This is a genomic window from Prevotella illustrans, from assembly GCF_017426725.1.
Classification (GTDB): domain Bacteria; phylum Bacteroidota; class Bacteroidia; order Bacteroidales; family Bacteroidaceae; genus Prevotella; species Prevotella illustrans.
This window is the reverse complement of sequence record NZ_JAERMS010000020.1, coordinates 1-47304: the sequence shown is the minus strand read 5'-3', so window position 1 is coordinate 47304 and position 47304 is coordinate 1. Positions and strand designations below refer to the sequence as shown.

The following is a 47304-nucleotide window of genomic DNA, read 5'->3' as shown; positions in this document are numbered from 1 at the left end:
ATCACAAAACTCTTTGACGAAAAATTTTGGGGTACGCATTGACGAAGTCAGGAAAGAGGGACAGCGGATACGATACACCATCGGAAACCTTGCAGGGATAAGTCAATATCCTGTCAAGACCGATATGGGCGTATATATGGTGGTGGTCTCCGGTACTGCAACGCTGAACGTAGGAAGCGAACTCTGCGAGTTGCACCCCGAAACGGAAATCTCATTCATTTCGGGCGGCGTATTCCAATGCCTCGACAGTTCGCCTGACTTTATGGTAAGGATGTTCGTGTACTCCAGCGATCTGTTCGCAAAGATTGCCCTACCCATTGACCCGATATTCTTCGATTACAACGAGGCACATCCTATCTACCGGCATACCCCCGACGAACGCAGTTGCACGACATGGCGCGAGGTATTGCTGTGGATGGATATGGCAGCGATGCTGTTTTCCGACGAGGCGTCCCCACGTTTCGTACAACTGCAAGAAGAGGTATTCCTACAAGGCTTCTGGATGTGGAACTTCGGCACGATACAGGAGCGCATCAGCACCCACAACAAATTTACCACCACGCAGTTCATTGCTCATAAGTTTATGAGTCTGATAAGGACAGAAGCCGTAAGGCAACATCAGGTGGGCTACTATGCCGACAAGTTGAACATATCCCAGCGTTATCTCAACAAAATAGTATGGCGGCACACAAGGGGGCGCACGCCGAAACAGATTATCGACTCGCACCTGACCGCGGAGGTCAAGGTGAGGCTGATGGATGCGTCGCTGTCCATCACACAGGTGGCCCGGATGTTTAACTTTCCCGACCAGTCTGCCCTCAGCAGGTTCTTTCGTCGGCATACGGGGCTTTCACCCCACCAGTACCGCACGAGCCGTTCGATGCACTGGAATTTCAACGAGGAGAAGTAGCTACAGGATTATATGCTTGATGTAAATCAATAAATTGCGTAATAACGAGAATATGACGCAATAATATTTGCAAAATGTAGATATCCGTTTTATCTTTGCATCGTGTTTTTCATGGTATTAGATTTAAGGTTAACAAGATTGGGACTCAGCGGAGCCCCTTTTTTTATGTCTTTACGTTTGTAAGGCTTCAATCAGCTTATCTTTTTGCACTCCATACTCCCCATTTCCTGTTAGCTTTATGTCTTTCTCCATACCGTTAATAATTATGTTTGCCAAACATTATGTTTTACAAGGATAATATTTAGTATCAACATTAGACTACAAAACTATCAATAATTTTAGTATTTAGTATAAATTATGTTTCTGATAGTTACTCGGCTAAAGGAGCATTTTGAGAGTCTTAATGTGCAAGCGGTAACACATTTTTGGGAGGTGGTAACACTTTTCGTTCCCGATAGATATTTTTTGTTCCTGTTGTGTCCTGTTAGCCGCAGGTGCAACATTTAGCATAACTTCCTCTAAATGTGCCATTTAGCTAACAAGTGCCTGTGTATGAAACAAAAAAAAGGGGGATTCGCGAAGAATCCCCTTTTTTACCGTTTTGTGATCCGCATGGGGCTCGAACCCATGACCCCAACATTAAAAGTGTTGTGCTCTACCGACTGAGCTAGCGGATCAACGCTAGCTTCATTTCTGAAAGCGTGTGCAAAGGTAAAAAGTTTTTTTTATTCTTGCAAATTATTCATTTGTTTTTTCAGTGTTAGGACAATATTGCTCCACAACTCCACATTTTACATTCTACATTTCACACATCACATTTCCCATTAGCTTTATGTCTTTCTTGGCCGTTTGCGGCCCTTATGTCCTTTGTTCCGACAATCTGAAAAATATGTTTTTATGTCTTTATGTCCTTAAAAAACAACATGAATAAAAAATATGTCCTTATGTCTTTATGTCAAAAAAACAACATGAGAAAAATATGTTTTTATGTCTTTACCCTGAATTATCTTTACATATACCATCAAAAAAGTGGGGTTATTTTGAAAAAGAAAGGAGACGGACGGAAATAAGCGATTTTTGAGCGACTTTATAAAGCGCTGATTATCAATATATTGTATTTTTATGAGTGTTTTCCTGTCACTTTTTTACCTTTAATCGCTATGCTTTCAGGCCGTAATCGCGGCCCTTTTATCGGTTAAAAGCTATGGTTTGGCGGGTTAATCGCTGTGCTTTGAGCCGATAAAAGGATAGCTTTGGGCATAAAAGGGTATAAAAATCGGTAAAGCGAAGGGATTTTTCGCCATTTCGGCAGCCGGATGACACGTTGTAGAAGTGTTAAAAAAATGCGATTTTTTCTAACATAATTCTTCATCTTCATCCGTGCCTTGCCGGGACGGATGGGTGGTGCTTTCTTTCGTCACATAACGTTGCCAGTAAGCGATAAGGAGCGTCGTAAGCGGCAAGGCGATAATCAAACCAATGAATCCCAGCAGCGCTCCCCAAACGGAAAGGCTAAGCAGAAGGATGGCGGGATTGAGTCCCATGGCCTTTCCCATGATCTTTGGCGTCACCACAAAATCCGTAATGACCTGCACGACACAGAAAACCAGCAAAGCCGCACCAAACACCCACCAGAAGTTCTGCCCTGTGTCGGCAGCTTTAAGCATAGCGAGAAACGCTGTTGGAATAAGGGCAAAAGTATGGAGATAGGGCACGAGATCAAGAATGCCGATCAATATGCCCAATCCAATGGCCAACGGAAAATCGATGATTGTAAAACCAATACAGAACATGATGCCCATGCAGAGAGCCACCATGCCCTGTCCACGGATGTAATTGTTGAGTTCACGCTCCACGCTCTGCATTAGTTCATTCCAGAACGGTCGGTTTTTCTTGGGAAAAATACGAATCCAATTGGTTGTGAGCATTTCGTAATCGAGCAGGATAAAGAACATATAGAGCAGCGTTATCATTGAAGCGATGATACTCACGACTATACTTGCGGTCTGACCGACAAATGAGAACACCTTAGGCATAGCCATCCTCACGGCATCGGCAAAGTCTTTACTCTTGAAAAAGTTTTCCACCTCAATCTGATGAGTCCGGATCCATTGAGAGATCGCTACCGTAATATCATTAGAATGCGTGGTGTTGGAAACCCATTGCCGCAAGATTTTCTCCAGTTTATCAAACTGGTCGATCATTGGCGGGATGATCAGATAGGTAACAAGACCTATGACAGCCAGCACCATGAGCATGGCGATGATGATGGCGATGACACGTATTCTGACCCTAAGCGTAAATTGGATAAACTTGACAACAGGATACAACAGATAAGCCAGCAGCCAAGCTACGAAAAACGGCAAAAGAACATTACTAAGATAATTGACCAACAAAAGGATGGCCATGACAAGAAGCGCTATGCCTGCCCATCGGATGAATTTATCAAAGGTGATTTCCTGTTTCATGATTCATATCCTCCCTTAATGCTTTTTGATAACATTCCCTACACAATGGTTCATATTCAGCTTGCTCACCCAACATGACACGCTTGTCGCCAGCCACCAAACGGTGGCTCACATAGGCCAGATTGCCACACTTGACACAGATGGCGTGCACCTTGGTTACTTCGTCGGCAATGGCACATAATCCGGGCATCGGGCCAAAAGGTATGCCTTTATAGTCCATATCGAGCCCGGCCACGATGACCCGTATGCCACGATTGGCCAGGTCATTGCAAACACCTACCAAGCCGTCGTCAAGAAACTGAGCTTCGTCTATGCCGACAACGTCAATGCCGGAAGAGAGCAGCAAAATGCTGCCCGATGAATCAATGGGAGTAGAGGGTATGGAATTTTGATCGTGACTTACAACATCCTCTTCTGAATAACGCGTATCAATCGCCGGCTTGAATATGACGACGGACTGCCGTGCAAACTTTGCTCGCTTCATACGCCTTATGAGTTCTTCTGTCTTTCCTGAAAACATGGAACCACAAACAACTTCTATTCTTCCCAGGCGATGAGCTTCACCAGCAACATTTTCATTCATCATGCGTACAAAGAGGATGTTTTATTCGATCAATACGATTGCAAAATTACGAATAGGATTTAAAAATTGCAAAGAAATACCTGCTTTTTTTGGAGATGTGTTTTATTTAACTATCTTTGTCTAACATATGGGTACATTATATATTATACCTACGCCGGTCGGAAATATGGAGGATATAACGATGCGCGCCATCCGCATTTTGAAAGAAGCGGATTTGGTACTGGCAGAAGACACACGCACTTCGGGCATTCTGCTGAAGCATTTCGATATCAAAAACCATCTGATGTCGCATCATAAATTCAATGAACACGGAACTACAGCCGGTATCATAGAACGACTCAAAGGGGGGCAAACCATAGCGCTGATCAGTGACGCCGGCACACCGGGAATAAGCGACCCGGGCTTCTTGCTCAGCCGTGAAGCGTCGAAAGCAGGTATAACCGTTGTCACCTTGCCCGGAGCCACTGCCTGTATTCCGGCTATTGTTTCCTCAGGGCTGCCGTGCGACCGCTTCTGTTTTGAAGGTTTTCTACCCCAGAAGAAAGGCCGGCAGACTATGTTAAGGCAACTGGCAGAAGAGCAGCGTACAATGATTTTCTACGAATCGCCCTATCGTTTGTTAAAGACTCTGCAGCAGTTTGCCGAATATTTCGGAGCGGAGAGACCGGTAAGCGTGGCCCGTGAAATATCAAAGGTGCACGAAGAACATATTCGCGGTACTCTTCAGGAAGTAATCGGGCATTTTAGAGAGTCTGAACCACGGGGAGAAATCGTTATCGTCCTTGAGGGGAGTGATCATAAAAAGAATAAAGAACTATAAACCAAATCAAATGATGAAAAAGTTATTGATTTACGTAATGATGGGTGGTGCAGCACTGCTCTCATTCAATAGTTGCAAACAGGAGAAGGCAGCACTTGACGCAGCTAATCTCGCACAGTCGGATTCCTTACAGAAAATCATTGATCAGAAAGATAATGAGATAAACGATATGTTGGGAACACTCAATGAGATACAGGAAGGTTTCAATGAAATCAATCAGGCAGAAAACCGTGTGAACATTGTGAAAGATGGCGAAGGAGCCAACAAGTCGCAACAAATCAGAGAGAACGTCAAGTTCATCTCCAACGCCATGAAGCGCAACCGTGAGTTGATCGGCAAACTTCAGAAGCAGCTCCGCGAGAGCAGTATCCACGGTGAGCAGTTCAAAACAACCATCGAAAACCTCGTAAAACAACTTAATGAGAAAGACGAACAACTGCAACAGTTGCGTAGTGAACTCGATGCCAAGGACATCCATATCACCGAACTGGATGAAACCATCAACAACCTAAACACCAACGTATCAAGCCTCACGGCCGAAAGTAATGCCAAGAGCCAGACCATCAGCTCACAAGATAAGCAGCTGAACACGGCATGGTACGTATTCGGCACCAAGAAAGAGTTGAAGAGTCAGCGCATTGTTGAAGACGGTAAGGTTTTACAGTCCAACTTCAACAAGAGCTATTTCACCAAAATTGATATCCGTGTGGACAAAGTTGTCAATCTCTACTCTAAGTCTGCCAAGATTCTGACAACCCATCCATCAAGCAGTTACACGCTGACACGCGATGGTAATAAGCAATACACCTTGCGAATTACCAACCCTGACCTCTTCTGGAGCACCAGCAAGTATCTCGTTGTACTTGTCAAGTAGAATTACATTCTACTTTTCACATGATATTCTCCCGCATTGCCAACTAACTTGGCAATGCGGGAGTTTTTTTCCTTATTGACTCTCGTTTAAGTCTTCGCTCTTTGGGTTCTTGAGCGGACTTCTGTTTCCTTCGTCTTAGAAATATTGGTGTCCGGTAAAAACTGATTGACAGTTCTGCAATCCTTTATTTATCGACACTACAGGCATGTATAGCCGGTAGTGGCTTACTTTTTGCCCCAAATAGCGACCCTTACTAAAAAAATCCTTTTGGTTTGGTGTGTTCCACGCGTCGGGAAAGTCTGCCGTCATTTGCCGGGACGTTTGCAGAGGTTCTGCATTTAACACCTGTTATACCTTGACGTTTGCAGTGGTTCTGCATTTGACACCCGTTATACCTTGGCGTTTGCAGAGGTTCTGCATTTAACATCTGTTATACCTTGACGTTTGCAGAGGTTCTGCATTTAACATCTGTTTTGTTTTTGATGTCTTCCGAGAGCCCGGAAAGCCTGCCGTCATTTGCCGGGACGGCGAAAAGACATGATTTATCGCTATAATTTGTTTGCCGGACACCAATATTTTAGAAATATAAGATAAAAAAATGGGCGCTTGCTCCATCCTCACGGACCACAAGCGCCTCCTCAAAAATAGAGAGTCATAAAAAATATCTTATTATTTTCTTTCACGCAAATCTATAGTCGGGGGCCTTCGTAGGAGCCTTCCTGACAGATTTGCTTCACGAAGAGAGAAATAGAATCCGATCTCTTGTAAAGACCGGATTCTATTATTTCAAGCTCTTGCGTGAATCAAAATTACACTAAGCCCTGAGAAACCAATTAGTCAAGCTGTGCCAACTTATTGTCAGAACCAAGTACCTCTTTTATCTTATGAGCGTAGAGCTGCTCCATATACTCACGAGCCTTGCCGCAATACTGACGGGGATCGAAGTAATCCGGGTGCTGAACGAATGTCTCACGAACACCGGCTGTGAAAGCCAGACGAGAGTCTGAGTCGATATTGATCTTGCAAACAGCACTCTTAGAAGCCTTGCGAAGCTGCTCTTCAGGAATACCTACTGCATTAGGCAACTTACCACCGTTGGCATTGATAATATCTACATACTCCTGGGGTACGGAAGAAGAACCGTGGAGAACGATTGGGAATCCGGGGAGTTCCTTTTCTACGCCTTCCAATACGTCGAAAGCCAATGGAGGAGGAACCAGACGACCGGTCTTCGGATCACGTGTGCACTGCTCTGGTTTGAACTTATACGCACCGTGAGAAGTACCAATAGAAATAGCCAAAGAGTCTACACCTGTGCGGGTAGCAAAATCAACAACTTCCTCGGGCTTTGTATAATGAGACTCTTCTGCTACGACTTCGTCCTCTACACCCGCGAGAACGCCGAGCTCACCCTCAACTGTTACGTCGAACTGATGCGCGTAGTCAACGACCTGCTTGGTGAGAGCAATGTTCTCTTCGTAAGGAAGTGAAGAACCGTCGATCATTACAGACGAGAAGCCTGTGTCTACACAATTCTTGCAAAGCTCGAAGCTGTCACCATGATCGAGGTGCAATACGATCTCAGGATGATGGCAACCCAGTTCTTTCGCATACTCGACAGCACCTTCTGCCAAATAGCGGAGAAGTGTTTGGTTGGCATATTTGCGGGCACCTTTTGATACCTGCAGGATAACCGGTGACTTCAATTCTGAAGAAGCCTTAATGATAGCCTGAAGTTGCTCCAGGTTATTGAAGTTGAATGCCGGGATAGCATAACCACCGTTTACGGCTCTCTTGAACATCTCGCGTGTATTTACGAGACCTAATTCTTTGAAACTTACTGCCATAATTATATGTTTATTATGTAAAAAAAATGTTTTCTAATAACTTCTATCGCATGCAAAATTACCATTTTCTTTCCGCAATACAAAAAAATAGCGCATGATTTAGTCATGCGCGCGGGTTAAAAAATTAAGAATAATACGAAATGCCACCGTTCTTCTTACATTTTGTAAAACGGGGGTTGCAAATTAATGTCAGTTCACATCGGTTTATCGTCTGAGCGACGTATTTTTCCGAGTCAGTTCAGAAGCAAACAATAACACGACAAAATAGCCGAAGAAGGGGATGAGGAACGGAATTATCAGATTGCTGCTGTCGGCAATCCACCCCATCAATAAGAAGCCACAACCACCGATAGGCGTCATCATTAAAAGCGAAGACGCGCTTTTCGTCAGACTTCCAAGCCCCCGTAAGGCTAAAGAGAATATCGTGGGAAACATAATGGCTTCGAACAGATAGTTGCAGATGATGGCCACCATAGACAACTTGCCTAAGTCGAACAGTACGACTACCATACAAAGCACGCTGCCGACCGCGCAAAAAAGCAACGTGATCTCCGCAGGCACTCGCTGCATAATCCAGCTTCCGATGAAACGACCTACCATGAAAAAGGCCAAAGCCACGGTCAGTACGATACTGGCACTGTTATCGTCCATCCATCCCTGACCCGTCACAAAGTTGATGAAATAGCTATTGATCGATATTTCCGCCACCTCATAAGCCAGTAGTGAAAACAGGCCGAATACGAACATAGGATGCTTTTTGAAGAGCTTCATAATGCGCGTGTCAGCCACTTTGTCCTCAGCTGTCTCTTCATGCTTGATCTCCGGCAGGTTCACACGCGAAAAAACCAACGCGATCATCAGCACCAATACACCTAAAATAGTATAAGGTATAACCACGTCACATGAACTTCGCGCGCCGCTAAAGAAGAACTGTCCCACCACGAAGGTCGCAAACAGGCTGCCCAAGCCGTTGAACGACTGCGAGAAATTCAGTCGGCTGGTGGCCGTATCCTTATGGCCAAGTTCCGTTACGTAGGGATTAGCCGACGTTTCCAGAAACACCAAGCCACAGCCGATGACGAACAATGCGGTCAGAAAGGCATAAAACGTACCCATGGCCGAACAGGGAATAAACAACAGCGCCCCGATACCAAACAGCATAAGGCCTACCACCACACCCAAACGATAGCCATGACGATTGATAAACCATCCCGCGGGAATGGCCATCAGGAAATATCCAAGGTATGTTGTGACCTGAATGAGCGACGATTGCGTGATGCTGATATCGAGTTCATTCTGAAAATGCTTGTTAAGCACATCCAAGATGGCACGGGCAAAACCCCACAAGAAGAAAAGACTCGTTATCAGAATGAAAGGCACCAGAAACTCCTTGGACGTCAAGGTAGCTTTGGGATGAGCGACAGAGTGTTTTTGTTTCATATAATGTAAATATTATGAGATTACAACAGTTTCACGAAAAAATAATATAAAAAGTCTACCAACCGCACCACAGCCAAAATTCAATACTGCGCACTTCGATTTCTTTACGTCGTCTTCGACAGAGCTAATCATCATCTTTTATCTGCTTCTCTTTTTCCGGTACATGTCGGACAAATGCCTTTAATCAAGCAGTTGACACTATGCAGCCGGTAGCCATCGGGCAGGGAAACCTCGGGCGCGTGCAGGTCGTGCAGGCAAAAAGTACGGTGGCAGCACTCGCAAAAGAAGTGCATGTGCTCGTCCTCATCGTTGTCTTCGTCGCGGCTGTAACAAAGTTCGTAGCGTGTCCCGCCGTCGCCGTCTTCGATGACATGCACTAAGTGGCGAGTTCTGAAAAGCGCCAGCGCCCGAAAGATATTCGACTTGTCGATAGAGAATATCTCCATTTCCAGCTCCCGCATCGACATGGGGCGGCGTCCGGCGGCCAGCGTCCGAAGGATGACGACACGGTTGGCGGTAGGTTTGATTCCATGCCGGGCGAGCAGTAGTTCACATTCTTTACTTTCCATAAGTTTCACAGGATTGATTCAATTCTTTGATTACCATTTCAGATAGCCGTATTTCTGCTTATACCATAGCTGCACGGCATTGATGATATTCTGCCAGATGACATAGACACAGGGGGCGATAGAGGCATAGGGGTTGAGGAAAGAAATGGTGAGCCATATGCCCACGACGGTATTTTTCTGCCCGAGGGCCTGTCCCGCGCCTATGCTGTCGCCAAAGTGGCGTCCAATCACTTTGCCCAGCGAAAACTGAAAGATGGAGAGCACCAGCGGTATGACGCACAACATGACCAGCACCCAACCCGAAACGGGAGCGTGGAGCAGACTCTTCATCGTAATGCCCATGATGATGGAGAGATTGATACTCCATATATAAATCGTCAGATTAGACTTGGTTTTGAGCCAACGCACCATGGCAGGCCAGAAGCGACGGGTGAGCAAGGCGCTGCAAAGCGGGATGACAAGAACCATAAGCACTTTTTTGAGAACCATCAAGAAGGCCATGAGAAAAGAGATGTCGGCGTCTTTCTCCACCATCGGGAAGAAAAGTGGGATGATGACGGACGTAACGCAGTTGGCGATGAACAGATAAACAGTGAGCGAAGAGATATTACCTCCCAGCTTCTCCACAATGACAGGAGCGGCGGCGGCCGTCGGACAGATGACACAGATAAACACGCTTTCGAGCAAAAGCTTCATCGTGGAGTCGGTAGTGAGGTTGATCAAAATCACTACTAGAAAGGAGAGTAGCACGCGAATACCCTGTAAGATGAAGTGCCAGCGACGAGGACGCATGTCATCCATTTGTATCTTGCAGAACGTGATATAAAGCATGAGGAAGACATTGATCGGCAGGACGGTCACCAAAAGAGGACCGAAAAATTCGCCGACCGGTACTAACGCCGTGATTTCGGTAAACAACAGATAGACGATTGACCCCACGGCAAGGCCCACTAACAGCGACCAAGTTTTAAGAAACTTCACGAAACCCATCTTCAAAACCTATTGTGACCGCCGCAAGCGAGAGGTCGTAGCCGGGATATCGGGGCGACAGGACGGGCGATCGTTCTACTATGATAACTGCAAAAGTAGTAAAAAATCAACGAATTGGATAAGTAATCGGGAGATATAAACATAAAGTCGCCGGCAAACACCTGTCATGTGGATGTGTGCCGGCGACTCAATCATGTCGTGATCGACAATATCAAATTATTTCTTCAGTCTCAAATCATAGTTCAAACTGGAAGCGGCCTCCTTGAACTTATCGTTCACCATGCGGAGAACCGAGTCGCCTACTACCTTGAAGTAGACGGGGTCTTCATTCTTGGTATAAGTTACCTTGTAGAATGTCTCGGGCTGTCCCTTCACGTCTTTCTTCACGATTTCCTTCGTTCCGGTATAGTTTTCGGTGGCGGTTGTGGCCCCCTCGTAGGTCACGGTGAGGCGATAGCCGTTGGTAGAGTCGTTGGCGAGTACCAGTACATACTGCGCCGTATGATCGGCACCTGGAATCTCGCCTTCAAAACGGAGCGAGTCGGCCTGTACAGAGTCGGCGGTTAATGAATCGGCGCCTTCCGCGTTGGCTGCGGTCTTGTTGCCTTGGTTACATGCCATCAGCGCCGTGCCGGCGGCAAAAAGTAAAATTGCGTTTTTAATCTTTCCCATAATTTCTCGTATTAATTTGATTGAATGTGACGACAAAAGTAGGCAATCTGCTTGACAACACACGCAAATCAAGTTGTAATTAAAGTTAAACCAAAGTTTTGGGTGACCTGTATTAGACATTACAGGCGGAACAAAGGATTCCCGTGTTTGTAAATGACATGGCGTAAGCCGTATTCATATACCGGCGCGTTTTGTCCTTTCGTATCAAAAGGCATTCGCTGTAGAGCTTAGAGGCACGTAACCACTTTCTTCTACGACAGACCGCGCTCTGTTCTGTGTAAGAAATTCAAAAAGCTTATAAGCATACGAGTCACGTTGCGTATCAGCCCTAATGGCAGCAAAGATTTCAGAGACATAAGGATAGGTCCCGTTGTTGATGCTCTCTTTGTTGGGATGAACCCCATCTATCCCGATTGCTTTGGCATAATCCTGACCACGTGTCATAATATTGTAATAGTAAAAGGGTGTGTAGGCAATCCCGTTCACGTCTTTACGTATTTCATAGAACGGTCCGGCCATCGTTCCTGTTTCCATACCGGGTTTTCCTATTATAGTAAGACCTTTCATCACCATGGTCTCCATTTTTTCCTGACTACCGGAATTCGCGTTTCTCACATAAGGATTTATAGTCGCGTCATTTCCTCCGACATCTTTCCAGTTTTCTATCTTTCCTGTGTAAATATCTTGAATTTGCTTGATGGATAAGGAGTTGACAGGATTGTTTTTGTTCACGATAAATATAAAGCCATCTTTACCGACGGGGCGGGTTATCAATTTAATATTTTTGCTGTCAGCATATTTTTGTTCATCTCTTGAAATATCTCGTGACGCAATGATAAGCTCCACCTTACCGTCAAGCAGGTTCATGTATGATCCGTGCGTCGTACTGCAGTTAAGCTTACTTTTCAAAAGATCGCGTTGAGACTCTGTGAGAGAGGTTTTTTCCCAGTCAATAGAAACATACCATACTTGCGTGACAGCCTGATCTTGCCACCATTGATACGGAAGTCCAAGAACCTTTGATGCCAGAATCACGCTAAGAGGCTGGGTTGAAGTAGAACAGTCCAGCGCGGGAAAATCTGCCAAGGACATACTCGGAACGGATTCGCTTTCTGTATTCTTTTCACCGCAGCTCATCGGGATAAAACCTATCATGGTTATTAAAGATAGGCGAAAGACCATTTTTAAGAAAGTAGCAGATTTTAGATTCTTCATAATCTCTTTTTTTTAGTTAGTACGCTATATTTCGTTTTTGTTTACCACGTGAGTCGCAGTCCGAAGGGTACCGTGAACATAAACGGATGTTCCGTGCGATAGGTCTCAAGACCACTGCCATTCCTGAAGTAGTAGAACATATTGGGCTCCAGATACAGGCTGAACGGCTTGAATATCTTATATTGTACGCCGACGCCCATGTTTACGGACCACTGGTAACGAGGCTTGATGTCACCTTTCAGTGTGTATGACGAATCGGTCGTGATGATATAATTCTTGGTGAGCGAACTGTGAACAGGCATTTCAAAGGTCACGCCACCCGTGGCGTAGGCGTTGAAACGGCCCTTGCCCCACAGCCGGTAAGTCAATCGCAACGGTATGCCCACGTAATCTATCTTCTGGGTTTTCTTTAGCTCCGCCTTACGGTATTCGCTTACAAATTCCGACTTCAACCTTGTATAGGTCAATCCTGTGCCGAAAGTCCAATGAGGACTTAGCTGCTTGTTGAGCGAGAAGCCTAAAGTCTTCGGACGGTCGTGGCGTGCCGTTTCATTCAAGCTCTTATTGCCATCCGTTATATTGTTGATTGCTATATAGTTCAATTTCGCTCTTTCTACAGAATCCATCAAGGCGGCGTTTCTGTTTAGATAATCCAGATAGTCATTCCAAGTGTACAGCTTGGCTGCCATGCCACCATTGGCATAATCCACCACGGAGAGATAATCCAGATTTGCCAAAGCCCCATTTGCGCCGGCATTGGAGGAATAACCGAAGTTGAATGTCCACGGATATCTCTTCTTTTGTTTGAGATTGAGGTTTACGCTTTCATTCAATGCCGCTATTTTATTTTCGGGAAGCTGTGCAAGACGGTACAAAGAGTCTTCTGTGAGGATAGCCGTCACCGGATATTTCTGTAAGGAATCTGCGCCGAATGGTACCGTTTGTCGTTCTGCTGCCACACGGTCTGTTTTGATTTGCGAATAGAGCTTCTCGGTGGTAACCGTTATTTTTGCCCTCGTTCCATCACGGCTGACGCTTGATGGGCTGGAATATTCCGGTTGTTTTGTTTTCGGTCTGTCTTCTGCTTTTTGAACACTTCTTGATTGATCTTGGCGCTTGTTCGCGGTGGTTGGCTTGTAATCGGAAGTTTCGACGGACTTATCGCTCGCCACGAAATAGATATAGACAGGAATCAGGAGTGGCAACAAGAACAGCATCCAATAGTCGACTAGTATCGCACGTAGCATTTTCTTCGCCCTGAATAATTGGGAAGAAGAACTGTGTGGGTTGATACCAAGCAGTTCTCCGATTTCCTTGTGTGAAAGACCGTCCAGAACCGAGAGCTTGAATACTTCCCTATTCCCCTTTGGCAAGGATTCTATTGCTTTCAACAACACTTCCAGTTCAATACTCTTCTCTTTCTCGCTGTTCTCGTCTGGAATTTCTATTCCCAAGCAAGATAAAGGAATTTCGTCTTTTCCTGTGTATTGTAGATACTTCAACGATAGGTTCCTTACGATGGTTATCATCCACCCCTCTAATTTCGAGTGGTCTTTCAGTGTCTTGACGGAGGTGAAGATAATGATAAAAGCATCGTGCAGAATATCTTCTGCCGTACTTTCATCTGCCACATAATGCAAGCAGATTTTCATCAATCTGCCGGAATATGTCTTATATAATTTTCCGAGAGCCTCTCGCTCTCCCTGTTTACATGCGTCTATATCAATATCTATATTCATAGATACATTTGTCCTTTTTATTAAAAGGAGTAGGTTGTACCCGAAAGACTGCATGAATTTTGAAACTTTTTTGGGGGAATATGTAAAAAAGAGTTGTTAGATACTTATTTGAATGGTTGTTCATCCCCACATCCGGTGGATTAACCAATAGATTTTACATCCGAAAATAGATCTCCGGTTACGGCGCATAACGTTTGGTGAGTTCGCGCGTATATATAAAGATAGGTGGAGAGCTTTATTTCTTTCCACAGATGGATGCGGCTTTCGGTTTGGGATGGGTTCTCCGGCTTTTCGGATCGGCCCGGAAATCTTTCAGAACCCGGTTTCATTGACCGAACGAGGCGTCGTTTCGGGCATAAGATAATGTTATATTATAATACGTCGAGCAATAGAAGCTGTGGGGACGAACCTTAATTTGGCGTTCTGAAATCTGTGGTCTTATTTGTGATTTTTCGTATAAGTGATATAATTATCGGGAAGGGTAGGAGCCCAATTCAATTCAAGAACAATGGTTTTCAAGTCGGGGCGATAGACAAACTGAAAAGCGATTTCTTTTTCTCCCTGTTGGGTATCAAGGAGAATGTTCAGGTTCGCTGCGTACTTCCACGCCACAGTTTCCGTTTTATACGACAGGGTTGCTGACGTAGGATTGCCGACATTGGTATGTCCTTCAAATTTCATGACCCAGCGCTCAGCCTCACTATTCTCATTTTCCGCGCCGAATTCCACGGTGTTGTAATCTGTGTCGTCGGGCTTCAGGCTGTACGAACGATAATAGGCCGACGTCCATTTGCCACGGATGATACCCAGATGGTCATGCTCCCGCTTGGTCAGCGTATAGTCTTTGCCGTCGCAGGTAAAGTGTATTTCCTTGGTCTTCAGATCGCACCGGAGTTCTGTGACCCCCATAATCTCTGTTTTTTTAAATAGAGTGAGGCGTATTTTGTCGGAACCTTCCTCTTTGTAGGACGCAACCGAACCCTCCACTGCGTTATCGGAAGTCACGTACTTCACGTGGACATGTTGCGAAGAAGTAAAATGAATCTCCACGATGTTGCCTTGAGCGTTGGTAAAGTCCTGCGCCGTCCAGTAGCCTGAAAGTTGCATCTGTTTATAGAGGCTGTTCTGATTTTGTTCTTCTTCATTGCTGTTGGAAGAGCAGGCGGTGAGGTAAAGTGCCAAGAATAAAAACGCTCCGAGACGGAGTAAGAGTTTTGTTTTCATACGCTTAGGAATTAATAGTTGATGGTCCTTTGTTACAAAGATACGAAATAATCAGTTTGGTTATTATTCGACAATCTTAAATAATCTAAAACGAAAAACAGAGAGTGGAAGGAAATGCCGGCGGAAGATGTTTCGCAAGGTGGCAGGAAAGCCTCCAATATCTTGCTTTTGTAAATATTTCATCCCTGATTTTAACACTTCCGGACTGTCGCATCCAGCGTTCGAAAATACGTTTTGCCAGCGTGAAAGAGGTCGTAATAGCTCCAACTTTTCCAATCGCTATGCTTTTACACGGTCAAAGCTATCCTTTTAGCCGCTAATCGCTATGCTTTTACAGGTTAAAAGGCCTGCTATTGGAGCGTAAAAAGACGCAAAACAGAGCCTTTTCGATAGGCTTGAAATGACGGTTTGAATATAAAACGCTGATTGTCAGCGATTTGTAAATCGCGCTAAAATGGCGTTATTTCCGGCCAATGATTTTCTTTTTTGAAATAACGCAAGCAGCAAATGCCATTTGTCAAATAAATTCCGAATCGTGCAAAAGGCCTTTTGGGGCGATATTCTGTATAATCGTAGCTTCAGCCTTGGCCCGGAATCAATGTTCTTCCCGCTCTTGCTCATGCTCCTTTGGCCGGTTGGTTCTCGGCTTCTGCTATATTTTCTCCTTCCGGCGTTAACAAATCGAAACGACGGATAAGAAAAGTTAGAGATAATCGCGCGAAAAGCCAAGGCTTCGTTTTATTTCCTAACTTTGCGTGACAACATGTTTCGAAAGGAATCGGACATCTTGACATACGAAAACGACTTTATCCTTCATCGAAAACGAGACGTTATGAACATGAAACCTTATCATGCCATATTGCTGTTTGCGTTGCTGGTAGGCGCCGCGGTGTGGTCGGGCATGCACGGCTATCGGCAGGTCCAACGCCTGATGGTGGCCGACATGAACCAGGCTTTGGCACAGACACTGGCCACGAAACGGGACTGTTGGCTGACACCCGATACGATCGCCGACTACCGCAGCTATCTGAAGACCGAGACTTTGCGTCGTCATTCCATTGTATATTACGCCATGGACAATCCCGGCGACGGGCTTTGTAGCCGGCCGATGGGATGGCACGGGCAGAATGGTAGGGTCGTGTTTCAGAGTTATGCCAACTGTTCGGTGGCCTCGGTATTGGCTTTATCCGACCGGCGGTTGCCTTTCTCCTTGTCGGCGATGGCTCTTTTGTGGGCTGTCTTCTCGCTGGCTTATTTCCGTCGGCATGGCCGCGACATGATTGTTCTGGGGCAGTTGATGCTGCGGAAGGACGAAGATTGTTTCTATAATCTCCACCATGAGCCTGTAGGGCTGACGCCCATGCAACACCGGCTCATGCGACTGTTCTTTGAAAAGGCCAATCATCAGCTCGGAAAACAGGAAATCTGCGATGCTCTCTGGCCCAAGAAACCCGACGCGAGTGAAACGCTTTATACACTCGTCAGACGGTTGAAACCTGTCATAGAGAAACAAGGTGGACTGAAAATCATGTCGGAGCGTGGAGGCGATTATCAGTTGTTGCCGGGCGACAAAGCGCTTTAAATTAATTGTATATAGGAGTCTGACATTTGTCGGCAGTGAAATGTCAGACAAATGTCAGACTCTTTTTTCGTGAAAACCACAACACCGTTTCTATCTTTGCCCGAAAACAAGACAGCAAAGAATGAGAAAAGCTATTTTATTATTATTGATGAGTATGCCGGTTGGGTCGCTATGGGCACAGCAAGAGCGTACCGTGGAGTTGAAAGAAGTGAAGGTTGAGGCGGCCCGAGTGGTGGAACGGCCTGACGGACGACTTTATCTGCCCACCGCCGCGCAGAAGGAAGCCTCGACGAACGGTTATGGTCTGCTTGCCAAGCTGTCCTTTCCGGCCATCCGCATCGACGAAACGATGCACTCTGTCAGGGCACTTGACAACCGTGGGGCCGTGCAAATAAGAATAAACGGGGTAGTAGCCAATAAGGCAGACCTGCTGGCGCTCAATCCCAAAGAGGTGAAGTCGGTCAGCTTTATCGACAATCCGGGGGTACGCTACGGGGCAGAAATCGGTTATGTTATTGATATTCGGACGCAGCGTAGCGGTGAGGGAATGCTCCTGGGAGCTGATTTGAACAACTGCGTGACGGCATTGCATGGCGATAATACCATATATGCTAAAAGGAATATAGGCCATTCGGAGCTGGGGGTAACCTATAATTCCGGCTACACCGACCTGCGTGGAGCCCGTTATCATGAGGATGCTGACTACCTGTTGGCCGATGGTAGTTATCATCTTATTACACGTAGGGATATCGGTAGACGATACCGAAACTTTTACAATGGCTTAGATTTGGTCTATAATCTGGCCGATTCGGCCACTTATGTATTGCAGGCCAAACTCTCAGGTGCTTTTTCTCATAGTCCACGCAATATTACTGACCAACTGTTTGTGGAGAGTGGACAGGCTGATAAGATGGTGCGAATAATGGATAAAAACAAAAGTTTTACACCAATTCTCGATATTTACTTCTTTCGTCAGCTTGGTTCGAAGCAGTCGATTACCGCTAATGTTGTGGCGACGGCTATCTCTACCGACGCAAGTCATGCCAACAATGAAGGCGGAGGATATGCTTACGATGTCGACGGCAATACATGGTCGCTCACGTCGGAAGCCATCTACGAACGGCAGTTGACGGCTGCCAAACTGTCATTTGGTTTCAATCATCAGTTGAAATATACCCGCAATGTCTATTCGGGCGACGTGATGTCGGTCAACGGCATGCACCGCAGCAATCTATATAGCTTCGGCGAGTTGAAAGGGCGGTGGCGAAAGTGGAGCTACATGACAGGTTTGGGTGTGAGCAACGTGCGCTATCGGCAGGCCGATAACCATTATTCTTACTGGTTGTTTCGTCCGAAAGCCTCGCTTACTTATACTTTAGCTAAGGGCCTATCGGCAGGCTATACCTTCGAAATCAATCAGCATATTTCAAGAATCGCGATGATCAGCGACACGCGCATACGTACCAACTCGATGGAATGGACGGTGGGCAATCCGAAAATCAAGCCCAACGGCATGCAGATACATACGGTTAGACTGGCCTACAATACACCGCGTTTCCATTCAAACGTAGATATGGAGTACCGGAGTCATCATCATTGCAACATGGCCAGTTATGAACGTGGCGCGGATAACCAATTCTATTATACGCAGAAGATGCAACCCGGCATTACGATGTTCTATGTATCTAATTATACGAAAGTGGATATTCTGCCCGAACGGCTGTCGTTGAGTGTCAGCGGAGGCGTATTCCGTTTCATCAACAGGGGAGATAACTACCGGCATTACCTGACCGCCTATAACTACGGAGGCAGTCTTCAGGCCTACCTGGGACGCTGGACGCTGACCGCCAATGCCGATAACGGCTGGAAGTTTATGGAGGGTGAGACATGGAGCCGGCAGGGGCACGCGACCTACCTGACATGTAGTTACCGTGTGGGAAACTGCAGTGTGTCGCTTTATTGGGAACATCCGTTTGAACATAACCCCAAGAATAACTACTCGGAATTGGTCGATGCCGTCATCAAAAAGCAAATGACGACGCGCAATCGTGACTTGGGCAACATGGTGCATCTGGGCTTTATGTGGAAATTTGGAAAGGGAAGGAAGTTCCGTGACATAGAGCGAAGGCTGCAAAACAAGGACACGCAGACGGGCATTCTCTGACGTCGGCAAACAAGAAAGCCATATCAATCCATGTGAAATGGACGATATGGCTTTCTTGAAATATGAGGATGAAGCCCGAACGATGTGTTCCTAATGGCTTCGTCTGTACGTTTATATTTCCCGGTCGAACGGCTTAGCCGAGCAATGCCTTGAACTTCTCTTCGAGCTTGTCTTTGCTGGCGGCGCCAACAAACTTATCGACGAGCTGACCGCCTTTGAAGAATAGGATGGTAGGAATGTTGCGAACGCCAAATTCCATGGCGATATCGTCATTCTCTTCAACGTCGCATTTGCCTACGACAATCTTGCCGTCGTAGTCGTTCGCAAGTTCGGAAACGATAGGAGCAAGCATACGGCAGGGACCGCACCATGTTGCCCACAGGTCAACTACCAATGGCAATTCGCCATTCTTGTAACTCTCGAAGTTCTCGGTTGTAATTGTTACTTCCATGTCTTGTTTGTTCTTTTATTATAAAGTGATGTTTAAATGTATATTGTTTAATATATCCTTCGCAAAAAAGCGTGTTCCAACGATTGGAACCGATGAGAGAAAATCGGCAAATATCATGCCAATTTCTTTAATTGATACTATATTCCATTGCGGGATTGGCCTCAATATACGATATGAGGTTGTTCTTGATGTTGATTTCCTTAGTCTTCGACCTGAGAATAATCCGTGCGTTGTGCTCCTCGTCAATAATCTGGAAGTAGAGTTGCGTTTTCCCCGGATTCTCGTTGATGATGGTGTTCAGGTCGCTTACCAGCGTATCGTCGATAGCGTTGCGATTGATGGTGATGGTGATCTTCTCCAACCGGTGCTCTTTCACGTCTTGCAGGAACCGTATGTTCTGAACCTTAAAATCGTAATAGTTGCCGTTCTGATAGGGTTGCACACATTTAGCGGTGATATAGACCGAGCAGCCTATCGTCAGCATGCCGCTCCATCGTCCCCAGTCCTCACCGAAGAGCGCGAGTTCTCCGGCACTTTCGTAGTCCTCTATTGTGACGACTCCAAAAGGCTTTCCTGTCTTGGTGAACTTCGATTTCACGCCGGTGATAATGCCGCTTACCGTTATTTCGTTCTTCAAAGCCAACGCAGGCTTGTCGCCAAGCTCCGCGCAATGCGTGTTACTCATGTGCTTGACGATGATAGAATAGTCGTCGAGCGGATGCGCCGAGAGGTAGATGCCGACCAGTTCGCGCTCTTTGTTCAGCCGTTCTATCGAACTCCACTCGTCTGCCTGGGGGATTACCGGATGCGCGATCGCTACCGCTTCTTCGCCTCCAAACAATGAAGTTCGGGCCTCGTTTCGTTCCTGTTGGAAGAGCTGTCCATAGTGAACAAGTGTATCGAGGAATACTTCTCCCTTGCCGTTGACGCCGAGATATTGCTCACGTCTTAGCCCGAAGCAGTCAAAGCCTCCGCTAAGTGCCAACGACTCGAAGGCTTTCCGGTTGACATTGGTAAAGTCTACGCGTTCCGCAAAATTGAAAATATCTTTGAACGGGCCGTTTTCGTCGCGCTCCTTGATAATCGATAGGGCCGCTGCTTCGCCCATTCCTTTGATGGCGGCCATACCGAATCTGATCTCACCTTTCTTGTTTACGCCGAAGTTACTGAAACTTTCGTTTACGTCAGGACCCAGTGTGGGTATGCCCAATGCCTTGCATTCGTCCATCAGTTTGGTGATTTCCTTAATGTCACTCTTACGTCTTGTCAGAAGAGCGGCCATGTATTCGGCCGGATAATGAGCTTTCAGGTAGGCTGTTTGGTAAGCCACCCATGAATAACAGGTGGCGTGTGACTTGTTGAACGCGTAGGAGGCAAACTTCTCCCAGTCGCTCCAAATCTTCTCTAAAACCTTCGGGTCATGACCATTCGCTTGTCCCTGGGATATGAATTTGGGTTTCATCGCGTCGACGATGGCCTTCTTTTTCTTACCCATCGCTTTACGCAACGCGTCGCTTTCGCCACGGGTAAAGTTTGCCAACTGGCGTGAGAGCAACATCACCTGCTCCTGATAGACCGTAATTCCATACGTGTCTTTCAGGTACTTCTTCATGCAAGGGATGTCATACTTCACCAATGATGGATCGTTCTTGCGCTTGATAAAGTCGGGAATGTAGTCCATGGGCCCCGGGCGATAAAGGGCGTTCATCGCAATGAGGTCTTCGAAGACGGTGGGATGGAGTTCGCGCAGGTATTTCTGCATGCCGGGAGACTCGAACTGGAACGTTCCGATGGTGCGTCCCTGCTGATATAACTGATAAGTAAGTTCGTCATTGATGGGGATTTTGTCGAGATCGACGATATCTCCTGTTGTTTGTTTGACGTTCTTGCAGGCTTCTTTCAACTCCGACAAAGTCTTCAAGCCGAGGAAGTCCATCTTGATGAGTCCCGTTGACTCAATGACGTGGCCGTCATATTGCGTCACGGCTGTTTTCAGTCCAGGATAATCAGGGTCGGCTGCGGTCGAGACGGGAACCCAGTCGTCAATGGGATTACGGCAAATGATGAAACCGCAGGCGTGGATACCCGTTCCCCTGACGGTTCCTTCCAGCATTTTGGCATACTTGATGGTATTTCTTTCACGCGGATCGACCGACGCTTCCGCCTCGCGGAGCACCGGCGTGCACTTGATGGCGTTCTTCAGATTCATTTTCAAGCCGTCGGGCAAACGATCGGGAATAGCTTTGCACAGCGCGTTCGACTTATCCAACGGCAACTTTTCTACGCGGGCAACGTCCTTGATGGAGTTCTTGGTGGCCATGCTGCCATAGGTAATGATGTGTGCGCAGTTCTCATGACCATATTTGTCCATGACCCAGCGCAGCACCCGGCCGCGTCCGTCGTCGTCGAAGTCGGTATCAATATCCGGCAAGTTTACACGATCGGGATTGAGGAAACGCTCGAACAGTAAGTCATACTTCAGCGGATCGATCTTCGTAATGCCCAGACAATAAGCCACGACCGAACCGGCGGCCGATCCGCGACCGGGTCCGACCATTACGCCGAGCTCTTCTCGGGCGGCTTTGATAAAATCTGACACGATAAGGAAGTAGCCCGGGAAGCCCATCGTTTTCATGATATGCAGCTCGAAGTTGATGTGTTCCTTCACATTCTCGGGCAGAGGGTCGCCATACAACTCTTTGGCGCCATCGTAAGCGAGCTTTGCCAGATAGTCGGCCTCGAACTTAATGCGATAAATCTTCTCATATCCGCCAAGACGTTCGATAACTTTCCGGCCTTCTTTAGGAGACATTTGATTCTCTCCGTTTTCGTCTGTCGTAAACTCATTATACAGGTCTTGCTCGCTGAACTTCGCTTCCCACTGCGCTTCGGTGCCGAAATCTTCGGGAATAGGGAAGAAAGGCATGATGGGTCCGTGGTCGATACTGTAAGTCTCTACCTTATCTAATATCTCCAAAGTGTTGGATAATGCTTCCGGAATATCGGCAAACACCTCGTTCATCTCTTCGCGCGTCTTGAACCATTCCTGCTTGCTGTAGCGTAGACGGTTGGGGTCGTCCAGGTCTTTTCCTGTTGCCAGACAGAGCAAATGGTCGTGGGCTTCGGCCGTTTCCTTGTCTTCGAAGTGGCAATCATTGGTGCAAACCAACTTGATACCATATTCCTTGGAAAACTCGATGAGCACTTTGTTCACCTTTTGCTGTAGCGGATAGGCCTCGCGATTGGCCAAGATGGTAGGGTCTTTAACCTCGTGGCGTTGTAATTCCAGGTAATAATCGTCGCCAAACACCCGTTTATACCATTCGCAGGCTTCGCGTGCGCCCTCAATATCATCCTTTAATATCTTATTCGGAACCTCTCCGGCCAGGCATGCCGTACAAATGATGAGATCTTCGTGGTATTTCTCTAAATCAGCCCGGTCGGTTCGGGGACGGTAATAGTGGCCGTCTACCCACGAACGGCTCACCAATTTAATCAGATTTTTGTAGCCGTTGTAGTTTTTGGCCAGTACAATAAGGTGGTAACCACTGTTGTCACCGTGCTCTTTCACCATGTCTTCCTTGCGGTGGCGTGCCACATACATCTCACACCCGATGATCGGCTTGAAAGGCTCAAGTCCGTCTTTTTTGCGTTGTTTGTTGACGCCGGCGCAGTAATCGATAAATTCCTTTATGCCAAACATCGCGCCATGATCGGTAATGGCCATACCTTTCATGCCGTTGTTGATGGCTTTGTCTACAAGATAAGGAATCTTAGACTGACCGTCGAGAATAGAATATTGGGTGTGTACGTGTAAGTGAATAAAATCTTCCATCGTCTTTTAAATACTAAAGAGCGCACTAAGTTACGCTGAAATCCCGACATAGCAAAAGAAAAGTTACAAATAGTTGTGGAAGCAACAAAAAAATATTAACTTTGCATGCGGTACAAATGAAATACCTTTTTATGATCAAGATTAAGAAGAAACTCAAGAAAATACGAATTCATCGTGAAGGTACGGATCAACTCATTTATACTTTTATTGGTATCGCAGCGATCGCTTTGTTATTATATCGTTTAGATAACAAAATTCCGTTTTGGTCCTTTACTGTTTTATGCACAATCTTTTATTGTATAATTGTCAACTTTTATCGTTGTCCTATCCGCTATTTTTCTGAAACGGATGACACCGATCATCTCGTGGTGGCCCCTGCTGACGGACGTATTGTCGTAATAGAAGAAGTCGAAGAGAAGGAGTATTTTCATGATCGACGCCTCATGATCAGTATTTTTATGAGCCTTTTCAACGTGCATGCTAACTGGTTCCCGGTAGATGGTAAAGTAAAGTTCGTTGTACATAAGGATGGCAACTACCACAAAGCATGGCTTCCGAAAGCCAGCGAGGAGAATGAGCATGCCGATATCATAATCACGACGCCCGATGGTGTAGATGTGCTCTGCCGTCAGATAGCCGGTGCCATGGCACGACGTATCGTTACCTATGCCAAAGAGGGAGAAGACTGCTATATCGACGAGCATTTGGGCTTCATCAAGTTGGGAAGTCGCGTCGATGTTTATCTGCCAATCGGGACAGAAGTGTGCGTAAAGATGGGACAGACAACGACTGGCGACCAGACCGTTATCGCCAAGTTGAAAGGATAACGATGGATTTCAAGAAACATATTCCTAACTCTATAACGTGCTGCAACCTAATTTCAGGTTGCACCGCTACGTATTTCGCTTTGACGGGAGATGTGAAAACAGCTTTGCTTTTTATCATTTTAGGCGCCGTTTTCGATTTCTTCGACGGTATGGTGGCCCGCTTGCTCCATGTTTCCTCACCAATAGGGAAAGAGTTGGACTCCTTGGCCGACGATATCACGTTCGGCTTGGCACCCTCCGCCATGGTTGCCTTTGAATTGTACACGCTTGATTATCCCGCGTTTTTGGAGCCTTTGCGCAACATCCTGCCTTTCTTCGCTTTCGTGATGACAGCTTTTTCCGCCTTGCGGTTGGCTAAGTTCAATCTCGACGAACGTCAATCAACCGGCTTTATCGGTCTGCCGACACCGGCCAACGCCCTTTTCTGGGGCTCGTTATTGGTCTATGCACAGGCTTGGTTTGAAAATCTCCACGGTGGTGTCTTCGTATTATTGTTGCTGATTGTGTCCAGTTGTTATCTGTTGGTGGCTGAAATTCCCATGTTTGCTTTGAAGTTCAAGCATTGGGGTTGGAAAGATAATGAGATAAAATACGGTTTTGTCGCGCTTTCCGTTGTTCTTTTGGCATTTTTCGGCTTGCTCGAAGGCTGGTGGCTCATCATTACCTGCTATGTCATCGTGTCCGTCTTTACTAACCGGGTTCGCAAGGCATAGTTTCTTTCTCTATAGTTTGGTGAATGCGATTATCGTTTGTCAAATTATTAAGAATATAGATAGATTATGATATTACTCAAGTTTTTTCTCATTGTTTTCATTGTCGTATTGTTCATGGGGGTGGTGTTTTTCTGGAACATCATCAAGACATTCTTTCATATTTTCAGGCAGGTGAAGCGTGGCCTGGGTGGCGATGCGAATATGCAAGACGCTTATCGTCGACAAAGTGGTTCCCATTCATCTGACCGGGAGTCTGTTGTCGATCGGCGAAGTTCGAAAGAAGCGAATCAAAAGATATTTTCTAAAGACGAAGGCGAATATGTAGATTATACGGAAGAGTAAGTTTTTTCCAAGTCATATAATCTTTAAGGAAATACGCCTTCTGTTATTTCAGAAACCAGACTCGGTCGATAGCCCTCCTGTTTGTCAGTTGATTCATTCAGGCTATCGACCGAGTCTGGTTTCTTTATAGCAAGTCCTACGGTTATGATGACATGCTATGACGACGATTCATCTATGATTGGGGAGCAGGATTCTGAACGATTTCCCCCTTATTGATATCTATTTCTATTTGCGGAATTGGCAAAACTTCCGCCCCTTGCTTGAAATTCTTGAAGAGCTTGGGGCCCCAACCGACCCGTACTACATCGAAGAAGCGGAATCCTTCCATGCCAAATTCCAGATGGCGCTCGTTCATTAAGTCTTCGAACAGCTGTTCGCCCGATGTCGTTATATCCGGTAGTTTTGCACGGTTGCGCACTTTGTTGATATATATTCTGGCCTCTTGCTCGTCTCCGATCAAGGCACAAGCCTCCGCGTAATTGAGATAAACTTCGGCCAGACGAATTAACTTGTGGTTTAAAGGTTGATTGTTACCACGGTTTTCTTCTCTTTCTCCCGGCTTCAGATAAAGTTTGCGGTTATAAAATCCGGTTCTGTCACCGGTTATCGGGTCTACCTCCCCATGCGCAGCCTTTTCTATCTCAACCGCTTCTTGGCTTGATAGCAACGTAGCTTTTTTACGGATATTGTCCCCGGCTTTGTCGTACGCGTCCGCAAGTGATTTTGTAGGCTGTGCCACACCAAATCCGATAGTCAGATTTCTTGGCATAGACATCAGTACATGACGATTGCCGTTATTAACGTTCCATGATCCTAAGGTGGGTGAATCATACATATTCACCTCCAGAATGGATTCTGAACAATGCTCACCTGCGAGTAGGAACTGAAACTGGTAATCGTCTACCAAAGAATATTCGTTTAGATCAAACAACTTTTTTGCGGCCTGTTTTACCTGTTCGTAGTTCTTCTCATAAAGACATACGCGTGTCAGCATGGCGTAAGCGGCTCCCTTGGTGATTCTTCCTGCGTAAGTTGTCATATCGACTTCTTTTTTGGAAGGAAGTACTGCGGCGGCGTCATTCAGGTCTTTTTCGATGGCGGCATACACATCTTTGACCTCGGCTCGCCCGAGCCTCTTATGGTCAAGCTCTAACACGTCTGTATACAGAGGTACCCCACCAAACGTTTTCACCAACTCAAAGTAAGAGTAGGCGCGTATGAACTTCGCCTCGCCTATCATTTGCTCCCTGTTGTAGGTTTTGAAGATGGAATTATCAGCCGCTTCAAAGTCTCGTATGACGAGGTTGGCCTTGTTGATACATTGATAAGTCTGTGAATATTTGTTTAATATCTCATTATGGTCGGCCGGATACTGATAGTTTTCCATTAAGGTGAATGTAGCCGCGTCATTATCTGAACCACTGTATGTAGCGTCATCGGACAGGACATCACCAAATGCGATTGTAGACCATGTATAGCGGAAATCCTTCATGTCGGAATACACGGCAGCTAAACGTAGGAAAGCTTGTTCCTCATTTTCCACTTTCCCGGCTGACGCTCTCCCCAGAGGTTCCAAATCCAAGTCAACACAACTACTGAATGCTGTTAAGGCCGCAAACGCCATCCCAGCAATAATTCTATTTGTTTTCATAATCGTTTTCAGTTAAAAAGTAATGTTTACACCTCCGGTTATCACTCTCGATTGCGGATAGATACCATAGTCTATGCCTCTTGTTAACGACGTCGACTGTCCTACTTCCGGATCCAATCCGCTATAACTGGTGAATGTAAGCAGGTTCTGTCCGCTGATATAGATACGTGCGCTCTGAAGCATGAGTCTTTTTGCCAACGCGGCTGGAAGTGTATAACCCAGTTGGACATTGCGCAGTCGCAGATAGGTGCCGCTTTCCACGTAACGGTCAGAGAGTCTGTTATTGTTATTGTAATCAGCTGCGGCCAGACGCGGAATATTCGTATTTCTGTTTGTTGGCGTCCAGTAGTTCAACAAGGCCTTATCCTTGTTGGTTATATCCGTAAGACTGTAGGTATACAGGCGCATGGCGTTGAATATCTTATTACCTATCGTTCCCCCGAACTGCAGGTTCAAATCAAAGTTTTTCCAGCTCATGCCGACATTGAAGCCATAAATGACATCAGGAATCGGATTACCTATCATACGCTTGTCCCTTTCATCCAAAAGGTTGTCATTATTGGTGTCGACAAATAGTACGTCACCTAATTGCGCGTTGGGTTGATAGCCGGCTTTTTTAACTTTCTTCAGCTGTTCTTCCGTTTGAATCAGTCCGTCCGTAGCGTAGCCCCAGAAAGCTCCGATGGGCATGCCCTCATTGGTATAAGTGGCATATTGCTGTCGGAGTACGCCTGACGCGATGGGAGTACCCCCATTGAGCTTGGTCATTCTGTTGCGGATTGTAGACAAGTTGACTCCTATATTATATTCAAAATCTTTCACCTTGTCGCGCCATTCCAGATTCAGTTCGATGCCCCGGTTGTTTGCCGCGCCGATATTGGTATATGTATTGCTGTAATATCCCATATATTTGGGCATAGGAGCCGCCAGCAACATGTCTTTAGTTGTCTTGTAATAAAACTCGAAGCTAAGCATGAGCCGGTTGTTGAAGAATGTCGCGTCAAGTCCCACATTCGTCGACTCCGTTGTTTCCCATTTGATGTTTGGGTTTCCCAGTCTTGTAACGGCGATACCTTGATAGAGCTTTTCCTTAGTTCCGAAGAGCGCGCCATATTGTGCCCACAACGACAGCAGGCTTCGATCCAAATAGCTGTCGATATTCTGATTACCAATCTGCCCCCAGCCTGCTCTGAACTTTAAGGAAGAAATCCACTTGGCATTCAGCTTCTTAAAGAAGTTTTCATTATCGATTCTCCATCCTAAGGCGAATGAAGGGAAGTTACCCCATCGGTTTTTCTTGGCGAACTTCGATGAACCGTCCCTGCGGAAAGACACGGTCAGCAGATAGCGGTTGTCGAAGTCGTAGTGCATACGGCCCAGATACGAAATCATGGCATACTCCGAACCATTGTTCGATCCCGTGGTCTTGTTCCGATCGAGCGTAGCGTCGATATAGCGTAGGTTGGGCGCTTCTCCGATGAGGTGCAAACCGTTCAGACCAAAGGTCTCCCGCTTACCCCACTCGTTGGTATAACCGGCCATCAGATTTAGATGGTGCTTTTCCGCGAATGTCTTGATAAAGGTCAGTGTATTCTCAAACGTATAGTAATTCCCATTCACCTGCCCTTTGTATAGACTGCTTTCCGTGTTTTTCTGACTGTTCGACACATAATATACCGGGGTAAAGCTGGACGCTTCGTTTCTCCTTATTTCCGCGCCGAAACTACTTTTGAACTTCAGGCCTTTCCAAAATTCAATTTCGCCATAGATATTTCCAATAACGGCCAGGTCCTTGGAATGTTGGTCGTTATAGACGATGTCCGCCAACGGATTATAATAGTCGATATAGGGAGAGGAACCGTAGGAGCCATCCGACTTCCGGGCGGGAACGACCGGCTCTACACGGATGGCATTACTTATCACACCGTAATCGGCATCGTACAAGCCGGAATTGTTATACTCATTGATACCCTTAGAATTTGATTTCGCGATGGACAGGTTAGTCCCCACTAAGAAATGGTCTTTGATAACCGTCTTCTCCGAATTGAGCCGCAGGTTGATACGCTCATAGTTTGTTTTCTTGATGGTTCCTTCCTGCTTCAGGTAGTTGATTCCGAGATTATATTTGTAATCGTCAGCTTTTCCCGCGCTGATACCTATGCTGTAGTCCTGCATGAAAGCATTTCGCGAGATAGCTTTCATCCAGTCGGTAGAAGTATTTCTGTCTACCAGTTTAAGATCCAACTCGTTTATGCCTTCGGCAGCCCTCACCTTGTTGATGGCCGACTGCAGGTCATACCATTCGGGACCGGTGAGTAGGTCGAGGTTGTTCAGTAATTTGCTCGTACCCCAGTAGGCATTGAAGGTGACGGTCGGTTTGCCGACGGCTCCTTTCTGTGTCGTGATGAGGATGACACCGTTGGCGCCTCTGGAACCGTAGATGGCCGACGCGGAAGCGTCTTTCAGTATTTCCATCGATTGAATGTCCGATACGCTCAGATAATTGATGTCGGTTACGGGCATTCCGTCCACTACATACAGCGGTTCCGCGTCGTTTACGGTACCAACGCCACGAATGCGGATGGTTGAAGACGAACCGGGAGAACCGGAGTTTGACGTTACGGAGACGCCCGAGGCCAGACCTTGCAGAGCCGAGGAAACATTGGCTACGGGCTGTTTGGCGAGCTGTCCCTGATCGACGGACGCGATCGCGCCCGTGATGTCGCTTTTCTTCATGGTTCCATATCCTACGACAATGACTTCGTTCAAACTGCGCTGGTCTTCACGAAGCACGATTCGCAGCGTCTTTTTCCCAGAGACAGGAACATTCTGTGTGACGTACCCGACATACGACACGATCAAAGTAGCCGAAGGCGGTACGTTGGCAATTCTGAAATTGCCACTTAAATCGGTCACGGCTCCGTTGTTGGATTTGCCCACTCGAACGCTTGCTCCGATGATCGGTTCTCCGTTGACGTCCGTCACGACACCATTGATAACCTGCTCAGCCTGTGTCACAGTCTGGGCTTGAATAGATACGGCTGTCAGAGGCATTCCTAATGCCAAGCATAAAGCTAACAGCCATTTTTTCTTACAACACAGAATCATAATTAATAAGGTTAAAATAAATTGGTGTTTTAAAAAATCATGTATATGATTGATTGCTTAGGTCATGGTTCATAGCACTCTCTACGCTATAGAGATGACACAAAGATAAAAAAAGAGTGTGAAAGTTTATGCGCTCTTTATGTATTTAACGCAATTTAACACAAGCTCCTCTCATATTTGCCGAGAAGATAATAGGGTTTGCCTGATAATTTGTCAGAAAAAACTACCAGATTTTAACACTTCCGCAACATGTCATCTAAGTGCCGGCACGCCGAAAAAGCCCTTTGCTTTACCAATTTCTACACCCTTTCATGCCCAAAGCTATGCTTTTATCGACTCAAAGCATAGCGATTACCCCGCTAAAGCATAGCTTTTGGCCGATGAAAGGGCCGCGATTATGGCCTGAAAGCATAGCTATTAAGGGTAAAAAAGCGAAGAAGAAATACCATGAAAAACGAAAAACATTGATAACCAGCGTTTTATAAACTTGCTCTACAATCGTTTATTTTCGTCCGGATCTTTTCTTTTTCAGAATAATGCCACTTTTTTGATGGTATATGTAAAGATAATTCATACGCAAAACGTACCTTGGCCATTCGCTGCTTATCATTTGACAGCGGCGCAGTCAAGGTACGTCGGTTCTGAAACGACGCTCTTCCACCATGTGTCGGCGTCGCTTCAAAAATGTTTCGTTCAGTTATGAACCAGCGTTCCGATCTCTTCGCCGTCCATCACTTTCTTCAGATTGCCCACGATATCCATATTGAAGACATAGATAGGCAGGTTGTTTTCCTTACACATCGTGGTGGCCGTAAGGTCCATCACCTTCAGTCCGCGTGTGTAAATTTCATCGTAAGTAATGTCTTTGAACTTCACGGCCGTCGGATCTTTCTCCGGGTCGGCCGTATAGATGCCGTCTACACGCGTGCCTTTCAGCATGACATCGGCCTCGATTTCAATGCCACGGAGCGAACTCCCGGTGTCGGTTGTGAAATAGGGGCTGCCTGTTCCGGCCGAGAATACGCATACGTAGCCGTCTTCCATGGCTTCAATAGCCTTCCATTTGCTGTAAAACTCGCCGATGGGTTCCATGCGGATGGCCGTCAGCACCTTTGTCTTCACGCCGATGGCACCCAGCGCGCTGCTCAATGCCAGTGAGTTAATGACCGTGGCACACATGCCCATCTGGTCGCCTTTCACGCGGTCGAAACCTTTCTGACTGCCACTCAGCCCACGGAAAATGTTGCCGCCGCCTATGACAATGCCAATTTGTACGCCCATTTCGTGAACTTCTTTAATCTGGCGGGCGTAGTCGGCCAGCCGTTCCGGATCGATACCATAATTCTGATGGCCCATCAGACTTTCGCCGCTGAGCTTCAGTAATATTCTTTTAAATCTTGCCATGAGATATTGATGATTGATTTATAGTATAAATTTCACTTCTCTAAATTCGTATTCACGGAACTTTCCGTCCTTGTCGCGCAACACCAGCAGCCCGTCGTCGCCCACCTCCACGATGGCAGCCTCGAACCTGCCGTCGCTATCTTCATACGGGTGGAAGCCCTTCCGGCGATACAAAGCCTCGTGGTAGAGAGTCGAAATGACATTGTATTGCCCGCTTTCCAGCATGCGATAGTATTTCTCGAAGACTGCGACAATCTGTTTGAACAGCAGCTCCCGGTCTATGTCGTGTCCCAGAATCTGTGCCAGTGACACCGGATTGGGCGCGTCGTTCTCAAACGTTCTTTGGTTCACGTTCAGCCCTATGCCGAATATACAGTTCTTGATGTGGCCGCTGCCGATAGATGTTTCGATGAGCGTGCCGCTCAGTTTGCGGTCGTTCCAATAGATGTCGTTGGGCCATTTCAGCGTGATACCATCCGTGTAGGTATCGAGAACTTCCTTCAGTGCCAGCGCTCCGGCCTCAGATAGCAGAAACTGACTGCGCACAGGGACCATCACGGGATGCGTCAGCACGCTGAACAGCAGGTTTTCTCCCGGCTTACTTTCCCATGTATGAGTGCCTTGTCCACGGCCTGCCGTCTGGTATTCGGCCGTCACCACCGTCATCCATTCTTCTGTTTGCGGCGCGTGTTGGCGCAGATAGCTGTTGGTGGAGTCCGTTTCAGTAAGCCTGACGACAGTTGTCGCCGGCATTTCCACGGTTGTCTTTTTCTTAAAAGGCCATTTGATCATAGTTTTTTCTTTTTGTTTGGAGGCTTGTTGCTGCCGGGTGGTTCTTCGCTTTCTACACCTTATTATATAAGTAGCGGGTTGAAAGCGTCTTCCACATGCTCCAACAAGGCCGTTTCGGCTCGGTCGCCGATGATGGAAATAATATCAAAGCGCGGTTCGTCCCATATCTGAAACTCCTTGATATAGGCGTTGGCCGCAGCTCCCAGACTTCTGATTTTGCGTGCGTTGATGGCGTCCTGCGGTCTGCTGATGACGTCCGATGTGCGGGTCTTCACTTCAACGAACACCACGGTGGTGCCGTCGGGTGTGCGGGCGATGATGTCGAGGTCGCGATGCCCCAGTCGCCAGTCGCGGTCGAGAATGGTATAACCTTTCTCCCGCAGATGTTGGCTGGCCAGTTCCTCGCCCCATTTGCCAAGGTCGTTGTGTGTTGCCATCAGGCTGTCCGTATTGTTATTATTTTACAAAAATACGATTATTATTTTATATTATTCGAATATTCGATTATTTTTGTGAATGTATCCCAGGGTTCGTGGAGCCGCCTTTATGTTCCATGGGCTGTATTGATGATTTGTGAATCTATTGTATGATATCCGGCAACTATCCTTGAAGTAAAACGATGGAAATGGAAACTAAAGACGAACAGTATATGCGCCGTGCGCTCGACGAGGCGCGGCGGGCTTTTGACGATGGCGAGATACCCGTAGGGGCTGTCGTGGTGTGTCGTGATCGCGTCATCAGCCGAGCGCATAACCTGACGGAGACCCTTCACGACGTGACGGCGCATGCCGAGATGCAGGCCATCACTTCGGCGGCCGACATGTTGGGCGGCAAGTATCTCAAGGATTGTACGCTCTACGTGACGGTAGAGCCATGCGTGATGTGTGCCGGTGCCTTAGGATGGTCGCAGATCAGTCGAGTGGTCTACGGCACCGCCGACGCAAAGCGGGGCTTCTCCCGTTTTGCTCCCCAGGCTTTTCACCCCAAGACGGAGGTGACAGGTGGCGTGCTCGAAGCCGAGTGTCGGGAACTGATGCAAGCTTTCTTTCAGCACCGAAGGTGAAAGAATCTTGAATTTGTAGCGATATCCGAGGCACAGCGACGAAGCCTGCGGCTGTATCTCTCTAAAAACTGACTAATCTTGAGCCGTCGGCCTGTTCCGTGATGGTAACTTTTACGGCGTCTTCGGGTAATAACTCCTCGATGAGTTCGGGCCATTCCATCAAGCAGAGGTTACCACTGTAGAAGTAATCTTCGTAGCCCATGTCGTAGACTTCCTCTAACTTCTTAATACGGTAGAAGTCGAAGTGGTAGATAGAGTTGCCGTTGCGGTCGGTATAATCGTTGACGAGCGAGAAGGTGGGCGACGTGATGACGTCTTCTACGCCCAAAACCTCGCAGAGAGCTTTGATGAAAGTGGTCTTGCCCGCTCCCATGTGCCCATAGAACGCGAAAACCTTGCGATCGTCCATTTGGCTGATAAACTCTTCAGCTGCTTTCAGAATATTGTCTAATGACGTGATTTTTATTTCCATCTTATTTTTGTTTCATTTTTTTTGTTTTATTGTTTTGTCCATGATGAGCAGAAAGCGCGTCATAGGGAGGGTAGCAACATGCCGTCAACGTTTTCTGGGTTTTAGCTTGATGAGAGGAATAAGCATTTCTTCCATCGAGATACCACCGTGCTGAAACGTATCTTTGTAGTATGACACATAGTAATTGTAATTATTGGGGTAGGCAAAAAAACTGTCGCCCGTGGCAAAGACGTAGGAAGTGCTCAGATTGGGCGCCGGTAGAAAAGCGTTGCCGGGGTTTTTGATTTCAAGCACTTGCTTGGGATTGAATTTCAAGTTCTTGCCCAATTTGTAGCGCAAGTTGGAATTTGTATTGCGATCGCCGATGATTTTGAGAGGCTTCGCTACCCGAATGCTTCCGTGATCGGTTGTCAGTATTACCTGAAACTCCGATGTCGATAACCATTTGAACAGTTCATAAATGCTTGAATGCCGAAACCAACTCAGCGTGATATTCCGATAAGCATTTTCATTGTGGGCTAATTCGCGCACCATCTTCGATTCTGTGCGGGCGTGGGAAAGCATGTCGATAAAGTTGATGACCATTACACAGAGATCATGTTGGGTCCATTCGCGTCTCCGTTCGAAGACCTTTGCCGCAGATTGTGAGTCATTGATTTTGTCATAGCTGAACGTGTCGTGGCGGCGGTAGCGTTCTATCTGCATGTGTATCAGTTCGGCCTCATTCAGATTCTTGCCTTCATCCTTGCCTTCGTCCACCCACAACGACGGAAACATTTGTTGAATCTGGGTCGGCATGAGCCCGCTGAAAATGGCGTTGCGGGCATATTGTGTGGCGGTGGGCAGAATGCTCATGTAAAGATCCTCTTCGATATCAAACATATCGCCGATCTCTTCTGACAGCATGCGCCACTGATCATAGCGCAAGTTGTCGATGACGATGAGCAGCACTTTTTGTTTTTGGTCGAGTAAAGGAAATATTCGGTTTTTGAAAATTTCGTGACTCATAAGTGGACGGTCTGTCTTGTTGCCGCTTCTGATGGCCTCCATCCATTCCATGTAATGGTTTCTGACGAATTTTCCGAATCCATTATTTGCCTCATTCTTTTGCATTGTAAGCATATCCGACATATTGCTGTCGCTGCCACTGAGCTCCAATTCCCATCTTGTCAGCCGCTTATAGGTTTCGATCCAGTCATCCACGGTCAGGCAATTATCTATCTGGGTGGCAATGTCCGTGAAACTTTGTTGATAACCACTCTGCGTGACTGACGTCACGATCTCCTTTTTATGGATACATTTCTTGAGCGACAGTAAGATTTGCTTTGGATGAACCGGCTTGATCAGATAATCGGCTATCTGCGAACCGATGGCTTGGTCCATGATATTCTCTTCTTCATTCTTCGTCACCATGACGATCGGCGTAGTCGGTTGAATGGCTTTGATTTCTTTCAGTGCTTCCAATCCTGATAGTCCGGGCATGATTTCATCGAGCAATATCAAGTCGAAGGATTGTTGCCGACATGCTTCAATGGCGTCGACGCCGTTGCTCACCGTCGTCACCTCGTAACCTTTCATCTTGAGGAACAAGATATGACCTTTCAAAAGCTCTATCTCATCGTCTGCCCAAAGTAATCTTCCGTTGCTCATACTTATGTTTCGTGTTAGAATCCTTCCAAGTCGTAGTATTCATCGTCCAGCTCCAGAGGTTTTGTCCGGGGCTTAGCCTGTGGCGTCTCTTTTGTCTGCGGTTGCGTTTCCTGTTCGTTTTCATCGCCGTCATAGATGATTTCAGTCGGCTCGTTCAGTAAGTTGGCGTCAGTTGGTTTGATGGCCGCGAAGTGTTCGGCATAGAATTGCTCGTAATCAGCATAGCTGAATTGTTTGCCCAGCAACTCCAGATTGGCCTTACTGATGATAAGACTGCGGGCCTTTGTAGTCAGTCGGCCGATTGATTTCTGCCGTTGCAGTTGGCGTGCGTAAAGCAGTGCCTCCTGATAATTCTGAAAACCGCCAACTTTCATGCGGCGGGCTTCGCCGTCGTTCTCAATCTCCAGTTCGAAGTTACGAATCAGATAGTTGGTGAAGTTGTAGCGTGCCATTTCGAAAAGAAGTTGGTTCTCGTTCAGCGAGTCGGGCGAATAAACTATGATATATAGGTATTCGCCTTTTGTTTCCGTGCTTAGCTGCTGTGTGGCAACGCTGTCGCTGTTGTTCATTATAGCCGTACGCCGTTGCCACAGATCAGTCATGTGGAATGGGCCGCTGTGTGGTGTCCGGCCTGCCTTGATGCCATTGACAATCGTTCCGGCCAGTTGGCTTAGTTTACTTTCGGGATAATTCTCCAGCAATAGGTTCATATCGTTCAGACAAGCCTTGACGTTACCTTCATTGAGTTGGCTCAATCCGCCGATGAATACAAACTTGTCGCGATTGGCTCCCATGGGAAACCGCTTGTCGGAGATGGCGCGATTAGCCTTGACGGTCTCGTATCGAGCCGCTTTGAAAGCGTCGTAGGTGGCGCCGTAGAGCGAGTCTTCTAACTGTTCTCCAAAGATAGCATTCTCCTTGAAATAGGGATCGGTCAGTACAGCGGTCCATTTGCTGTCCTTGAAGTGCGCTTTAAGCCGCTCAATATAGCTGTCGGCCTTAGCTTCTTGTCCCATTCTGGCGTAGAGCAGATACAGATGATAATAGGCTTCGTCCATCTGTTCAAACTTGGGATAATCATGTTCGAGCCGGCCCAATGCCTGTTGGCTCAGTCGTAGTTCGTCAAGTTTATCCTTGAAGATGATACCGGCGTGAAACAAGGCGTCGGCCAATTGCTTGTGGCTCTCGGCCTGTTGTGTTTCGCTAAGTGGTATCTGGGCCAGATAATATTCACGTTTATGCGGATTCTTCTCGTTACTTATCTCTTCTTTTGGGTTTTGGTCATTGTTATTGGCCGTCTTGACGGAGTCGGAAGCTGCTGTTTCTACGCTCTCTCCATTATCTGATTGACCGACAATAGTCTTGTTTGTGCGTTGCCAGTTGTCAATGTTGGGGCGGTCTCCCCATTTCTTTCGGAAAGTTTCTTTACCTGTATTGACCACCATTGGGTTGTAGAAGTACCAAGTGGCGTTCGATTGGTTTGGCGTGTTTATGTTACCGATTGGAGTCGTGGTTCGGTTTGTCATGCTGCCGCCGGTCTTGTTCCGGCCGGTTTTCTGTTCAGTTTGTTCAGCAGCTTCCTTTGCCTTTTCTTCCTTTTCTTTTTTCTTAAAAGCCTCGATGGCACGGTCTATGATTGCGTTTCGCTCATTTTCGGGTAGCCGGGCCAGCGTTAGGAGCGAGTCTTGCAGGGCAATGGCGTCGGTGAAAGGCACCAGTTCATCCAGAACTTTTGATCGTTCCGTCATGCTGTTATAGTGTTCCTGGCTTTTGTCGAGTAGACCGATGGATTCTGTATAACAGCGTCGGGCATTGCTAAAAGACTGTTTGTCCCAGTATAAATCCCCTAATTTCTGTAATAGAATGCCTTTGGGCCAGCCGGCTTGTGTTGCTTTTTGGTTCCCGTTCTCATAGGCTTGGATGGCCATCGTCGTATCGCGCAGGCTCAGATAGATGTTACCGATGGCATAATACACCTGATCTAAGTAGTCTTTGTTCTTTTCCGACATAGCCATACGCTTCAGTCGACTGATCATCTGCCTTTGCTGTGTCCCGGCCAGCACTTCCGTCATGCCGATTCGAGCGTTGAATTCCAGTTCGTAGGGTGGATTCATGGCCACAACTTTACGATAAGCGTTATAGGCTTCCTGTTTTTGTGCGGTTTTTTCATAAAGCTGTCCTAACAGAAACCATTCACGAGCTTTCTGTTTGCGCCGCATTTCACGATTGATTACCTTGCGCAGATAGACAATGGCTTGTGGGTAATCACCGGTATGGATATAATAGTCGGCAAAGGTATAGTCCCATTCCTTTTGAGCTTGCCAGTAGATTGAGTCTCGCTGAATAGTCCGTATCATATCTTCGGCTTCGTAGCGTGAGCCTTGTTCGATAAAGCATTTGGTGAGCCAGGCCTGTGCTTTTTGTCGGATAGGAGGTTGGGTAGCGTACAGATGAGCCATATAAGAGAATGTGGAAATGGCGTCGTCCAGTTCGCCTTCGTGAAACTGTGAGCGTCCCATCAGCAGCCATGCTTTCCATAGAAAGGGATTATACTCTTTGCGGTTGAGCCATTCTATATCTCGATTAGTTTTGCGGCGCTGCTTATCCCACACAGGGCGCCGCTTGATACTATGCAGTTTGATGGTTTTCTGGCATTTTTCAATCGCTCTATCAAAGTTTCCTTTGCCTATCGTTATGCTTTTCTTGTTGCCGATATAGTATAGTGGCAGCAGTTCGGTGTAGTTGTCCTGATGGCCGTTTTCTTTCTCCAGACTGCCTTCGATATAGGCTTGCGTACCATTATAGTAAGTATTATATCGTGCGTGAAAGGCATGCCACCATCTCGACCTCGTCGTATTCTGTTGGGTCGAGCATGCTGTCAGAAGCAGAACTGTCAGCAGCGACAGCAAAGATATATTTTTCGATAGCGTTTTCATCGGCGATTTTCAGTTGCGACAAAGGAGTTTGATGATTCTTGTAAGAGCGTATAGCAGAATGCTGACGAAGATAATCGACGCTCCGGACGGCACATTGAGCGCGTAGCTGATAAGCAGGCCGAGCAGGCAGTCGATCCATCCGATGAGTATGCTCCAGCCAATCATCTTCTTATAATTGAATGTCAGCAGGTTGGCTGTCATCTGTGGAATTGTCAACAGACTGATGGCCAGCACGATACCGATCATCCGCAGCGTCGATACGATGGTGATCGCTATCAATGCCATCATCACGTATTCGGTCGTCTTGACAGGTAATTGTTGCGAAAGGGCAAAGGTGCGGTCGAAGGCTACGCTGATGATAAGGCGGAAAAACAAGGCGAATACAATCATGACAACTATGGCCAGCAGTCCTAATAAGCATAAGTCGGCTGTTCCGATGATCAGAATGTTGCCGAATAAGAAGGACGGTAAGTCGGTCATAAAGCCCGGCGTAAGAAAGCTAAAGATAATTCCAATACTCATACCGAGGGTCCAGAAGAGCGCGATGGCAGAGTCTTCGCGCACGTCGGTCTTCCTTGACATCCATTGAACGCCAAACGCGCACATCACCGCAAAGGCTATGGCAGAGAGAATTGGATTGATACCGAGGTACACTCCTAAGCCTATGCCGCCAAAGGAAGCATGCGTAATGCCGCCGCTGATAAACACCAACCGCCGCGTCACGATGTAAGTACCGATAAATCCGCACACAATGCTGGCCAGTAATGAGCCGATCAGCGCGTTTTGAAAGAAAGTATATTGAAGAATCTCCACTGTTTTGATTTTGAAAAAGATAATCGACGAGACTGTCGTCTACAGGTTGTCTGTCAGCGCAAAAACCTCGTCTTTAAGCTGATTGGGCAGATTTACGCCTCGTAACGTGAGGCTTCGGGTCCATCCTTTCACCTCATCGGGACGCATGGTATAAAGCACTTCGGAGAATTGTTCTACCTCTTGCTCCGTATAAGTGTCCGACTCGCGCCCCCGGAACGCGTCGAGTTCCTCGTCGTCATAATATTCTATATCCTTAATGGCGGCCTCCATCATACATTCCTGTTCGCATTTATCGTTCTCTCCGTTACACGTATTACATGATTCCTGTACCGGAACAGGTGCTTCTGTGCTGTCGGCAGATCGGCTGAAAAGCGTAAACAGGGCTGTGACGAGACCTAATGCCACTAATATAATTACCAAATAAAGCATTTCGGTCTGCGTTATGGTTTTTCGTTAATATCGAAGCCGACCCGCTTCAAGTCGTCCCAGAAGTGTGGATAGGACTTACTGACCACTTCGGGATGATTGATTCGAATGCTTCCCAGCTTCATGGCCATCGGTGCCAAAGCCATGGCCATGCGATGATCTTCGTAGGTGTTGATGGCTTCACCCGTGGGGACACAGCGCTCTCCGGTCCAAACCAGCGTGTCGTCGTTCTCGTCCGTCAATATGAATCCTAATTTCCGTAATTCCGTTTTCAATGCCACGACGCGGTCGGTCTCTTTGATCTTCAGACTGGCAAGCCCCGTGAAGCGGAACGGAATGCCCATTCCGCAACAAGTTACCACCAAAGTTTGGGTCAGGTCGGGCGAGTTGACAAAGTCGTAGTCAAGTCGTGGCAACATGCACCGATGGCGTTTCAGTCTTACCGTCGTCAGTTTGCAGGCGTCGGTGCTGGCAAACTGTGTTTTCACGCCCAGCAATGAGAAAATGTATTTCACCACGGAGTCGCCCTGTTTTGATCCGTCCATGAGCCCTTCCAAGGCTATTTGAGCATTATCGTCGGCTGAAAGTGCCATCATTTCGTACCAATAGCTCGACGCGCTCCAGTCGTTTTCTATCAGATAGGGCCGGCTCTTGTAGGCCGAAGGGCTCACGGTGATGGTGTCGATGTCGCTCCAGTCGGCCACGGCGCCGAACTCGCGCATGGTGCAAAGCGTCAAATCGATGTAGGGGCGCGACACGATTTCGCCCGTCATGCGCAGTTCCAATCCTTTTTGCAATACGGGACCGATCATCAACAGGGCCGAAATGTATTGTGAACTGACGTTGCCCGGTATGTCTAAATGGCCGCCTTCAATCTGTTTGCCATTGATAAGCAGTGGCGGAAACCCCTCTTCGCCCAAGTACTGAATGTCGGCTCCGAGATAGTGCAGGGCGTTGACAAGAATGCGGATGGGGCGTTGCTTCATGCGTTTAGTGCCTGTGATGGCATGTGTTCCGGCCGTGCAGGAGAGGTAGGCCGTCAGGAATCGCATGGCCGTACCGGCAGCCTTGATGTCGATTTCGGCCGGCATGTCGCGCAAGGCACGTATCATCACTTCGGTATCGTCACAATCTGAGAGGTTCTGTGGCAGTATGTCGCCCCCCGACAGCGCGTGGATGATCAGCGCCCGATTGCTGATACTCTTGGAAGCGGGTAGCTGAATGTGGGCCTGAAGCTTGGTGGGCGGCGTTATGGTGTAAGTAGTCATGATGAAACCGTGGCTGAAAGAGAAAAGTATTTAGTAGGAAAAAGTGCCGTGTTCCACAATAATGTCGCTTGCCGACCGGGTCGCACGTGTCGTCTTGTCTTTTCTCGGCCCCGGCATGAGCAGGCCGTAGTAGAGTATTTGTCGCATGCGCTCACTCTGATTCTTCGAAAATTTGTAAGCCAGCGTAATGGCATAGTCCATGATGTTGGCCGAAATGTAATTTTCGCCATTGCACGATGAACGGCGAGCCAACATTTCTACACTCAGTGTTCCCGTCGCGTTATTGAGTGTCTCCTGTAAGGTGTTCTCATATTCTATGCGGTTATAGCTGGGCGTATCTTTGCAGTAATCCGTATCTTTGCAGTCGTTCAAAAAGCCGTTTTCATCCTCTGCGAATACGTGAGTTAATCCTAAGTAATGTCCCAGTTCGTGAGCCAGCGTTACATTGGCGTCTGTTGGCGTATAGGTATACCCATAGCGACCTTTGTCGGTGCCATAACGAGATGACTCCTGATAGACATAACTGCTGTTGAGACAGGAACAATGCGTATAATTCAGATTAGCTTTGGTAATGGTGTGGCCGTTGGTTTTCACTTTTTGGAGGCCTTCCAGCGCATGTTCGTCATCGTTCATGACGGGCATACTGGTAACACCCATGATATTGCTGTACTCCTCTCCCTTGTTTGCCGCAAAAGGAAACACCATTACGTTGATGTATTCATTAAGATCCCAAAGGTATTTTTTATTGTCGGCTGACGAGATAAATTCTTCCTGATTGATGGGAAACGTACCATCGTAGCGAATGTATTCAACGCCGGGTGTACTCAATTTTTGCCCCTGAGCATTATGAGTGGCCGCAAGAAAACGAATGTTCAGGTTTTCACTTTCGCCATAAATACCTCCTTGGTAAATCTCATTCACGCGGTTAAGAAGCATGCGCAGTCGTCCGTCGTGGATATACTGTGTTGTGTCGCTTGCGTCTTTATAGAAAACGTGAAAAATAACAGGCAGCTTATAGGTGTATTGGTCGTTGATGACTGCCGTAGTGTTGTCGTCATCCAGATCGATAACTTCTGTCGGAGACAGGTCGTCTTCGCTCTTGCAACTTTGCAATAAGCCCATGGCTGTTATGGCGAAGATGAGCCAATAGATTTTCTTCATCTTGATTCTGTGCGATATTATAAAGAGGTAGCGTCAGACATGGTTTAGTAAGATAAATTCCATGACTTGGGCTTATGCCTCTTTGTTTCTACAAAGTTACTGAAAATGGCATGAAAATCATCAATAGAACACACTTTTAAAATATTTTAATTGATTTTGTTCGCTCGATTTATAATTTATCATTACCTTTGCAACCGCTTACAAAAAGAGCATTGTTCGGGATGTAGCGCAGTTGGTAGCGCACACGTCTGGGGGGCGCGAGGTCGCCAGTTCGAGTCTGGTCATCCCGACACAAGCAGTAAATAAAGGGCTTGAATCCAATGGATTTGAGCCCTTTCTTTTTACTTTCGTATTGCAGCCGCTATGCTTTTGCGGTCTATTTGCCCGGCAGTTTTCTTCTTTTTAATTCATAATATCACTCTAAATGTCGGATGAACCGAAAATGAAAGCAAGCGGAACGATTCATTCGGAACAATCTTTACATTTGTGTTTAAATGCTTGAAGAATTTGCGACGAAAAGTTTTTTGTCGGGAAATAGGCTGATTTTTGGCGGATTGGTATTTGGTTGTGAATCAGCGACTTGCGAAATCCGGCAAAAAAAACACTCGATTATAAGCGCTAATCGCTGTGCTTTTACGTCCCGAAAGCTGTCCTTTGAACTCGCGAAAGCATAGCGATGAGGAGGTAAAAGGGCCGCTTTCGGGACGTAAAAGCATGTCGATGACCATACCGGAGGGCTGTTTACGGGCGGAAAGAGCTGTCGAATGCCACTTCCGAACGCTGGATGGGGTTGTCCGGAAGTGTTAAAAATAGGGATAAAATATTTACAAAATGGGTGGAAACGGTGTGCCAATGACCCGTTGCGGCTGGTGGTACGGTGCCGTCCGAAAAGTGTTGACCTTACGACGTCGGCTTACTTGCGCATGAGCCACTGTCGGGTGGCCCCGTCAAACTTCTCGATAGCGTAGCGCAACATGGTACGAGGCATTTCCTGCCGGTGGGCTTCCACATAATCGTAGAGCCGTTCGGAGTCTTTCTTTCCGGCCTCACGCAGCATCCATCCGATGGCCTTGTGCATGAGGTCGTGGGGATGCGACATCATCTTCGTGGCCAACCGGTAGGTATCTTCCAGGTCGCCCCGGCGGATAAACGTGTGTGTGGCGACCATGGCGATGCGGTTTTCCCACAACAGCGGACTCTCGGCCAGCCGATAGAGTCGGTCACGTGGCTTGTCGATCAGGTAGCCGCCTACAATCTGCGGCGCCGAGAGATCGACGAGGTCCCAGTTGTTGATGCGGTCGGTCATAGAGAGATAGAAGTTGAAAATCTCCTTACTCACCTCTTTATGAGCTTGCAGGACGAGGATGAAGAGGCCGCATAGGCGCATCTCGTGCCACGGGCTGCCCAGCAATTCCCTGACGGTGTCGAGCGATGCGTCCTTAAACTCTTTGGCTACGACCCTGATCTTAGGTACGACGACGCCCATAAAGCGGTCGCCTTCGCCATACTCTCCCTTGCCCGTCTTGAAGAAATGGGGCAGAAACAATCTCTTTTCTTCGGAATGCAAGGCCTGTAGCGCTTCGTAAATGTCGTTGGTCTGTTGCGTCATTGTTGTCATTATTTCGTATCGTTAGTGTACACGGTTTTCCTTTTTTTCATATATCCATGTCGCTGTTTGCCGTTTTTCATTCGCTTTCAATGGCAAAATACACGAAAATTCTCATATACAATATTTGATTTCGGAAATAATCCGCGTCGTAACCATTGAAACGGAAGCGTACGCGACATTGCAAATCAAGATTTTGGAATATCGGCAAAGTGTGGGACAATAGAACGATTGTTTCGGAATTACACCTTATTGTATTATTGCGTACCGGACATCTGCGCAAGTAGAAGCGTAAGTTTGTTGAACAAGGTTTGACGGATTGTCATAGATTTTGTATCTTTGCATAAGATAGGCTGCGCTCGGCAATCTGAAAGTAAACTTTCATTGCGCTCGCTTGCACTATCTTTGTGACATATTTGATGGCTATGGACAGGAAAATCAAAGCTCTGTTTTTCGATATCGACGGCACCTTGGTCAGTTTTGTGACCCATCGGGTGCCCGATTCGGCCGTTGCGGCCTTGGAAGAAGCCCATCGCAACGGCGTGAAAATCTATATATCGACCGGTCGTCCCGTCCGTTTGATTGTAAATCTACAGCAGATAGACAAACTTATTGATGGCTATGTGTCTACCAGCGGCGCCTATTGTTTCGTGGGCAAGGAGACCGTTCGCTGTGAACCTATGCTTCGGGAGGATGTCGATACGGTGCTACGGGCCTGTCGGGCGTGGAGCGTTCCCGTCGTCGTGGTGGGTACGTCGAAGGTGGCCGACTATCAGGACAATGGGGCGATAGACCGTTCTTTCAGGGTGGGGCTGGGCCTCAGAGACTTTCATTTTGACAGTCTGGACGAGGTGATGCGGGAACCCATTCTGCAACTTACGCCTTTTTTCTCGCCCCGGCAGGAAGCCGAAATTATGCCGAAACTCAAGCGTTGCACGAGCGGCAGGTGGACTGACGCCTTTGTCGATATCACTTCGGTGAAGGCCGACAAGGGTATTGGTTTGCGGGCCATGGCCGACCATGAAGGCTTCGGTATCGCCGAGACGATGGCTTTTGGCGACGGTGGTAATGACATTCCTATCTTGCGTGCGGCCGGTATCGGCGTGGCCATGGGCAACGGGCGTGATGATGTGAAGGCGATGGCCGACTATGTGACGACCCATATTGATGACGACGGCATTGCCAATGCTCTCCATCACTTCAGTATTATTTAACCGGCAATTTCTTATTTAACATTTCTAATATCACATTTTATGAAAAAAATGATCGTTACGGCTCTGTTGGCAGGATTGACTCTGCCGATGATGGCCCAGAAAGCGGCCGAGGATTCTACGGCTTGGAAGTCGCGAATGCAGTGGTTTAAGGACGCAAAGCTCGGTATTTTTATCCATTGGGGCATTTACGCGGTGGACGGTGTGTCGGAAAGTTGGTCGTTCCATAATGAGCGAGTGCCTTACAAGGACTACATGGCCCAGGCCAAACGTTTCACGGGCAGCAAGTGGAACGCCAAGGATTGGGTGGATTTGATTAAGGAGAGTGGCGCCCGGTATGCCGTGATGACCACAAAGCACCATGACGGCGTGGCGCTGTGGGACACCAAGGCGGGCAAACTCAGTACCGTGAAGACGACGAAAGCGAAGAAAGACTTCATCACTCCTTTTGTTGACGAACTGCGAAAGCAGGGACTGATGGTCGGTCTCTACTATTCCTTGCTCGACTGGAGTCATGCCGATTATCCTAATTTCACGAAGAGCGTGACACGCTATAAGATTGCTGAAGACCCCAAGCGGTGGAACCGTTTTGTAGATTTCAACTTTGCGCAGCTTGGAGAATTGCGTAACCGATTCAATCCTGACTTGTGGTGGTTTGACGGCGATTGGGAGCAGAGCGCGGCCGACTGGCACGCCCCAAAGCTGGTGACATTTCTGCGAGAGAGCAATCCCAATGTCGTCATCAACAGCCGTGTGCAAGGCTATGGCGACTATGCCACGCCCGAGGTGGGCGGTCCTGTTCAGCAGCCGACCGATCCTTATTGGGAACTTTGCATGACGATGAACGACTCTTGGGGCTATCAGCCTAAGGACACGCTGTTCAAGTCGCCTTACGAATTGCTGCGTTCGTTCTGCGACTGCCTGAGCATGGGTGGCAATCTGCTGCTCGACTTTGGTCCGCGCGAGGACGGAACGATTCCCGAACCTGAAGTGGCCATACTGAAAGAGTTCGGTCGGTGGACGGCCAAGCACCATGAGGCAATCTACGGAACCGACGCCGGTGTCTACAAAGATGCCTTCCAGGGTTACACCACCTTGAGCAAGGATCATCGTACGCTATACCTCTTTATTCCCTATCGGCCGCATGGCGAGGTAGAGGTGAAGGGCCTGTTGACGAAGCTCAAAGGCGCACGCGTGGTCGGAAGTAACAAGCCGCTGCGCTGGAAAATATATAATGAGGCCGACTGGCGGGCCGAACCGGGGAACCTCTACGTAGAGATTCCGGAGGAGGAACTGGACAGTGAGATTACGGTCGTAGCTCTCGATTTGGAGGAACCCATCAAGATGTATGTGAAGCAAGATGTGCGTCAGTTTCAGCAATAATAGCTGAGACGAGGCCGCTGATTAAGCAATATGTTGCTAAAAAGCGGCTTTGTGTTATCAATTTGCCATTAATGATTTTTATTTTACAAACCCATTCGTAAGCGGTATGTTTGCGAATGGGTTTGTTTTTTGATGTGTTTAACTACTAAAACTATCAAAGTGTCATATTTACTCCGTATGGAATGCTTGTTCTAAGCAGTATGGTTTACAAATTGTAAGTATAATGTGTTAAATTGTTCGCTTTTAATTTGAAACCATGTTGCTAAATTCTAATCGATTCGTAGTGGAAAAATAGTTACGAAATAACGTTAAAATATTTGCGTGGTTCCAAAAGAAATACATATATTTGCATCAGAATTACAAGCAATCTATTACGATATAACAATTAAACAATGAAAAAAATCCTTTTGTTAGCGGTAGTTTTATCGGTATCTATTACCGGTTTTGGTCGTCAGCGCTTAGTGGTTGATAACGCGAAGGTTGTGGCTGACACGATTTTCTACGCAGATAACATGCAGAGTGTGGCTAATCGCGCCGATGCAAGTTATTATCGTCTGCTCAAAACGCAGAACATAGGTCTCAAGAAGCAAGAGGTTTTCCAGGATTTCTACATGAACGGGACCTTGAAAGCTGAAGGTGGTTATAGTTTTATTGATTTAGGAAACGACGCGAACACCGTTCTGAATGGTGAGGTTACGACTTTCTATAAAAACGGCATGGAATGTTGGCATGGCAATTACATCAATGGGAAGCGCCATGGTTACTTCACTTTGCAGATGCGAGACGGCGGAATTGCTGTCGTGCAGTTTGAAAACGGTAAGTCAAAGTTTGATTACTTTACTGTGACCCATAAGGATGGAACGATGCAGAAGCGTCCTATTAACGAATTGAAATCTCTCTTATAAGATAAATTTACAAAAGTCTCTATTTAAAAAACATTATTCAGAAAGGCCTGCTTCGTGAGAAACGGGCCTTTTATTTTTGCGTTGCGATGTAATTTCAGTTGCAAAGCGATGAATCGGGGTCAGTAGAAAATTAATGGGACAGGTTTACAGGTATCGATGATATCTACCGCGCCCTGAATTATCTTTACAT

The 47304-nt window shown here is 47.0% G+C and carries 37 protein-coding genes and 2 tRNA genes; 13 read left to right on the top strand and 26 right to left on the bottom strand.

Translation table 11 applies throughout. The features are described 5' to 3' along the window. Positions 1-910: helix-turn-helix domain-containing protein (locus JHU38_RS07450; protein WP_207859332.1), on the top strand; the 910-nt coding region annotated here is incomplete at its 5' end. A gap of 604 nt (positions 911-1514) precedes the next feature. On the opposite strand, the gene JHU38_RS07445 is transcribed toward JHU38_RS07450, so the two are convergent. The 3 genes from JHU38_RS07445 to JHU38_RS07435 all read right to left on the bottom strand — a co-directional run bounded on the left by JHU38_RS07445 (position 1515) and on the right by JHU38_RS07435 (position 3961). Further along, positions 1515-1587 (bottom strand) — tRNA-Lys (locus JHU38_RS07445). Positions 1588-2265: 678 nt separating this feature from the next. Then, positions 2266-3378 (bottom strand): AI-2E family transporter, encoded by a 1113-nt coding sequence (locus tag JHU38_RS07440; protein ID WP_107581309.1) that lies wholly within the window; start codon positions 3376-3378, stop codon positions 2266-2268. Beyond that, complete coding sequence (locus tag JHU38_RS07435) at positions 3356-3961, bottom strand: thymidine kinase (protein WP_107582320.1); 606 nt, start codon at positions 3959-3961, stop codon at positions 3356-3358. Before JHU38_RS07435 ends, JHU38_RS07440 begins: the two co-directional genes overlap by 23 nt. A 127-nt stretch (positions 3962-4088) precedes the next feature. Here JHU38_RS07435 and rsmI point away from each other — a divergent pair, with 127 nt between their 5' ends. Further along, positions 4089-4781: a 16S rRNA (cytidine(1402)-2'-O)-methyltransferase gene (gene rsmI, locus JHU38_RS07430; RefSeq protein WP_107581308.1), complete on the top strand. Its 693-nt coding sequence runs from the start codon at positions 4089-4091 to the stop codon at positions 4779-4781. A gap of 13 nt (positions 4782-4794) precedes the next feature. Then, positions 4795-5655: a Cbp1 family collagen-binding glycoprotein adhesin gene (locus JHU38_RS07425; RefSeq protein ID WP_107582319.1), complete on the top strand. Its 861-nt coding sequence runs from the start codon at positions 4795-4797 to the stop codon at positions 5653-5655. 833 nt (positions 5656-6488) lie between these two features. On the opposite strand, the gene JHU38_RS07420 is transcribed toward JHU38_RS07425, so the two are convergent. From JHU38_RS07420 to JHU38_RS07385, 8 genes are all read right to left on the bottom strand, one after another. After that, the gene (locus tag JHU38_RS07420; protein WP_107581307.1) at positions 6489-7502 is read right to left on the bottom strand and encodes a class II fructose-bisphosphate aldolase; all 1014 of its coding nucleotides are present in this window, start codon (positions 7500-7502) and stop codon (positions 6489-6491) included. 204 nt (positions 7503-7706) lie between these two features. After that, positions 7707-8942 (bottom strand): sugar MFS transporter, encoded by a 1236-nt coding sequence (locus tag JHU38_RS07415; protein ID WP_107581306.1) that lies wholly within the window; start codon positions 8940-8942, stop codon positions 7707-7709. Positions 8943-9073: 131 nt separating this feature from the next. Continuing rightward, on the bottom strand, positions 9074-9511 hold the full coding sequence (locus JHU38_RS07410; RefSeq protein ID WP_107581305.1) for a Fur family transcriptional regulator: 438 nt from the start codon (positions 9509-9511) through the stop codon (positions 9074-9076). 30 nt (positions 9512-9541) lie between these two features. Next, entirely contained in the window at positions 9542-10501 is a 960-nt protein-coding gene (locus tag JHU38_RS07405; protein ID WP_107581304.1) for a transporter, read from the bottom strand. Between the two features lie 216 nt (positions 10502-10717). Beyond that, on the bottom strand, positions 10718-11173 hold the full coding sequence (locus JHU38_RS07400) for a copper resistance protein NlpE N-terminal domain-containing protein (protein ID WP_107581303.1): 456 nt from the start codon (positions 11171-11173) through the stop codon (positions 10718-10720). A 204-nt stretch (positions 11174-11377) separates the two neighbouring features. Continuing rightward, a complete protein-coding gene (locus tag JHU38_RS07395; RefSeq protein WP_107581302.1) occupies positions 11378-12388 on the bottom strand; it encodes a PstS family phosphate ABC transporter substrate-binding protein in 1011 nt (336 codons plus the stop codon). A 41-nt stretch (positions 12389-12429) separates the two neighbouring features. Continuing rightward, on the bottom strand, positions 12430-14127 hold the full coding sequence (locus JHU38_RS07390) for a sigma-70 family RNA polymerase sigma factor (protein ID WP_107581301.1): 1698 nt from the start codon (positions 14125-14127) through the stop codon (positions 12430-12432). Between the two features lie 438 nt (positions 14128-14565). Beyond that, the gene (locus tag JHU38_RS07385; protein WP_107581300.1) at positions 14566-15351 is read right to left on the bottom strand and encodes a hypothetical protein; all 786 of its coding nucleotides are present in this window, start codon (positions 15349-15351) and stop codon (positions 14566-14568) included. Between the two features lie 838 nt (positions 15352-16189). Between JHU38_RS07385 and JHU38_RS07380 the strand changes: the two genes are divergently transcribed. Then, positions 16190-16933, top strand: a complete 744-nt coding sequence (locus tag JHU38_RS07380) for a helix-turn-helix domain-containing protein (protein ID WP_107582318.1) — start codon at positions 16190-16192, stop codon at positions 16931-16933. A 121-nt stretch (positions 16934-17054) separates the two neighbouring features. Then, on the top strand, positions 17055-19097 hold the full coding sequence (locus tag JHU38_RS07375) for a TonB-dependent receptor (RefSeq protein WP_107581299.1): 2043 nt from the start codon (positions 17055-17057) through the stop codon (positions 19095-19097). Positions 19098-19230: 133 nt separating this feature from the next. Here JHU38_RS07375 and trxA read toward each other — a convergent pair whose 3' ends face one another. Beyond that, positions 19231-19548, bottom strand: coding sequence for a thioredoxin (gene trxA / locus JHU38_RS07370; RefSeq protein ID WP_107581298.1), 318 nt, complete (start codon positions 19546-19548; stop codon positions 19231-19233). A gap of 127 nt (positions 19549-19675) precedes the next feature. Further along, positions 19676-23383 carry a DNA polymerase III subunit alpha gene (gene dnaE, locus JHU38_RS07365; protein WP_107581297.1) on the bottom strand — a complete coding sequence of 1236 codons (3708 nt, stop codon included), beginning with the start codon at positions 23381-23383 and terminating at the stop codon, positions 19676-19678. A 131-nt stretch (positions 23384-23514) separates the two neighbouring features. On the opposite strand from dnaE, the gene JHU38_RS07360 reads away from it, so the two are divergent. From JHU38_RS07360 to JHU38_RS07350, 3 genes are all read left to right on the top strand, one after another. Continuing rightward, positions 23515-24210 carry a phosphatidylserine decarboxylase family protein gene (locus JHU38_RS07360; protein WP_107581296.1) on the top strand — a complete coding sequence of 232 codons (696 nt, stop codon included), beginning with the start codon at positions 23515-23517 and terminating at the stop codon, positions 24208-24210. A 2-nt stretch (positions 24211-24212) separates the two neighbouring features. Then, a complete protein-coding gene (gene pssA / locus JHU38_RS07355; protein WP_107581295.1) occupies positions 24213-24923 on the top strand; it encodes a CDP-diacylglycerol--serine O-phosphatidyltransferase in 711 nt (236 codons plus the stop codon). A 66-nt stretch (positions 24924-24989) separates the two neighbouring features. Beyond that, positions 24990-25265 (top strand): DUF4834 family protein, encoded by a 276-nt coding sequence (locus tag JHU38_RS07350; protein ID WP_107581294.1) that lies wholly within the window; start codon positions 24990-24992, stop codon positions 25263-25265. Positions 25266-25437: 172 nt separating this feature from the next. Here the strand turns inward: JHU38_RS07350 and JHU38_RS07345 are convergent, their stop codons facing one another. The 5 genes from JHU38_RS07345 to JHU38_RS07325 form a co-directional block, all read right to left on the bottom strand. Next, positions 25438-26916 carry a RagB/SusD family nutrient uptake outer membrane protein gene (locus tag JHU38_RS07345; RefSeq protein ID WP_107581293.1) on the bottom strand — a complete coding sequence of 493 codons (1479 nt, stop codon included), beginning with the start codon at positions 26914-26916 and terminating at the stop codon, positions 25438-25440. 12 nt (positions 26917-26928) lie between these two features. Next, complete coding sequence (locus JHU38_RS07340) at positions 26929-29970, bottom strand: SusC/RagA family TonB-linked outer membrane protein (RefSeq protein ID WP_107582317.1); 3042 nt, start codon at positions 29968-29970, stop codon at positions 26929-26931. Positions 29971-30717: 747 nt separating this feature from the next. Continuing rightward, positions 30718-31428 (bottom strand): UMP kinase, encoded by a 711-nt coding sequence (gene pyrH / locus JHU38_RS07335; RefSeq protein WP_107581292.1) that lies wholly within the window; start codon positions 31426-31428, stop codon positions 30718-30720. Between the two features lie 18 nt (positions 31429-31446). Continuing rightward, positions 31447-32220, bottom strand: coding sequence for a biotin--[acetyl-CoA-carboxylase] ligase (locus JHU38_RS07330; RefSeq protein ID WP_107581291.1), 774 nt, complete (start codon positions 32218-32220; stop codon positions 31447-31449). A 62-nt stretch (positions 32221-32282) separates the two neighbouring features. Beyond that, the gene (locus tag JHU38_RS07325) at positions 32283-32657 is read right to left on the bottom strand and encodes a YraN family protein (protein ID WP_107581290.1); all 375 of its coding nucleotides are present in this window, start codon (positions 32655-32657) and stop codon (positions 32283-32285) included. Between the two features lie 182 nt (positions 32658-32839). Here JHU38_RS07325 and JHU38_RS07320 point away from each other — a divergent pair, with 182 nt between their 5' ends. After that, entirely contained in the window at positions 32840-33283 is a 444-nt protein-coding gene (locus JHU38_RS07320; RefSeq protein WP_107581289.1) for a nucleoside deaminase, read from the top strand. A 61-nt stretch (positions 33284-33344) separates the two neighbouring features. Here the strand turns inward: JHU38_RS07320 and tsaE are convergent, their stop codons facing one another. The 7 genes from tsaE to JHU38_RS07285 all read right to left on the bottom strand — a co-directional run bounded on the left by tsaE (position 33345) and on the right by JHU38_RS07285 (position 42009). After that, the gene (gene tsaE / locus JHU38_RS07315; RefSeq protein ID WP_107581288.1) at positions 33345-33755 is read right to left on the bottom strand and encodes a tRNA (adenosine(37)-N6)-threonylcarbamoyltransferase complex ATPase subunit type 1 TsaE; all 411 of its coding nucleotides are present in this window, start codon (positions 33753-33755) and stop codon (positions 33345-33347) included. Between the two features lie 84 nt (positions 33756-33839). Next, a complete protein-coding gene (gene porX, locus JHU38_RS07310; protein ID WP_107581287.1) occupies positions 33840-35405 on the bottom strand; it encodes a T9SS response regulator signal transducer PorX in 1566 nt (521 codons plus the stop codon). A 14-nt stretch (positions 35406-35419) separates the two neighbouring features. Further along, positions 35420-38341, bottom strand: coding sequence for a type IX secretion system periplasmic lipoprotein PorW/SprE (gene porW / locus JHU38_RS07305; protein ID WP_107581286.1), 2922 nt, complete (start codon positions 38339-38341; stop codon positions 35420-35422). Between the two features lie 9 nt (positions 38342-38350). Next, on the bottom strand, positions 38351-39154 hold the full coding sequence (locus tag JHU38_RS07300; RefSeq protein WP_107581285.1) for a metal ABC transporter permease: 804 nt from the start codon (positions 39152-39154) through the stop codon (positions 38351-38353). Positions 39155-39193: 39 nt separating this feature from the next. Further along, positions 39194-39583, bottom strand: coding sequence for a hypothetical protein (locus tag JHU38_RS07295; protein ID WP_107581284.1), 390 nt, complete (start codon positions 39581-39583; stop codon positions 39194-39196). Between the two features lie 11 nt (positions 39584-39594). Next, complete coding sequence (locus tag JHU38_RS07290; RefSeq protein WP_107581283.1) at positions 39595-40848, bottom strand: 3-phosphoshikimate 1-carboxyvinyltransferase; 1254 nt, start codon at positions 40846-40848, stop codon at positions 39595-39597. A 30-nt stretch (positions 40849-40878) separates the two neighbouring features. After that, positions 40879-42009 carry a zinc-dependent metalloproteinase lipoprotein gene (locus tag JHU38_RS07285; protein ID WP_107581282.1) on the bottom strand — a complete coding sequence of 377 codons (1131 nt, stop codon included), beginning with the start codon at positions 42007-42009 and terminating at the stop codon, positions 40879-40881. 217 nt (positions 42010-42226) lie between these two features. Between JHU38_RS07285 and JHU38_RS07280 the strand changes: the two genes are divergently transcribed. Beyond that, positions 42227-42299, top strand: a tRNA-Pro gene (locus tag JHU38_RS07280). Between the two features lie 623 nt (positions 42300-42922). Here JHU38_RS07280 and JHU38_RS07275 read toward each other — a convergent pair. After that, the gene (locus JHU38_RS07275) at positions 42923-43618 is read right to left on the bottom strand and encodes a DNA alkylation repair protein (RefSeq protein WP_107581281.1); all 696 of its coding nucleotides are present in this window, start codon (positions 43616-43618) and stop codon (positions 42923-42925) included. A gap of 422 nt (positions 43619-44040) precedes the next feature. Between JHU38_RS07275 and JHU38_RS07270 the strand changes: the two genes are divergently transcribed. The 3 genes from JHU38_RS07270 (at position 44041) to JHU38_RS07260 (ending at position 47114) form a co-directional block, all read left to right on the top strand. Further along, positions 44041-44829 carry a Cof-type HAD-IIB family hydrolase gene (locus tag JHU38_RS07270; protein WP_107582316.1) on the top strand — a complete coding sequence of 263 codons (789 nt, stop codon included), beginning with the start codon at positions 44041-44043 and terminating at the stop codon, positions 44827-44829. 39 nt (positions 44830-44868) lie between these two features. Continuing rightward, entirely contained in the window at positions 44869-46209 is a 1341-nt protein-coding gene (locus JHU38_RS07265) for an alpha-L-fucosidase (protein WP_107581280.1), read from the top strand. Positions 46210-46601: 392 nt separating this feature from the next. Next, positions 46602-47114, top strand: a complete 513-nt coding sequence (locus tag JHU38_RS07260; protein WP_107581279.1) for a VCBS domain-containing protein — start codon at positions 46602-46604, stop codon at positions 47112-47114. Positions 47115-47304 lie beyond the last annotated feature (190 nt).

Bases quoted from the DNA above. Each gene is read 5' to 3' on its own strand.
- JHU38_RS07395 (WP_107581302.1), bottom strand. From the start codon at position 12,388: ATGAAGAATCTAAAATCTGCTACTTTCTTAAAAATGGTCTTTCGCCTA.
- JHU38_RS07325 (WP_107581290.1), bottom strand. From the start codon at position 32,657: ATGGCAACACACAACGACCTTGGCAAATGGGGCGAGGAACTGGCCAGC.
- JHU38_RS07320 (WP_107581289.1), top strand. From the start codon at position 32,840: ATGGAAATGGAAACTAAAGACGAACAGTATATGCGCCGTGCGCTCGAC.
- porX (WP_107581287.1), bottom strand. From the start codon at position 35,405: ATGAGCAACGGAAGATTACTTTGGGCAGACGATGAGATAGAGCTTTTG.
- pssA (WP_107581295.1), top strand. From the start codon at position 24,213: ATGGATTTCAAGAAACATATTCCTAACTCTATAACGTGCTGCAACCTA.
- JHU38_RS07290 (WP_107581283.1), bottom strand. From the start codon at position 40,848: ATGACTACTTACACCATAACGCCGCCCACCAAGCTTCAGGCCCACATT.
- trxA (WP_107581298.1), bottom strand. From the start codon at position 19,548: ATGGAAGTAACAATTACAACCGAGAACTTCGAGAGTTACAAGAATGGC.
- JHU38_RS07285 (WP_107581282.1), bottom strand. From the start codon at position 42,009: ATGAAGAAAATCTATTGGCTCATCTTCGCCATAACAGCCATGGGCTTA.
- JHU38_RS07260 (WP_107581279.1), top strand. From the start codon at position 46,602: ATGAAAAAAATCCTTTTGTTAGCGGTAGTTTTATCGGTATCTATTACC.
- JHU38_RS07440 (WP_107581309.1), bottom strand. From the start codon at position 3,378: ATGAAACAGGAAATCACCTTTGATAAATTCATCCGATGGGCAGGCATA.
- JHU38_RS07360 (WP_107581296.1), top strand. From the start codon at position 23,515: ATGATCAAGATTAAGAAGAAACTCAAGAAAATACGAATTCATCGTGAA.
- JHU38_RS07435 (WP_107582320.1), bottom strand. From the start codon at position 3,961: ATGAATGAAAATGTTGCTGGTGAAGCTCATCGCCTGGGAAGAATAGAA.
- JHU38_RS07385 (WP_107581300.1), bottom strand. From the start codon at position 15,351: ATGAAAACAAAACTCTTACTCCGTCTCGGAGCGTTTTTATTCTTGGCA.
- JHU38_RS07425 (WP_107582319.1), top strand. From the start codon at position 4,795: ATGAAAAAGTTATTGATTTACGTAATGATGGGTGGTGCAGCACTGCTC.
- JHU38_RS07275 (WP_107581281.1), bottom strand. From the start codon at position 43,618: ATGACGCAACAGACCAACGACATTTACGAAGCGCTACAGGCCTTGCAT.
- tsaE (WP_107581288.1), bottom strand. From the start codon at position 33,755: ATGGAAATAAAAATCACGTCATTAGACAATATTCTGAAAGCAGCTGAA.
- JHU38_RS07350 (WP_107581294.1), top strand. From the start codon at position 24,990: ATGATATTACTCAAGTTTTTTCTCATTGTTTTCATTGTCGTATTGTTC.
- JHU38_RS07405 (WP_107581304.1), bottom strand. From the start codon at position 10,501: ATGGGTTTCGTGAAGTTTCTTAAAACTTGGTCGCTGTTAGTGGGCCTT.
- JHU38_RS07340 (WP_107582317.1), bottom strand. From the start codon at position 29,970: ATGCCTCTGACAGCCGTATCTATTCAAGCCCAGACTGTGACACAGGCT.
- pyrH (WP_107581292.1), bottom strand. From the start codon at position 31,428: ATGGCAAGATTTAAAAGAATATTACTGAAGCTCAGCGGCGAAAGTCTG.
- JHU38_RS07380 (WP_107582318.1), top strand. From the start codon at position 16,190: ATGAAACCTTATCATGCCATATTGCTGTTTGCGTTGCTGGTAGGCGCC.
- porW (WP_107581286.1), bottom strand. From the start codon at position 38,341: ATGAAAACGCTATCGAAAAATATATCTTTGCTGTCGCTGCTGACAGTT.
- dnaE (WP_107581297.1), bottom strand. From the start codon at position 23,383: ATGGAAGATTTTATTCACTTACACGTACACACCCAATATTCTATTCTC.
- JHU38_RS07420 (WP_107581307.1), bottom strand. From the start codon at position 7,502: ATGGCAGTAAGTTTCAAAGAATTAGGTCTCGTAAATACACGCGAGATG.
- JHU38_RS07265 (WP_107581280.1), top strand. From the start codon at position 44,869: ATGAAAAAAATGATCGTTACGGCTCTGTTGGCAGGATTGACTCTGCCG.
- JHU38_RS07375 (WP_107581299.1), top strand. From the start codon at position 17,055: ATGAGAAAAGCTATTTTATTATTATTGATGAGTATGCCGGTTGGGTCG.
- rsmI (WP_107581308.1), top strand. From the start codon at position 4,089: ATGGGTACATTATATATTATACCTACGCCGGTCGGAAATATGGAGGAT.
- JHU38_RS07345 (WP_107581293.1), bottom strand. From the start codon at position 26,916: ATGAAAACAAATAGAATTATTGCTGGGATGGCGTTTGCGGCCTTAACA.
- JHU38_RS07410 (WP_107581305.1), bottom strand. From the start codon at position 9,511: ATGGAAAGTAAAGAATGTGAACTACTGCTCGCCCGGCATGGAATCAAA.
- JHU38_RS07295 (WP_107581284.1), bottom strand. From the start codon at position 39,583: ATGCTTTATTTGGTAATTATATTAGTGGCATTAGGTCTCGTCACAGCC.
- JHU38_RS07270 (WP_107582316.1), top strand. From the start codon at position 44,041: ATGGACAGGAAAATCAAAGCTCTGTTTTTCGATATCGACGGCACCTTG.
- JHU38_RS07400 (WP_107581303.1), bottom strand. From the start codon at position 11,173: ATGGGAAAGATTAAAAACGCAATTTTACTTTTTGCCGCCGGCACGGCG.
- JHU38_RS07390 (WP_107581301.1), bottom strand. From the start codon at position 14,127: ATGAATATAGATATTGATATAGACGCATGTAAACAGGGAGAGCGAGAG.
- JHU38_RS07415 (WP_107581306.1), bottom strand. From the start codon at position 8,942: ATGAAACAAAAACACTCTGTCGCTCATCCCAAAGCTACCTTGACGTCC.
- JHU38_RS07330 (WP_107581291.1), bottom strand. From the start codon at position 32,220: ATGATCAAATGGCCTTTTAAGAAAAAGACAACCGTGGAAATGCCGGCG.